This is a genomic window from Paenilisteria riparia FSL S10-1204, assembly GCF_000525995.1.
Lineage (GTDB): Bacteria > Bacillota > Bacilli > Lactobacillales > Listeriaceae > Listeria_A > Listeria_A riparia.
Genome location: NZ_AODL01000027.1, coordinates 1 through 46,474, shown reverse-complemented (window position 1 = coordinate 46,474; position 46,474 = coordinate 1). Strand labels below are relative to the sequence as shown.

General features: G+C 41.3%; 39 protein-coding genes and 3 pseudogenes. 34 read left to right on the top strand and 8 right to left on the bottom strand.

Annotated elements, in window-relative coordinates:
- The first annotated feature begins 95 nt into the window (after nt 1-95).
- The 3 genes and pseudogenes from PRIP_RS13210 (at nt 96) to PRIP_RS13200 (ending at nt 3,433) form a co-directional block, all read left to right on the top strand.
- Nucleotides 96-1,379 carry a glycosyltransferase family 4 protein gene (locus PRIP_RS13210; protein ID WP_052008935.1) on the top strand — a complete coding sequence of 428 codons (1,284 nt, stop codon included), beginning with the start codon at nt 96-98 and terminating at the stop codon, nt 1,377-1,379.
- Nucleotides 1,372-2,395 (top strand): annotated as a pseudogene (locus PRIP_RS13205) (glycosyltransferase family 4 protein). The gene PRIP_RS13210 and the pseudogene PRIP_RS13205 overlap by 8 nt, the downstream one beginning before the upstream one ends.
- A gap of 6 nt (nt 2,396-2,401) precedes the next feature.
- Complete coding sequence (locus PRIP_RS13200; protein WP_036101597.1) at nt 2,402-3,433, top strand: lysylphosphatidylglycerol synthase transmembrane domain-containing protein; 1,032 nt, start codon at nt 2,402-2,404, stop codon at nt 3,431-3,433.
- A gap of 21 nt (nt 3,434-3,454) precedes the next feature.
- Here PRIP_RS13200 and PRIP_RS17790 read toward each other — a convergent pair.
- Both PRIP_RS17790 and PRIP_RS13195 read right to left on the bottom strand, forming a co-directional pair.
- Nucleotides 3,455-3,707, bottom strand: a pseudogene (locus PRIP_RS17790) (hypothetical protein).
- Complete coding sequence (locus tag PRIP_RS13195) at nt 3,704-4,894, bottom strand: MFS transporter (protein WP_036101595.1); 1,191 nt, start codon at nt 4,892-4,894, stop codon at nt 3,704-3,706. The pseudogene PRIP_RS17790 and the gene PRIP_RS13195 overlap by 4 nt, the downstream one beginning before the upstream one ends.
- 198 nt (nt 4,895-5,092) lie before the next feature.
- Between PRIP_RS13195 and PRIP_RS13190 the strand changes: the two genes are divergently transcribed.
- The 4 genes from PRIP_RS13190 to PRIP_RS13180 all read left to right on the top strand — a co-directional run bounded on the left by PRIP_RS13190 (nt 5,093) and on the right by PRIP_RS13180 (nt 14,938).
- The gene (locus PRIP_RS13190) at nt 5,093-5,752 is read left to right on the top strand and encodes a Crp/Fnr family transcriptional regulator (RefSeq protein ID WP_036101593.1); all 660 of its coding nucleotides are present in this window, start codon (nt 5,093-5,095) and stop codon (nt 5,750-5,752) included.
- 76 nt (nt 5,753-5,828) lie between these two features.
- Nucleotides 5,829-7,550 (top strand): ABC transporter ATP-binding protein, encoded by a 1,722-nt coding sequence (locus tag PRIP_RS13185; protein WP_036101592.1) that lies wholly within the window; start codon nt 5,829-5,831, stop codon nt 7,548-7,550.
- Between the two features lie 289 nt (nt 7,551-7,839).
- Nucleotides 7,840-13,068: a SpaA isopeptide-forming pilin-related protein gene (locus PRIP_RS16435; RefSeq protein WP_052008934.1), complete on the top strand. Its 5,229-nt coding sequence runs from the start codon at nt 7,840-7,842 to the stop codon at nt 13,066-13,068.
- A gap of 1 nt (nt 13,069) precedes the next feature.
- The gene (locus PRIP_RS13180; protein ID WP_052008933.1) at nt 13,070-14,938 is read left to right on the top strand and encodes an MSCRAMM family protein; all 1,869 of its coding nucleotides are present in this window, start codon (nt 13,070-13,072) and stop codon (nt 14,936-14,938) included.
- 353 nt (nt 14,939-15,291) lie between these two features.
- Here PRIP_RS13180 and PRIP_RS13175 read toward each other — a convergent pair whose 3' ends face one another.
- Together PRIP_RS13175 and PRIP_RS13170 are read right to left on the bottom strand one after the other, a co-directional pair.
- Nucleotides 15,292-15,714: an SRPBCC family protein gene (locus tag PRIP_RS13175; protein WP_036101590.1), complete on the bottom strand. Its 423-nt coding sequence runs from the start codon at nt 15,712-15,714 to the stop codon at nt 15,292-15,294.
- 103 nt (nt 15,715-15,817) lie between these two features.
- Nucleotides 15,818-16,685, bottom strand: a pseudogene (locus tag PRIP_RS13170) (LysR family transcriptional regulator).
- 118 nt (nt 16,686-16,803) lie between these two features.
- On the opposite strand from PRIP_RS13170, the gene PRIP_RS13165 reads away from it, so the two are divergent.
- Nucleotides 16,804-17,373 carry a DapH/DapD/GlmU-related protein gene (locus PRIP_RS13165; protein ID WP_036101589.1) on the top strand — a complete coding sequence of 190 codons (570 nt, stop codon included), beginning with the start codon at nt 16,804-16,806 and terminating at the stop codon, nt 17,371-17,373.
- A gap of 73 nt (nt 17,374-17,446) precedes the next feature.
- Here PRIP_RS13165 and PRIP_RS13160 read toward each other — a convergent pair whose 3' ends face one another.
- Nucleotides 17,447-17,998: a GNAT family N-acetyltransferase gene (locus PRIP_RS13160; protein WP_036101587.1), complete on the bottom strand. Its 552-nt coding sequence runs from the start codon at nt 17,996-17,998 to the stop codon at nt 17,447-17,449.
- 278 nt (nt 17,999-18,276) lie between these two features.
- Here PRIP_RS13160 and PRIP_RS13155 point away from each other — a divergent pair, with 278 nt between their 5' ends.
- Entirely contained in the window at nt 18,277-20,925 is a 2,649-nt protein-coding gene (locus PRIP_RS13155) for a cation-translocating P-type ATPase (RefSeq protein ID WP_036101585.1), read from the top strand.
- A 298-nt stretch (nt 20,926-21,223) separates the two neighbouring features.
- Here the strand turns inward: PRIP_RS13155 and PRIP_RS13150 are convergent, their stop codons facing one another.
- Nucleotides 21,224-21,511 carry a rhodanese-like domain-containing protein gene (locus PRIP_RS13150; RefSeq protein WP_052008932.1) on the bottom strand — a complete coding sequence of 96 codons (288 nt, stop codon included), beginning with the start codon at nt 21,509-21,511 and terminating at the stop codon, nt 21,224-21,226.
- Between the two features lie 72 nt (nt 21,512-21,583).
- Nucleotides 21,584-21,859 carry a DUF1294 domain-containing protein gene (locus PRIP_RS13145; protein WP_036101582.1) on the bottom strand — a complete coding sequence of 92 codons (276 nt, stop codon included), beginning with the start codon at nt 21,857-21,859 and terminating at the stop codon, nt 21,584-21,586.
- An 82-nt stretch (nt 21,860-21,941) separates the two neighbouring features.
- On the opposite strand from PRIP_RS13145, the gene PRIP_RS13140 reads away from it, so the two are divergent.
- The 17 genes from PRIP_RS13140 (at nt 21,942) to cshA (ending at nt 38,315) form a co-directional block, all read left to right on the top strand.
- The gene (locus PRIP_RS13140) at nt 21,942-22,637 is read left to right on the top strand and encodes a hypothetical protein (protein ID WP_149023829.1); all 696 of its coding nucleotides are present in this window, start codon (nt 21,942-21,944) and stop codon (nt 22,635-22,637) included.
- 70 nt (nt 22,638-22,707) lie between these two features.
- Entirely contained in the window at nt 22,708-23,085 is a 378-nt protein-coding gene (locus PRIP_RS13135; RefSeq protein ID WP_036086394.1) for a RidA family protein, read from the top strand.
- A gap of 190 nt (nt 23,086-23,275) precedes the next feature.
- Nucleotides 23,276-24,709: an amino acid ABC transporter substrate-binding protein/permease gene (locus tag PRIP_RS13130; RefSeq protein ID WP_036101578.1), complete on the top strand. Its 1,434-nt coding sequence runs from the start codon at nt 23,276-23,278 to the stop codon at nt 24,707-24,709.
- A complete protein-coding gene (locus PRIP_RS13125) occupies nt 24,702-25,430 on the top strand; it encodes an amino acid ABC transporter ATP-binding protein (protein WP_036101577.1) in 729 nt (242 codons plus the stop codon). The genes PRIP_RS13130 and PRIP_RS13125 overlap by 8 nt, the downstream gene beginning before the upstream one ends.
- A 126-nt stretch (nt 25,431-25,556) precedes the next feature.
- Nucleotides 25,557-26,234 carry a response regulator transcription factor gene (locus tag PRIP_RS13120; RefSeq protein WP_036101575.1) on the top strand — a complete coding sequence of 226 codons (678 nt, stop codon included), beginning with the start codon at nt 25,557-25,559 and terminating at the stop codon, nt 26,232-26,234.
- Nucleotides 26,231-27,610: a sensor histidine kinase gene (locus PRIP_RS13115; RefSeq protein WP_036101573.1), complete on the top strand. Its 1,380-nt coding sequence runs from the start codon at nt 26,231-26,233 to the stop codon at nt 27,608-27,610. Before PRIP_RS13120 ends, PRIP_RS13115 begins: the two co-directional genes overlap by 4 nt.
- Nucleotides 27,611-27,688: 78 nt before the next feature.
- Nucleotides 27,689-28,777: an ABC transporter permease gene (locus PRIP_RS13110; protein WP_036101572.1), complete on the top strand. Its 1,089-nt coding sequence runs from the start codon at nt 27,689-27,691 to the stop codon at nt 28,775-28,777.
- On the top strand, nt 28,777-29,442 hold the full coding sequence (locus tag PRIP_RS13105; RefSeq protein ID WP_036101569.1) for an ABC transporter ATP-binding protein: 666 nt from the start codon (nt 28,777-28,779) through the stop codon (nt 29,440-29,442). The genes PRIP_RS13110 and PRIP_RS13105 overlap by 1 nt, the downstream gene beginning before the upstream one ends.
- Nucleotides 29,443-29,559: 117 nt before the next feature.
- A complete protein-coding gene (locus PRIP_RS13100; protein WP_420912127.1) occupies nt 29,560-30,663 on the top strand; it encodes a 5-methyltetrahydropteroyltriglutamate--homocysteine S-methyltransferase in 1,104 nt (367 codons plus the stop codon).
- A gap of 214 nt (nt 30,664-30,877) precedes the next feature.
- The gene (locus PRIP_RS17320) at nt 30,878-31,024 is read left to right on the top strand and encodes an Lmo0850 family protein (RefSeq protein WP_173400786.1); all 147 of its coding nucleotides are present in this window, start codon (nt 30,878-30,880) and stop codon (nt 31,022-31,024) included.
- Nucleotides 31,025-31,189: 165 nt separating this feature from the next.
- Entirely contained in the window at nt 31,190-31,966 is a 777-nt protein-coding gene (locus PRIP_RS13095) for a hypothetical protein (RefSeq protein ID WP_036101565.1), read from the top strand.
- Nucleotides 31,967-32,048: 82 nt separating this feature from the next.
- A complete protein-coding gene (locus tag PRIP_RS13090) occupies nt 32,049-32,600 on the top strand; it encodes a TetR/AcrR family transcriptional regulator (protein WP_036101563.1) in 552 nt (183 codons plus the stop codon).
- 90 nt (nt 32,601-32,690) lie between these two features.
- Nucleotides 32,691-33,038, top strand: a complete 348-nt coding sequence (locus tag PRIP_RS13085) for a DMT family transporter (RefSeq protein WP_036101561.1) — start codon at nt 32,691-32,693, stop codon at nt 33,036-33,038.
- A complete protein-coding gene (locus tag PRIP_RS13080) occupies nt 33,038-33,358 on the top strand; it encodes a DMT family transporter (protein ID WP_036101560.1) in 321 nt (106 codons plus the stop codon). Before PRIP_RS13085 ends, PRIP_RS13080 begins: the two co-directional genes overlap by 1 nt.
- Before the next feature lie 167 nt (nt 33,359-33,525).
- Entirely contained in the window at nt 33,526-34,644 is a 1,119-nt protein-coding gene (locus tag PRIP_RS13075) for a D-alanine--D-alanine ligase (RefSeq protein WP_036101559.1), read from the top strand.
- Between the two features lie 62 nt (nt 34,645-34,706).
- A complete protein-coding gene (locus PRIP_RS13070; protein ID WP_036101558.1) occupies nt 34,707-36,068 on the top strand; it encodes a UDP-N-acetylmuramoyl-tripeptide--D-alanyl-D-alanine ligase in 1,362 nt (453 codons plus the stop codon).
- Nucleotides 36,069-36,785: 717 nt separating this feature from the next.
- Nucleotides 36,786-38,315 (top strand): degradosome RNA helicase CshA, encoded by a 1,530-nt coding sequence (cshA, locus tag PRIP_RS13065; RefSeq protein WP_036101557.1) that lies wholly within the window; start codon nt 36,786-36,788, stop codon nt 38,313-38,315.
- Between the two features lie 58 nt (nt 38,316-38,373).
- Here cshA and PRIP_RS13060 read toward each other — a convergent pair whose 3' ends face one another.
- Nucleotides 38,374-40,317 carry an ABC-F family ATP-binding cassette domain-containing protein gene (locus PRIP_RS13060; RefSeq protein ID WP_036101556.1) on the bottom strand — a complete coding sequence of 648 codons (1,944 nt, stop codon included), beginning with the start codon at nt 40,315-40,317 and terminating at the stop codon, nt 38,374-38,376.
- A gap of 370 nt (nt 40,318-40,687) precedes the next feature.
- Here PRIP_RS13060 and PRIP_RS13055 point away from each other — a divergent pair, with 370 nt between their 5' ends.
- The 8 genes from PRIP_RS13055 (at nt 40,688) to PRIP_RS13030 (ending at nt 46,364) form a co-directional block, all read left to right on the top strand.
- The gene (locus PRIP_RS13055; protein WP_036101555.1) at nt 40,688-41,329 is read left to right on the top strand and encodes a redox-sensing transcriptional repressor Rex; all 642 of its coding nucleotides are present in this window, start codon (nt 40,688-40,690) and stop codon (nt 41,327-41,329) included.
- Between the two features lie 248 nt (nt 41,330-41,577).
- On the top strand, nt 41,578-42,705 hold the full coding sequence (gene msrA / locus PRIP_RS13050) for a peptide-methionine (S)-S-oxide reductase MsrA (RefSeq protein ID WP_036101554.1): 1,128 nt from the start codon (nt 41,578-41,580) through the stop codon (nt 42,703-42,705).
- Between the two features lie 17 nt (nt 42,706-42,722).
- A complete protein-coding gene (locus PRIP_RS13045) occupies nt 42,723-43,415 on the top strand; it encodes a response regulator transcription factor (protein ID WP_036101553.1) in 693 nt (230 codons plus the stop codon).
- Nucleotides 43,412-44,374 (top strand): sensor histidine kinase, encoded by a 963-nt coding sequence (locus PRIP_RS13040; RefSeq protein WP_241434182.1) that lies wholly within the window; start codon nt 43,412-43,414, stop codon nt 44,372-44,374. The genes PRIP_RS13045 and PRIP_RS13040 overlap by 4 nt, the downstream gene beginning before the upstream one ends.
- A 78-nt stretch (nt 44,375-44,452) precedes the next feature.
- Nucleotides 44,453-44,674, top strand: a complete 222-nt coding sequence (locus tag PRIP_RS16430; RefSeq protein WP_052008931.1) for a hypothetical protein — start codon at nt 44,453-44,455, stop codon at nt 44,672-44,674.
- Nucleotides 44,675-44,691: 17 nt separating this feature from the next.
- Nucleotides 44,692-45,642 (top strand): ABC transporter substrate-binding protein, encoded by a 951-nt coding sequence (locus tag PRIP_RS13035; protein WP_052008930.1) that lies wholly within the window; start codon nt 44,692-44,694, stop codon nt 45,640-45,642.
- Nucleotides 45,629-45,784, top strand: coding sequence for a hypothetical protein (locus PRIP_RS17200; protein ID WP_159101549.1), 156 nt, complete (start codon nt 45,629-45,631; stop codon nt 45,782-45,784). Before PRIP_RS13035 ends, PRIP_RS17200 begins: the two co-directional genes overlap by 14 nt.
- Nucleotides 45,777-46,364 (top strand): ABC transporter permease, encoded by a 588-nt coding sequence (locus tag PRIP_RS13030; protein WP_036101552.1) that lies wholly within the window; start codon nt 45,777-45,779, stop codon nt 46,362-46,364. The genes PRIP_RS17200 and PRIP_RS13030 overlap by 8 nt, the downstream gene beginning before the upstream one ends.
- The last annotated feature ends 110 nt before the right edge of the window (nt 46,365-46,474 follow it).

Genomic DNA, 46,474 nt, shown 5'->3' with positions numbered 1-46,474 from the left:
TTTTTAACGACGAAAATGGGGCGTTGGTCGACACGCTGGGCTTATAGCAAAGGCACGATGGTGACGTATCATGGTGTGGAGGGAAGGCGAAAACAGTGAACATAGGTATTTTTACAGATACTTTTTTTCCGCAGATTAGCGGTGTTGCAACATCAATTAAAACGATGGAAAAAGAGTTAACAAAACGAGGACACAATGTATATATATTTACGACCTCAGATCCACAGGCTGACTTGGTGGCGGAAGAAGGCAAGGTATTCCGTTTTTCAAGCATTCCGTTTGTGTTTTTTCCTGAACGGCGAATCGCGATTGCAGGAACACAGAAAGTAGCGCATTTGATTAAGCGATTGGAGATTGATGTCATTCATACCCATACGGAGTTTTCAATGGGGCTGATCGGAAAGAAAATGGCAAAGAAATTCCATCTTCCTGTTTTGCACACGTACCACACGATGTATGAGGATTACTTGCACTATATTGGTAAAGGAAAATTGATTACGCAAGGTGTCGTGCAACGGCTTAGTCGGGCTTTTTGCGAGTCGATGGATACTGTTATTGTACCGACAGAGAAGGTACAGTCTTCCTTACGACGCTATGGGGTAACGAATCATATCCGAATTATTCCAACAGGAACGGAATTCAAGTCGTTCCAAGCGGATCGCTTTAGTAAACAAGAAGTAGCCGAAGTAAAGGCGCAGCTTGGTATTGCTGAGACGGATAAAGTCATTGTATCTATTGGCCGTGTCGCTCAAGAAAAAGGCATTGACATCATTGTACGCGCTTTTCCAAGTATTTTGGAGCGTGTGCCTAATGCGAAATTGCTTATCGTTGGCGATGGTCCAGCACGTAAAGATCTTGAGGAATTGGCGTTTACAGAAGGCGTTTCACAATCGGTCATCTTTGCTGGTGAACAAGATTGGGAAACGATTGGTAGATTTTATCGGTTAGGACAGGTGTTTGTGAGTGCTTCGACATCGGAGACACAAGGCATGACGTACATTGAGGCAATGGCTTCGGGTATTCCAGTCATCGCAAAAGCAGATCTTAGTAATGAGGATTTGATTTTGGACCGTCAAACGGGGCGGAGTTTCACATCGGATTGGGAGTTACCGGCGATGGTAGTGGATGTGTTGGAACGGCCGGAAGTTGCGCGCGAATTAGTAAGCAATGCGTATCAACATATTGAGAAGTTTTCAGCAGAGCAGTTTGGTGCGAATATTGAGCAATTGTATTCGGAAACTTGCGCGAACTATGGTTGGACGAAAGAACGGATGTACGACAGATTGGATCGTGATTATCCAATGAGTAATTACGTGTTAACCATCCCGACGGAAGTACTTCAAAAACGTGATAAGAAAGTGAGAAAATACCATGAATAGAATTACGATGCTATCCTCTGCGGAGAAAGTGAAAGGCCAGGGGGTAGCTTCTGCTTATAGAGAATTAGTGAATTTAATGACGACGCATCATGCAGATAAGTACGATATTGCTATTAATACATATCGCAAGTCGGAGATCACGCATTACCATACGATTGATTTTCCGTTTTTTTTTATCGACGTTTGCAAAGAAGAAGCGAGGCGTGAAGGTTGGTTATGTCCATTTCTTGCCGGAGACGTTGGATGAGAGTTTGGAACTTCCTTGGATTGCGAAGAAGATTTTTTATAAGTATGTGATTTGGTTTTATAAGCGGATGGACGTGCTTGTAGTGGTGAACCCGTCGTTTATTCCACAACTCGTAGCGTATGGGATTCCAGAGGAGAAAATTAAATACATACCGAATTTTGTGTCGGCAAAAACGTTTTATCCGGTGACTACGGAGGAGAAGAAAGCGTTGCGCAGGGCTCATGGACTGGATGAAGAAGCGTTTATTGCGATTGGTGTTGGGCAAGTGCAACATCGTAAAGGCGTGCTTGATTTTATTGAAGTGGCGAAACAGCTACCTGAGATGCAATTCATTTGGGCTGGCGGTTTTTCTTTTGGCAAAATTACGGCGGGTTATAAGGAATTGAAAGAGATTTATGACCATCCACCGGCGAATGTGACATTCCCAGGTATTGTGGAGCGCGCAGATATGAATACGTATTATAATATGGCGGATGTGCTGTTTCTACCGTCTTTTAATGAGCTATTTCCGATGGCGATTTTAGAAGGTATGAGTAGCGGACTTCCTGTGTTGTTGCGTGATTTGGAGCTGTATGAAGGCATTCTTGCGGGAAATTATTTGCAAGCGTCTGATGTGGCAGGATTTAAAGCACAATTGGAGCGGATGTCAACAGATAGTGCTTATTTACAAGATGCTAAAGAGGCAGCCAAAAAAGGTGCAGCCTATTATTCGGAAGCTAGACTAATTGGTTTATGGCAACAGTTTTATGATGGGCTTTTGAAAGGATAGAGGACAATGGGTAAAAATACAAGCCGACACGTTCTCAGTATTTTACTTGTTGTTGCGATTAGTGTTGGGTTTATTTTTTTCCAATTTCGTAATGTCAAATGGAATGTTGTTTTCGATGTTTTGAAAAATGTGAATTTAATCTATATTGGGCTGGCTTGTCTGGCGATGTTTTTGTATTGGTGGTTGGAAGCTCTTGTTTTGCAACGTTTTGGCAAGCAGGCAGATCCTACGCTGAGAATGGGGACATCGTTTCGGATTACGATGGTTGGGCAATTTTTTAATTCGGTGACGCCGTTTGCGAGTGGTGGTCAGCCAGCGCAGCTTTATTTGCTAACGCGTCGTGGTATCGATATTGGTTTGGCGAGTTCGGTGTTGTTGATTAAATTTATTATTTATCAAGCGATGATTGTAGCAACGTTTATATTCTTTTTGATTGTTGGGTTTCCGTTATTGGGACATACGACTTTTGAAATTAAGTATTTGATTTTGATTGGCTTTGTGATTAATTTAGGCGTAATTGTCGGCCTAGTTACCGTTGCAAAAAGTGAGCGGGTGGCTGCGGCGATCGTGCATGTTTTGCTGAAGCCGGTCTTGCTTTTTATTAAGAAGGAGCGTCGTGAAGGTATTCGTGAAAATGCGGATAGCAAAATTGCGTCGTTCCATGAAGAAAGTGTCCGTTTTAGTGGGAATACGCGCTTGATTTGGGAATGTATTTTCTACACGACGGTGCAATTATTGTTTTATTTGAGTATTCCGTATTTTGTCTTGCTAAGCTTGGGGGTTACGGACGTTAGTTTAATGACGACGATGACGTATCACGCGTTTGTGATGAAACTGTCTTCTTCTATTCCAACGCCTGGTGGGACTGGTGGCGCGGAGTATAGCTTTACATCGTTTTTTGAGATGGTTTTAAGTCCTGAGAAGCTTGTGATGGCATTGATTTTATGGCGGTTAATTACGTATTATAGTTGTACGATTTTTGGAGCCATTGCAATGATTCCGTTTAAGCGTAAAAAAAACAAGAAAAGCATTGCGTAAAAACGCAATGCTTTTCTGATATCAAGAAGTAGTGAAGTAATCGGACTGCCATCTAGCAATCAGGTTTCGTGAATCGTCGTTGGACATTGATTTAAAACCAATGACATGTTCTTTTGCGATTTCTAGGCTTTCAAAGTGATCGATTAATCGTTGTGTCGTGTTGTTAATGTGGACGTCTTCTAGTAATAGGGATTGTTTTTTTTTCGTCGTTTGCTAATTGGGTACCTATGATATAGCCGGCTGCTGTGATGAGGAGGACATGATTGGGGTTCATTGTTCTTCACTTCCTTTTACATATTTTGTTGTAACGCTTGAAAAATACATATAGACAAAAATGCAAGCTAGAGCGATGATTCCTGCTAGAATATACAGGCCTTGGAAAGATAAAACGTGGTGGATTTCTCCCATGATGTAAGGTCCGATTCCTAAGCCTAAATCAAGCCCAATAAAGTAGGTGGATAAGGCAATACCGATTCGGTGTGGTTCGCATGATTTCAAACTAACGGCTTGCCCATTCGACATAAAAGTGCCGTAGCCTAAGCCGATGAGAGCGCCAGAAAGAAGCAAGATAAAGCTTGTGGATGCTGTACTTAAAACAAATAGTCCCACGGCTAAAAAAAGATAACTTGGATACATCACAAATTTTTCTCCTTTGGTGTCGAATATTTTTCCGGACATCGGTCTTGTAAAAGTAATGACTAGTGCGTATACAACGAAGAAGAAGGTGCCGGCACTTATTAAGTTGATTTCTCTAGCATAGGAAGCGAGAAAAGTAAGGACGGTAGAATAAGAGGTGCCCATTAAAAAGGCGACAAAGGCGATTGGCAATACTTTAAATTCCACAAAGCTGGATAGTGTCCATGTTTTTAATGCTTTTCGATGTTCGGGTGTTAAAACGATATTTTTTACTGGGAGATAGAAACAAAGGATGGTTGTTAGGGATACAAGGATGGTAGAAAAAATGATAATGGTATAAAAACTTGTCGTGCTTAATAAAATCATCCCGATAAATGGCCCGATTGCTGCGGCTAAACTTGTGCTGAGTCCGTAATAATTGATTCCTTCACCGCTTCTTGATTTCGGAATATAGGAAGTGACGATGGCATTGGTGGCGGTGGAAGTAGTTCCGTATGCAAAACCGTTTAAAAAGCGAATAAGGAACATGACGGAGATGGAAGGCATGTACATGTAAGCTATTGTTGTGATTAGAAAGAACAGAATGCCATATCGTAAAACGCGTTTTCGACCGAATAATTCTAATTTTTTGCCCATGTAGAGTCTAGCTAGAAGCGTACCGAGAATGTAAATACCTGAGGCAAAACCTGCAACCCCTAGTGAGGCATTTAGTTCTTCTTGGGCGATGACGGCGATGATAACCATTAATAAATAGTAGACGAGGTACACAACGAAGTTAATGAGTGTGATTAAAACAAAGCCTTGATTAAATAATTTTTCTTTCATGCGATATAATCCCTTTCTTCTTGTAATTTATGCGAATAACAAGCATTATTATAGGGGTATTTTCATCGGGATACTTTTTGATTTGCTAAACTGGTATGATATAAACAAAAATGTATAACAAATGTTGCGAATAAATGAGTTATAATTTTGTATGATAAATAAACGGGCGCGAAAGTTGCTAGAAAGGGAGGATGGAAAATGAATCATGATATTCTTAGTGAGTATGTGAGTGCCAACGATTTTCCAGTAGTTACGAGAGGAAAACGAAAATATTTAACTTACGAAGGATTGGAAGATTCGTATGTATATATATTAAAAAGTGGGATTATTAAGACGAGCATTATTTCGAGGGATGGTCGGGAATTTAACTTGGCGTATATTAATAAAATGGACATTGTGTCGTTGCTAAAGGATGAGTATTCTCAGTTTGCGAATGCACCTTTTAATATTCGTGTGGAGTCAGATCGTGCGGAATTGTATCGTATTGATCGGGTTCGATTTTGGAAAGATGTGAATGGAAATGCGGATTTGCAAATTTATGTGAAAGATTATTATCGTACGCGCTTGGTGGAGTCGATTAAGAAGATGCAGCAAATGTTGATGAATGGTAAGCTAGGTGCGATTTGTACGCAACTTTATGAAATGTATAAATTATTTGGCGTGGAGATAGACAAAGATGAGTTTTTGATTGATTTTTTGGTGAGTAATGAGGAGATTGGGCACTTTTGTGGGATTAATTCGGCGAGTAGTGTGAACCGTATTTTTCAGCAGTTGAAAGCGGAAGGTGTTATCGCGATGCAACGGCGGTATATTATTATTAAAAAGTTAGATGTGATTCAGGAAAATGTGATTTTTTAATTGAGAATAGCTCTCAACTAGGCAGGGGTGCTTTTATTTGTTATAATGGTATTTCTGTGGGAAAGGGGAGTTTTTGATGTTAAAACGGTTTTTTAGTTATTATAAGCCTTACAAGCTTTTATTTATAATCGACTTTGGTTGTGCGGTTATTGCGGCACTGCTTGAGCTTGCGTTTCCGGTGGCCGTGAATCAGGTGATTGACAAGTTGCTACCTGACCGAGATTGGGGCTTAATCGTGACTGCGGCTTTGGCACTTTTGTTCTTTTATTTCTTGAATATGTTTATGCAGTATATTGTGACTTACTGGGGGCATAAGTTAGGGCTCAATATTGAGACGGATATGCGGCGCGATCTGTTTGCTCATTTGCAAAAGCAACCGTTTGAGTATTATGACAATCAGAAAACAGGGAAGTTGATGTCACGGATGACGACGGATTTGTTTGAGATTGGCGAGGTGGCGCATCACGGGCCAGAGGATATTTTTATTTCGATTATGTCGCTTGTTGGAGCGTTCTTGTTGATGTTGACAATTAATGTGAAACTCGCAGTGATGACGATTATTTTAGTGCCAATTTTGACGGTGCTAATTATTTTCTTTAATAAAAAAATGACTGGTGTGAATACGCAAATTTTCAAGGATCTGGGTAGTTTTAATGCTGGTGTGGAAAATGCGATTAGTGGTGTGCGTGTGGTGCAGGCGTTTGCGAATGAGGATTTTGAACGTAAGCGTTTTGGCAAGTTAAACCAGACGTATCGTAAGTCTAAATTAATGTTTTACAAGGTGATGGGATTTAGTTTTTCATTTAACTACTTTTTGATGCGTTTGATTACGTTATTTGCATTGTTTTTTGGTTCTTATTTTGTTATTAATGATGGGATTACCTACGGGCAGTTTGTAAGTTTTATCTTGCTGACGAACGTATTTATGCGGCCGATTGAGAAGATTAATGCGGTGATTGAGAGTTATCCGAAAGGGATTGCTGGATTTAAGCGATTTATTGAAGTGATTGATACGGAGCCAACGATTAAGGATAGGGATGGTGCTGTAAATGTTGGGGCGCTGCGTGGAGACATTGTGTATGACCATGTGTCGTTTCAATATGATTCTGGAAAAACGGTACTGGACGGGATTGATCTTCGTGTGAAGGCTGGCGAGACGGTTGCTTTTGTGGGGCCATCTGGTGCAGGAAAGACGACGATTTGTAATTTGTTGCCGCGGTTTTATGAGGTAACGGATGGCGCGATTACGATTGATGGGATTAATATTCAGGCGATGACGCTGGATTCTTTACGGACGCAAATTGGCGTGGTACAGCAGGATGTGTTTTTGTTTTCTGGGACAATTCGTGAAAATATTTCCTATGGGAAGCTGGATGCGACGGAAGAAGAGATTTGGTACGTTGTAAAATTAGCACATCTGGAAAAAGTCGTGCAAGAAATGCCAAACGGTTTGGATACGATTATCGGTGAACGTGGCGTGAAACTTTCTGGTGGGCAAAAGCAACGGCTGGCGATTGCAAGGATGTTCTTGAAAAATCCACCAATCTTGATTCTTGACGAGGCGACTTCAGCACTTGATACGGAGACAGAATTAGTCATTCAGCAGTCGTTAGATGAACTTGCCAAAGGGCGTACAACAATGATTATTGCGCACCGCTTAGCAACGATTAAACATGCCGACCGGATTATCGTGGTGAATGAATCAGGAATCGCCGAGCAGGGGACGCATGAAGAATTAATGGAAAAACAAGGAACGTATCGTAACTTGCATAATGCGCAGTTTGCTAGAAATCAATAATACTAGGCACACTACATTTTTTATTAGGATGTAGTGTGTTTTTTGCCTAAAATTTTTGAAGTTCAATAATGAACGAAAAAGTACAGCTTGAATGGATTTATTAGCCTTTTTTCAAGAGCTATTTACTAAAAAACTGGAGTGCTGTGTTTGAAAATAATAATTAGGAGGTAATGAAGGAAGGAGTTTGTAATTTAAATCACAAAAAATAAGTATAAATATCTATAATTTTTACAATCTATAAATAGATAGTGTTAGCTTTAAGCAAGTATATTCGAAAGGGGAAAAAGTGATGAAAAAGGTGTTAGCGGCAGTTCTCACTGTTATGCTCGTAGCTTTCACCGTTTTAACAGCTGTGCCAGCGCAATCTGAGAATTTAGAAACGGCGAAACAGGATTTCTTTACACAAGCAACAGTGGAGGATGGGGAAGGGAACGTTATAACGGAGAAGTCTAAGCCGGTTGTTTTGCATGAGAGTAAGCTAAATGTGCGATATGACTGGAAAATTGCGAGTGGGGAGAGTTTGGCGGGAAAAGAGATTTTAGTGACACTCCCAGAAGCACTAGATATCGTGGGCGAATCGCAAGCAGATTTCAAAATTGATGATGTGGCTTATGGCAAATGGTCTGTGGATAATGAAAAACATGTCTTGCAAATTCAGCTAAATAAAGATGTGCCTATATTTGATGAAGACCGGGTCGGGGATATCGTGTTACAGGCAACGCTACAGAGTGATACGAAAGAGAAGTTGCTACCGCTGGACTTTGATCTTGGTTCGCAGTTGGTGACGTTGCAAGTCCCGTTGCAGCAAACGATGACGCCGGTTACTGAGCCGGAAGTGCCGCCGGAAAAAGAGACGGTGAAAGAGGATACCGAGAAAAAAGATACGAAGAAAGCGGTGACACCAAAAGCAAAGGCTTCGGTTGCGACGGTGAACGGAGTAATTGATGAAAATATTTTGACGAATGTTATTTTTACGGATAGTGATGGGAATCCTTACACGGATGAGAACCGCCCAACGGTGGATTCTTCCGCCAAAATTCAGTTTGAATGGGCGCTTCCTGATGCGCTTAATGTGAAGAACGGTGATACGTATACGTTTGCGATACCAACTATTTTTGCAATTAATTCGCCGATTACGGGGACGCTTGGGGAGTATGGGACGTTTGTTGTGAATACGGATCATATGGTGACATTGACGTTTAATGAAAATGCGGAGACATCCTCGGAGGTTCACGGGGAATTGCATTTTAATACGTATTTTGATAAGCAGCGTCTGATTGGAACCACGACGAAAACAATTACGTTTCCGGTAGATGAGGGGACGACGTTCACACTGGATTTCTTACCGACTGGTGGGACGGCGATTGCGAAGGCGGGGGTGGCAAATGCGACGTATAATCCCACTTCGATTAACTGGAAAGTACAGGTGAATGGGAATCAGAAATTGCTTAAGAATGCAGTTTTGAAAGACACGATGCAGGCCGGCTTATCGCTTGATCCAACGTCGATAAAAGTGTATAAGCTGAATGTGTTTATAGATGGGACGAATAGTGCAGGGGAATTGGCAGACCCGTCGGAGTACACGATTGTGCCGAATGCGAATAATACGCTTGAAATTGATTTTGTGGATAGTACGATTCAGGCGTATGAGGTGCGATATACGACGACGATTACGGATTTGACGAAAACGAGTTTTACGAATAAGGCGACGTTAACCAGTACGGGGAATCCCGCGATTTCGGCTTCTTCGACGGTGAAGATTAACCGTGGAAAGCGTCTGAATAAGTCAAGTACGTATGATTCGAAGACGCAAAAAATTTCTTGGACGGTTAATTATAATTATGATACGGCAACGATTACGCAGGCAAATGCGATTATTCGAGATTTGTTTTCGAATACGTATGGACTTGTGCCAGGCTCGATTGTTGTGAAAAATGTGAGCATTGATGGGACTGGCGCAGCAACGATTGGTAGCACGGTGCCTTCTACGGCTTATACGGTGACGCCGACATCTAATGCGACGCAGAACGGGTTTAATTTGCAGTTTAACCAGGGGATTAGTGGGGCGTATGTAATTACGTATGATACGGTACCGACAGGATTGATTACGAGTAATATTAATGTGACAAATCAGGTGAGTTCGACGAATACGACGACGGTAAGTTCGACGCGTGGTGTAACGCAGGGCAATATTAGTAAGCGAGCGACGAGCATTAACTATAATACAAAAGTGATGCAGTGGGAGCAGATTATTAATAATAACAACTATATTATGAATCATGCTTTTATTAAGGATCGTTTTAATTCGGGCGGCTTAACCTTGTTACAAAATACGGTGAAAATAGTAGACATGAATAATGCGAATAGTGTGTTGGTTCTCGGGACGGATTACGAGTTGGAGCTTAACGCGGATGGAAAAGGTTTTTTGGTGACGTTCATTGGTGCTTATGCGGAAAATATGACACATACATTGAAGTTGACATACACGACGTCGTTTAATTATTCGGAAGTGACGGCGCCGAACAATTTTGAAAATGTGGCTTCAATTTTATGGACGGAGATTAATGGGGAGGATACGAGTTCGTTAGTGGTGAATGTAAACCCGGGAGATTATACGAAGAACAATGGATTTAAGTCGGGGAGCTACAATGCACAGAAGAAGGAGCTAACGTGGACGGTTGGCATGAACTACAACTTGCTGACTGTGACGGATCCGATTTTTACGGATGCTATCCCGGCGAATCAGAAATTGTTGCCGAATACGATTGAAGTGCATAAGATGACGCTTGGTTCGGGGCAGAATACGTATTCGGACGGTGGGCTTGTGCCGAGTAGTGAGTATACGCTGGATACGACGGAAAATGTGATTACGGTGCATTTTAATCATAGTATTCAGACGGCGTACTATATTACGTATAAGACGAGCATTGCAGATACGTTGATTGTGGCTTCTTATCAAAACACGGGGACGTTAAAAGATGGTGCGCAGAATTTTGCTTCGTGGACGGGAACGGTGAACATTCCAAGTGGTGGAAGCTATGTTACGAAGTCGGGTACGCAAAATGGTAAAAATATTGATTGGACGGCGAACATTAATGCTGGGCAGTCAACGATTTCAAACGCAACAATTGTAGATACACCGACAAGTAACCAAGTATTGATTCCATCTTCATTTCACCTTTATAAGACGGTGGTAGCTAGCAACGGGACGTTTACGCAAGGCGCAGAGATGGTGCAAGGGACGGATTATACGCTTGAAATCACGACGGATAATGTGACGGGAGCGCAGAAATTTAAAATAACGTTTGCGAGTACGATTTCGACGGCATATATTTTGAAATACAGTTCGTTTATTGACGCGAATGACAAAGAAACAGTTAGTAATACTATCAAACTTGCTGGTAGTAACATTACGACGGAGCTAGTGGAGACGGCATATGATGTCGTTGTTAAGGTCACAGACGGCGGAGGTAGCGCGACGGGAGTTCGTGGCACAATTACGCTAACGAAGACGAATACGGGTACCACACCGCTTGCCGGAGCCAATATGGCATTATACGATGCGACGGGAACGGTTATGTTACGTTCGGGCTTGACGGATAGTACTGGTAAAGTGGTTTTCGGAGCTTTGCGCTACGGGAATTATATTTTGAAGGAACTGGCCGCGCCGGCGGGTTATGTCATCTCGGATGCTTTGGAAGCAGGTACGACGGTAAATTTAGCTCAAACGGCTAAAGATGTTACAGTCAAAAATAGTCTATATGTCGGCGAAGTGACGTTGACAAAATACGAAATCAACACGACTAGCGCGTTGTCAGGAGCAGTTTTCCAATTAAAGAGAGGTGGCACAGTGGTTCAAGATAACCTGACGACCGACGCGAATGGAAAAATTCATTTGACGAATTTGGAACCAGGAAGTTATTCTTTCGTAGAAGTCACTGCGCCACAAGGATACCAACTAAATACAACGCCATACAATTTTACAATAGGAGCAAAACAAACAACACCAATCACTGTGACGGCATATGATGCGCCTATTTTAGGAACAATTTCTCTAACAAAAGAAGATAGCGTGACACACATGCCATTATCCGGAGCGGTTTTCAAATTATTAAATAGTTCTGGGGCAACACTACAATCGAATTTAACAACAGATGTACAAGGAAAACTCGTTATTCCGAACTTACCGCTTGGCAACTACTCACTCGTCGAAACAGCGGCGCCAACGGATTACAAACTAGACACAACGCCAATTCCAATTACGATTTCAAAAGCAACAACAAGCACAAACATCGTTTCCAAAACAATGACAAACACGCTAAAAACAGGCGGAGTCAAGCTCACCAAGAAAGATAAGAAGTCCAAATTAGCGCTTTCTGGAGCCGTCTTCTCTTTACAAAAAGCTAATGGTGATGTCGTGCAAGCCAATTTGACGAGCGACGAGAATGGCGAAATTCACGTGACTAATTTAGCACCTGGAAACTATCAATTTGTCGAAACGACCGCACCAACAGGTTATTATTTAGATGATACAGCGATTCCATTTACGATTGTGAAGTCGCAACAGCAAGAAGTCGCATTGACAGCGCTTGACACGGTCGTTCCAGGGACGGTTATTTTAACAAAACAAGATCATGTTTCCAAAGAAGGGCTAGCAGGAGCCACCTTCCAACTACTGGATGCGGATGAACAAGTTTTACAAACAGATTTAGAAACTGACGAATTCGGTAAGTTAACGATTGAAAATCTTGATCCGGGCGATTATTTCTTAGTTGAAACCAGTGCACCAGAGGCTTATCAGCTTGATAGCACACCGATTCCATTCCGTATCGCGCTGGCCCAGCAAGAAGCATTGGCAATCACGCATGACAACACATTAAAAACCGGCGGATTCACACTACACAAAGTCGACAGCGTGAACGACCAACAAAAATTAACTGGCGCTCAGTTCGACCTAAAAGTAAGCGATACCGGTGAAATCGTTCGTAGTGACCTAGAAGTTGACGAAAATGGCGACCTTTCTATCGATGGTTTGGCTCCAGGCGATTATGAACTTACCGAAACGAAAGCGCCGCAAGATTATGAGCTACCAACGAGTGATTACCATTTTACAATTACTAAAAATCAAACGAAAGCATTAGACATCACTTATTCCAACGAACTTATCAAAGGCAAGGCCAAATTAATCAAACAAGATAGCGTAAACCCACTACAACACATTGCAGGCGCTACTTTTGATGTTCAAAATAATCAAGGTGAAGTTGTGCAATCTGGTTTAGTAACGAATGATGAGGGCGAAATTACAACACAAGACTTAGCTCCAGGCGATTACCGATTTGTCGAAACAAGCGCAGCATTCGGCTATATTCTGGACGCAACCCCAGTGCCATTCACCATCACCAAATCCCAGCAAGAAACAACGGTCGTCGAAAAAACAAACACATTAACACCAGGCAGTGTGATTCTGGAAAAATTAGATAAAAAAAACAAAAACACCGATTGCAGGTGCTACATTTAAATTGTTAAACAAAGATGGTGATATCATACAAGATAACCTCGTTGGCGGTTCCGACGGTCTTATTAGCGTCAATGATTTACCACCTGGTGACTATCAATTTATCGAAACAGTAGCACCAACAGGCTACTACCTAGATACGGCGCCAGTACTGTTTACAATCGTTAAAGGGCAGCAAACACCGATTTCAGTAGAAGCCTTCAACGCGATTATTCCAGGAACTGTATCTTTATCCAAAACAGACAGTGCCTCAGGAGAAGCTCTGGCGGGAGCCGTTTATCGATTAACGGACGCCGAGGGTAGCACATTACAAGAAGGCTTAACGACCGACGTATTTGGAAAAATAATTATTCCAGGCCTTGATCCAGGAGACTATATGCTACAAGAAACAACCGCGCCGCAATACTATCAGTTAGATAGTAGTTTTATCAAATTTACGATTACAAAAGCGCAAGACGAGGCATTGCAACTAGAGGCAACGAATACACTGCTCACCGGTTCTGTGCGCATTCATAAAGTGGATAGCATTAACCGCGGACAAGCGCTAAAAGGTGCTAAATTCAGCTTGAAATCACTCCAACTTGGTGCCCCAATAGGAACCACTTTTACAACTGATGAAACAGGGGATATCCACATTGATAACCTAGTTCCAGGCGACTATGAATTGATGGAAACCGAAGCACCAACTAACTACCAACTCCCAATCAAACCACTGTCGTTCACCATCGAAAAAGGCCAAGAACAAACACTGCTTATCAACTACGTAAACGAACTCATTCGCGGCAAAGCAGCACTTACAAAAGCAGATAGTGTGAACAAAGACAATCATTTATTTGGCGCTGTTTTCAAAGTCACAGATAAAGATGGTACCACAGTACAAGAAAATCTAACAACCAATGAAGATGGCAAAATTGAAACCACGGAACTGCCACCTGGAGACTATCAGTTCATCGAAACCCAAGCACCAATCGGTTACGAAATCGATATAACACCAGTACCATTTACTATCGTACCATCACAACAAGACGAAGTAGAAGTGGACATGCCAAACACCATGATTCCAGGATCTGTGAAACTAACCAAGACAGATGCAGAAACAAAAGTACGATTGGCCGGTGTCGTTTTTGATCTATATAATGTCAGTGGTAACCTTGTAAAGGAAAATCTGATGAGCAACGAACTAGGCGAGCTAGGCGCAACCAACCTAACACCAGGTGACTACTACTTCCAGGAGAAAATCGCGCCAAAAGGATATTTGTTAGACAAGACGCCAATTCCATTCACCATTACATTTAATCAAAAGGAAGTAAAAGAAGTTACATGCACCAATCAAAAAGACTATGGCAGTATTCTCGTTCATAAAATAGACCGTGATGATCAGAATATTTCACTAAAAGGTGCAACCTACAGCATTCTAAACAATGACAAGAAAATGATCAATAAGGGAATCACAAGAACTGACGGCAAAGTTCATTTTCCAAAACTAGTTCCAGGTGTTTACTACGTTAAAGAAATCAGCCCGCCGAAAGGCTACAACTTGGACCCAACACTGAAACAAGTAGCAATCCCAGAACGTAGCACAGCGCCAGTAACAGTCGTCGTAACCGATACAAAAATAGTCATACCACCAACCAAACCGACGATTCAACCCACGAAACCAGTTATTACGCCAACGCATCTAACAAAACCAGTAAAGCCAACAACCTTGAATAGCGTTAAACCAACGCCTACAAAACGAACAACATTTAAAACCAATCAGCCAACCCTTCCGCATACAGGCGACCTAAATGAACTGCGCTACTTACTCGCAGGATCAATTCTCATTTTTGGTACCACGTTTGCAACGGTTTGGTATTGGCGCAGGAAACAATAAATAAAGGCTCTCAGCGTATCGACAAACACCCAGCTTCGTCGTTAAAAGCTTCTTCTACGCTGCGCTACGCATAACTTCTCACATGGTCGAGGATACGACTCTCTCCCTGTTTTCAGTCAACGTACCTGAGTACGCTCCGCGTTGTTGGAACTGTTCGACGCGTAACGAGTTACAGTTCCAATATAAGCGTGAACGAAGTGAAGGGCTAGTCCTTGCTTAGAATCTGTGCATTTGTCGACAGGCTGAGGTTTGGTGACACGGACAGGTTTTTCATTTAAAACATAGGTTTTATACAATAGAAGGCCCCTCATGCCATTTTCTCCGTGGCACGAGGGGCCTTCCTAGTCTATTTATTATTTGCTTAGTTTTACGAGCTCAATTCCGGCTCGGTCCCACATTTCATTCATCATGTCATAATATTTATCATCCATGGCGACATCTACGAACATTTTTGTCTGGTTGCCAACGGGTTCAAATACATAATGCTCCAGCATATCTGCAAATGCAGCGACTTCAACATATTTCCCATCAGTGATTTCGCCTAAAAAGGAAAATTTGATTTCTTTTTCTGGCTCAAAAACAACTACTTTAGAAACCAAACCATTGCCCGAAGTATCAACAAAATGAACCGTTTCATCGAGCCCCATATCACCAGTGTAAGTAGAACCCTCCTGAAAAGCAGCTGCCCACTTCTCATATTTGCTTCGATTAACAACTAATTCCCAAGCCAGAGCAGGGCTGCAATCAAGTATAAATTCTTTTTTTATGTGTTTCATTGTAAATCCTCCTTTTTAAAGCGTTAACATTATTTTAGAGTATTTTACATATACTAACAAGCATTATGTGTTTTGGCTATGCTACAACCCATACAACACTCTCCTAGACATTATGAATTAATTGCAAAAATGCTTTGGAGGCATTTGAAAAGATTTGATTTTTTTTTCCAAATAATATTAACAGTGACGATTAGAGAAGGCGAGCATGGAATAAATATCAGGTTGGTACCTGCTGTATTTATAATGCCATCAATGCAAAGAGCACTCACCATGTTTTCTTTTACTAAAAGGGAAGCATTATAAAGTAAATTATAGGTGCCCACGATATTGAGATAATCTGCACTAGCTCCAAGCCACTCGGATAGCTGGTTGTCAACCAAAGATTGATTGGAAACTAGTAAAGGAGTGCCTTGAATATCTGCAGGAGTGATATATTTGTTTTTTGCTAACGGATGTGAAGCGCTAACTAAAATCCCCCAGTGATCTACTAAAGGTAGTTGCAGATAATCATATTTTTGTTTTTCTACTGGATCAATGACGAGTCCGAAATCTAATAGTCCATAATCGATTTTTTCTAACACATCATCTGAATTTCCGCTATAAAGCTGAAAATGAATATCTGGATGTTTCAATCTTAAGTCACGCAAAAGCTGCCCAATGAATTCAAAAGCCCTTGTTTCTCCTGCCCCAATAGCAATCTGACCACTAATACTGTTATCATTTAGTAAATTAGCTGTTGTGGATTCAACTAAAGATAATATCTCTTTTCCCTTTTTGACTAGGTAAATTCCATCGTCTGTCAAAGTAATAAAGCGACTTCCACGTATAAATAACTTTACCCCCAGTGTTTCCTCCAATTCTTTCAGTTGTTTGGAAAGTGTTGGCTGAGATAGATGAAGTACTTTGGCAGCTCTGCTAATTGTTTTTTCTCTTGCAACGGTTAAAAAATAATTTAAAACGCGAAGTTCCATTGGTCCAGTCCTTTCTATAGATAAAACGAATAGGTAGATATATATTATAGGTCTTATTCAATTATACCTTTTCCATATATAATTAGGGTAGTAAATGATTTATTTTAGGAGGGAGTATATGTCTGGTTTAGATTTACAAAGCAAAATAATTGGAAAAGATGTTCTCAAGGGCTCAGCTCTTTATAAAGAAATCCATTTAGCCAAGCAGAATAATGAGCGATTAATCATAGAGTTGAACACACATTATCATACGAAAGAAGAAATATTGCGCTATTTGGAAGAAATTACTGGAAAAGCGGTGAATCCTTCCGTAGATATTTCCTGCCCTTTTTATAGTGACTTCGGAAAACATATTACGTTTGGAAAAAATATTTTTATTAATCAGAATGTTACTTTTGTGGATTTAGGAGGGATTATAATTGAGGATGAGGTATTGATAGGTCCCGGTGCAACATTGATAACAGTCAATCACTTAATGGATCTTGAGAATAGGCGCGGATTGAGAGTGGCCCCTATCTGTATTAAGAAAAACGCATGGATTGGAGCTAATGCAACCATATTGCCCGGTATAACAGTAGGAGAAAATTCGGTGGTTGCTGCCAGTTCTACGGTGACAAAAGATGTACCTGATAACGTCATTGTAGCAGGGACCCCAGCAAAGCAGATTAACAGTATAGATGTGAAATAGGATATATGCAATGTCAGAAAAGCAAGCCATGTCTTGAAGCGATTCGGAGACATGGCGTGTTTTATCTGTTTTCTTACTTTCGATATTTTTCCCGAAACTCGCGGGCGAGGATGCTCATCGAGATAGAATCATGATATTCGTGATTATAAAACAAAACCTCGCGCTGTATACCTTCTACCGTGAAGCCTGCTTTTTCATAGGCTCGGCTAGCTTGTTTATTGTAAGCAAAAACATTTAGTTCAATGCGATTTAGATTCAAAATACCAAAGCCGTATTCGAGTAATAGCTGTATTGCTTCTGAGCCATAGCCTTGCCCTTGGTGTTTGGCTTGACCAATCGCGATTCGCATATTGGCATTTCGATTCGTTGGGTCAATGTCTTGTAGCGCAATGTCACCGATAACTTCCTCCGTATTTTGCAGACAAATCAGCAATAACACAGAATCGTTTTCTTGCCATTTATTAGCGATGTAATGTTCGATTTGAGCATACGTAAAAACTTGTTTTGTACCAGTTAAACGCCTAACCTCGCTGTCAAAAAATAAAGTATAGTAAGTGTCTAAATCCTCCACATTAAGCGGACGCAAAAACACTTTTTCACCTTGTAAAAGTTTATCTGTTCGCATGTGTCAACTTCCTTTCCATGTTTTTAGATTTTTTTCGGATATATATTAAGAAAATCTGTCGCATGATTCTATTATATACAAATAAATCAAAAGGAGGGATGAAAATAACAAAAACGAACATTATTCTGTTGCTAGTTGTGCGGAAGCTTACGACTGAAGTGGAGATATCCAACTTGTAATTTTTTCTATTTTATTTGTAGGGATTTCAAATTTTTTTATGTGAAACGTGCTTGTTTTGGGTATAATGTAAGATATACTATATAAAAGGTGGTTGGAGTATGCATATGTATCAGAAGGAAGCCGAGGAAGTATTGGAAGAATTAGACACTTCTGCGAAAACGGGGTTATCAACGGCGGAGGTTAAGCTACGGTTAGAGCGGGATGGTTATAATGAGTTAAAGGATAAATTGAAAGACCCGCTTTGGAAATTGTTTTTAGAAACATTTAAGGATCCTATGGTTATCGTTTTATTGGCAGCGGCAGTTGTGCAAATTTTGCTTGGCGAAGCTGTAGAATCGCTCATTATATTTGCAGTGTTGATTTTGAATTCGGTGATTAGTGTGGTTCAGACGCGGAAGGCAGAAGGTTCGCTTGATGCGCTAAAGGAAATGTCGGCACCAGAGGCTAAAGTAATTCGAAATAGCGAGAAGTTAACGTTGCCTGCTCGGGAACTCGTGAGGGGCGATATTGTTTTGCTGGATGCTGGAGATTTTATTCCAGCGGATGGCCGCATCATTGAGAGTGGTTCGCTGAAAGTAGATGAAGGCATGCTGACGGGAGAATCAGAAGCAGTTGAGAAACATGTGGCGATGATTGGCGAGGAAGCGGCTTTAGGTGATCGCAAAAACATGGTATTCAGCGGGGCACTAGTTGTCTACGGACGCGGGGCTTTTGTAGTGACGGGAACGGGCAGTGATACGGAAATTGGAAAAATCGCTGGCTTGCTGGAAAGCGCAGAAGCGAAGCAAACACCGTTGCAGCAAAAATTGGAGAGCTTTAGTAAAAAACTCGGAATCGGAATTTTGCTGTTATGTATTTTGATTTTTGCGATTGAGGCCGGACGGGCTTGGCTTGGTGGCGGCAGTGGGGGCATGACGGAGGCCATTTTGAATGCGTTTATATTTGCAGTAGCTGTGGCTGTTGCGGCGATTCCGGAAGCTTTATCGTCGATTGTGACGATTGTACTGTCGGTCGGGACGAACAAGATGGCAAAGCGACATGCGATTATTCGGAAGCTTCCTGCTGTTGAGACGCTAGGTTCGACGAGTGTCATTTGTACGGATAAGACTGGAACGTTGACGCAAAATAAGATGACGGTTGTGGATTATTATTTGCCAGATGGGACGCAAGAAGTTTTTCCAAACACGCCAGATATGTGGTCGGAGGGAGAACGTCGTTTGATTCATATCGCGGTGCTTTGTAATGACTCGAATATTAATGAAGAAGGCTTGGAATTGGGTGACCCGACGGAGGTTGCGCTGATTGCGTTTAGTAATAAGAACAACAAGGATTATAATGAAATTAGAGAACGCTACATGCGTGAGGCGGAGATTCCTTTTGACTCGGAACGGAAGTTGATGTCGACGGTGCATATGTTTGGTGAGCAAAAAGCGATGTTGACAAAAGGTGGGCCTGATGTTGTGTTCTCGCGTTGTAGCCAAGTGTTTTTGGATGGGAAAGAGCAGCCGTTGACGGAAGAATTGAGGGCGAGTTTGATGGAAGCCAATGAGCGGTTCTCCAATCAGGCGTTGCGGGTATTGGCTTATGCGTATAAGCGGTTGAATCGTTCGCAGGCGGATATTGATTTAGATGATGAGCATGATTTGGTGTTGGTTGGTTTGACGGCTATGATTGATCCACCACGTGAAGCGGTCTATGCGTCGATTGAGGAATCGAAGAAAGCTGGCATTCGGACGGTAATGATTACAGGAGACCATAAAACGACAGCGCAAGCGATTGGACGGGATATTGGCTTGATGGCAGAAGACGATATTGCGTTAACAGGGCAAGAGCTAGACGCATTGTCAGAACAAGAACTGGATGAAAAACTAGAGCATATTTCTGTCTACGCGCGCGTATCTCCGGAAAATAAAATTCGGATTGTAAAAGCTTGGCAGAAAAAAGGTAAAGTAACATCGATGACAGGCGATGGAGTAAACGATGCGCCGGCCTTGAAACAGGCGGATATTGGTGTGGCAATGGGGAGCGGGACAGATGTTGCCAAAGACGCTTCAGCGATGGTCTTGACGGATGATAATTTTGTCTCCATTGTAAGTGCGGTGGAAGTTGGCCGTACTGTTTTTGATAATATTAAAAAAGCGATTGCGTATTTGTTTGCAGGAAATTTAGGCGCGATTGTTGCGATTCTTTTCGCTTTAGTTTTTGACTGGATTAACCCATTTACAGCGCTACAATTGCTGTTTATCAACTTGGTCAACGATTCCTTGCCAGCGATTGCACTCGGAATGGAAAAAGCAGAACCAGACGTGATGGAGCGCAAGCCTCGGGACATTAAAGAAGGCATTTTTGCAGGTGGTACGATGCAAGCTGTGATTACGCGTGGTTTGTTGATCGGTGTCGCGGTTATTATTTCACAATATATCGGGCTACAACACTCGCCAGAAATTAGCGTGGCGATGGCATTTACAACATTGATTCTAGCACGGACTTTGCAAACTTTTGCGGCACGCTCGAATAAGCAGACCGCTTTTGAAGCAGGATTTTTCAGTAATAAATATGTCATTTATGCTGTGCTGGTATGCTTTGTTTTATATGGTATAACAGTACTCCCAGGTGCACGCGAAATCTTCTCCATCCCAGAAACATTCGGTCTTAGCGAATGGGGAATTGCAGCAGGACTAGCCTTGGCAGCCGTTATTTTAATGGAACTTGGTAAAATGGTAAGCCGTCTTTTCAAAAAAGCATAGTATAAAAACATATTGAGACAAACTAATTTTCACACAAAATAAGCAGGAAACCACGAGTCCCCTTTTCGGGTAGGACGTGAATCCTGCTGTACACAAATCGAGCGAAAGCGTTTGTATTCAGGGGATTTGGTGGAAGCCGGAAGCGGAGCATACTGGTGTATGTGATGACTGAAAGCAGGGAGGGAGTCGTATCCCCGACCATGCGAGAAGTTAAGCGTAGCGTATGCGAAGTAGAACCGGAAGTCCGCCAAATCCCCTGAATGCGAGCGCTTGTCGCCGATTTATTTTGGGTATGGTATTACTTGCTTAGCCAAGCATTCATGCCACCGACTACATTTTCGCATTGGAAACCGTGGGCGCTCAGGTACTCGCAAGCTTGTGTAGAACGGTTACCAGAATAACAAATGACGCTGTAAATCGTGTTGGGGTCTAGTTCATCTACGAAATTTGGTAAACCGATTAATGGGATATTGCGCACGCCTTCAATGTGAACCTCATGAAAATCAGCCGTATCACGCACATCGATAATATTCTCCGCCGCACGACTTTCCAGTTCTTCTACAGAAATAAGTTTGAAACTCATCATAAAAACTCCTCTCGAATGCCTTCATTGTAAAGGATGAGGGCGATGAAAGACAAGTCCTCTGCTTGTGAAAAATTAATGAAAATAGCGATATAAGTAGAAAAGAAGACCGACATGCAGGATAATGGCCAGTGGCACAAGGATTTTGAACTTCCATTTATGTGTTTTGTGGTGGAAAAAATGCATCCCAATCCATGAACCAATCCCACCTCCTAAAAAAGCACATAATAACAGTGTTGCTTCTGGAATACGCCATTGATGTTTTTGTGCCTTTGCCTTATCAATCCCCATCGTTGCAAATCCAATCACATTTATCATGATATAATACGTACAAACAAGCAAGAGTAGCATGAAAATCCCCCTATAGAAAGTTTAAAAAAAGTAATTTTAAGTGGAAACAGGTTATTATTATACCATATACGAGGAGAGGAAAGTGATAGATATGAATGTTATTCGTGATTATGCAAAATTTGTTGGGATGACAATTGTTCGACCGGTAAGAACAAGTATGCAGGCGCAAAATCAACATGGTGTTTTTGGGTTGTTACATATTTTCTTGTTTGTTATATGCTTGACAGTACAGTATGGATGGAATATGCGAGATGTTATCCTCAATTCATTGCAGGACTATCCGGTTCTTCAGCGAGTGATTACATCCATTTTTGTATCATCTGGGCAGGTGCTACTTTATATTTTGGCGATGATGTTGCTCAATGTGTTTGTTGTTTGGCTCGTTGTTCGATATATCATGGGTATTAGAGAAGTTAGTTTTTTGAGGTGTATGGCTGGTATTGGTGGTATGATTACATTCCCATTAGTTGTAATGATTATTTCTTTGTTCGCTGCATGGTGGATTTCAACACTTGTCTCTGTATTAATATGCATTGTAGCGCTTCTTTTTTTACCATTCGCAATGATGTACTTTATCATCGGCCATTACGAAAAATCGCGAGTCGATGTATACTGGATTAGTTTGCTCGTATTCGTCATTGTCTCCGTTATCACACTGGTAGGAATGTTTTTGCTCGTAAGACTTTTTACAACAAATATACATGAAGTTATTGCAGAGCTACAAGGAAAAACCGATGGCTGGATTAATACAATAAAAGCTTGGCTACCAGCAAGGTAAAAAAATTGCAAAACTATCTGAATTCGCATACAATACAGAGATACGACATCATATTTAGGAGGATTTTTTTATGACAAAAGAAATTATTCATACCGATCAAGCTCCGAAAGCACTTGGTCCATACTCACAAGCGGTAAAAGTCAACGGTTTTATTTATGCATCTGGACAGCTAGGCATCGATCCTGCCACGGGTGTTATGGCGACAGGTGTGGAAGCACAAACAAAACAAGCCTTTGCGAATATTCAAGCCGTTCTGGAAGCTGGGGGCTCAAGTTTGGACAAAATTGTGAAAACAACCGTCTTATTCAAAGACTTGAATAACTTTGTTGCAGTGAATGAAATTTACGCATCTTTCTTCGAAGGTGACTACCCAGCTCGTAGCGCTTTTCAAGTAGCGAAATTACCGAACGATGCGGATATCGAAATCGAAGTGATTGCCGAAGCATAAAATAAAAAATTTGGTATTAAAAGCCTTGAAGTAATGCTTTATTTCAGGGCTTTTTTTACGTTTGCTGGAATCTCTTATCTGATTTGGGTATTTTCAATAAGGTTACGTTATGATAAAATCGAGGATGTGTTACAACTTGAGACAATGAACTGGAATTAATATACATAAGTGCATATAGGGGGAGGAAATAATGAAAAAGACAAAATTAGGACTACTACTTCTATCATTTATAGCAGTATTCGCAATGGTCGCAGGAAGCTTTGCACCGGTTGTCCACGCGGCTGGCGAAAAAGTATATGAGATTGGAACAGACGAAACATTTGCACCATTTGAATTCCAAAATAAAGACGGCGAGCTTGTCGGTATCGATATGGATATTTTAAAAGCCATTGCCAAAGATCAAGATTTTAAATACAAAGTAAAGCCACTAGGTTTTAATGCCGCAGTACAGGCGCTTTCAAGCAATCAAGTCGACGGTGTCATCGCAGGAATGAGCATCACCGACGAGCGTAAACAAAAGTTCGACTTCTCAGATCCGTACTTTGAATCCGGCGTTGTGATGGCCATCAAAAAAGGCGACGACGCAATTTCCTCATACAAAGACTTAAAAGGCAAAAAAGTAGCTGTTAAAACAGGCACAGAAGGCTACGCATTCGCAGATGCTAACAAAGACAAATACGGTTACACGTTAGTACCGTTCGATGATTCGGCGAGTATGTACGCAGACGTCCGCACAGGAAACTCGGCAGCATGTTTTGATGATTATCCAGTACTTGCTTACGGCGTGAAACAAGGCAACGGTCTTGACATCGTAACAGACAAAGAAAAAGGAAACTCATACGGTTTTGCAGTAAACAAAGGGCAAAATCAAGAATTACTAACGAAATTCAGCGCAGGACTTGCAAACATTAAAGCAAGCGGTGAATATAAAAAAATTGTCGATACATACATCGGCAGCAATGAAGCGCAGAAATCATTCTGGGATATTCTTGTAGAAAGTATGCCTGCCTTATTGCTAGGCTTATGGTATACGATTAAATTAACATTAATTTCTCTCGTTTTTGCAGCGATTTTAGGACTGGTATTTGGTTTCCTAAAAGTCAGTCGCAACAAGCTCTTACGCGGTATCGCGACAGTATACGTCGATATTTTCCGTGGGATTCCGTTGATTGTTTTGGCATTCTTCATTTACTTTGGGATTCCAGAGGCGATGGGCTTCAAGATGGACGCAACTGTTGCCGCTGTTATCACACTGAGTTTGAATGCTGGGGCTTACATTACCGAAATTATTCGTGGCGGAATTCAAGCCGTTGATAAAGGACAAATGGAGGCAGGGCGCTCACTCGGACTTCCTTACGGTAAAACAATGCTCAAAATCATTTTACCGCAAGCTGTTCGAGTCATGATTCCATCGTTCATCAACCAGTTTGTCATTACACTGAAAGATACATCGATTATGAGCGTTATCGGCCTTGTCGAACTAACACAATCCGGTAAAATTATTATCGCGCGTACGTTCGAGTCATCCACCGTTTGGCTCATCGTCGCGATTATGTACCTCATCGTGATTACCGCGCTAACAAAACTATCAAACGTGATGGAACGGAGGGTAAACAATGACTAAACTCAAAGTCACCGATTTAAAGAAAAGCTTTGGTACCAATGAGGTGTTAAAAGGCATTAATCTGGAAGTAGCAGAAGGCGAAGTAGTCTGTGTGATTGGCCCTTCCGGCTCCGGAAAAAGTACTTTCTTACGTTGCATGAATCACCTCGAAGAAATCACAGCCGGCGAAGTCATCGTAGACGATTTCAATATCACCGACAAAAAAACAGACATCAACAAAGTCCGCGAAAACATCGGCATGGTATTCCAACATTTCAATCTGTTTCCACATATGTCCGTACTAAAAAACATCACACTCGCACCAACCGAACTAAGTAAAAAATCAAAAGCCGAAGCCGAGAAAATTGGGATGGAACTCTTAGCCCGCGTCGGCTTATCCGATAAAGCAAATGCGTTCCCAAGCCAGCTATCCGGCGGTCAAAAACAACGCGTAGCAATCGCTCGTGCCTTAGCGATGAATCCAGATATTATGCTGTTTGACGAACCAACATCCGCACTCGATCCGGAAATGGTCGGCGAAGTGTTAGGCGTTATGAAAGATCTTGCCAAAGAAGGTATGACAATGATGGTCGTCACACATGAAATGGGATTTGCCAAAGAAGTCGGCGATCGCGTCATTTTTATGGACGGCGGTTATATCGTTGAAGAAGGTACACCAGAGCAAGTTTTTGATACACCGAAACACGAACGGACGATTAGTTTTTTGGAAAAAGTTTTATAAACAACAGAACCACTTGCTGCCGGCGAGTGGTTTTTTAGCTGCCCTAAGTATATGCTTTTCTATTACGTTAATTACTGCTATGATAAAATCAGTTATAAATCGTAACGATAAGAAGGTGAAAAACAAATGAAACGGATTTTAGTAGTGGATGACGACCCCCATATTCGCCAGCTCGTCGGCCATCATTTGCGTGCGGAAGGATTTCACGTTCTCGAGGCAGAAAATGGTGTCCATGCTGAAACGCTATTGCATGAAGCTCAAGTGCATTTAGTCATTGTTGATCTGATGATGCCAAAAATGGACGGCTTGGAATTATGTAGAAGGATACGCGCTGATTATGCAGAAATCCCAGTCATCATGTTAACAGCTAAAGATGCATTGCTGGACAAGGCGCAAGGCTTCGAAGTTGGAACAGACGATTATGTCACGAAACCATTCGAACCACAAGAATTGATTTTTCGCGTTCGGGCGTTATTGCGACGTTATAATCAAGCAAGCGAAGTGAAAATTAAGATTGGACACGTCACTATCGACCAAAAAAGCTATACAATTACTACTGAAAATCGTGAGTTGATGATCCCGATTAAAGAATTCGAGCTTTTATATCAATTAGCGAGTTATCCAAATCGAACATTTACTAGGGAAGAGCTAATTGAGCGTATCTGGAAACGCGATTACGACGGAAGCGATCGGACGGTCGATGTACATATTAAGCGTTTGCGGGACCATTTTGATGAAAAAGCGGACGGTATTCGGATTGTTTCGATTCGGGGAATTGGTTACAAATTGGAGGAAAGCCTATGAAAACGTTGTATACGCGTATAGTAGTTACGATGCTAGTTGTCATTGTTTTCAGTAGTTTGCTCGGATTTGCGATTGCGAACATCTATTATCAGGTGAACTTAAAACCTTTTAATGATGAGAAAGTGACCAAGATGGCGGGCGAGATTCAGCGGTTTTATGATGCGAACGATGAGGTAGCACTGGATAGTTATTTAACGAATGTCGGCAACCTTGGCTACGAGCTGTTTTTGACGGATGGTAAAAAGGAATCGGATTATTTCGGCGGTGAATTTCGTAAAAAATACTTGCCATCTAAAACGGTGCAGCAAGTGCTTGACGGACAGACGTATCACGGCATCGATAACTTTGACACGGGCTTGTTTATCACAGGTTTTTTTGATAATGATATTCAGAACACGATTGGCGTACCAATTGAAACAGACGGCAAAACAATGGCGCTCTTTTTACGGCAAGACCCTGAGCAACAATTTGGTGAACTGCGGATCTTTTTCGCGCTGATTTTAGTTTTTACATCCCTTATTAGTATTATTTTAGTTTTAATTAGCGGACGTTATATTGTGCGTCCGATTGTGAAACTAACCAATGCCACGAAAAAAATTCGTAAAGGAAACTACGATGTGGCGCTGGAAGTGAAACGCAAAGACGAAATTGGACAGCTTGCTGACTCTTTCACGAAGATGGCGGGGGAGCTGGAAAAATCGGAAGCAGCGCGTCAAGAATTTGTTGCTAATGTCTCACACGAACTACAATCTCCACTGACTTCGATGCAAGGTTTTGCAACATTACTAAGCTCGCAATCGCTGACCGCCGAGGAACAAACGAAATATTTGGCTATCATGACCGAAGAAACGACGCGATTATCGACGCTGACCAAACAATTGCTCACGCTGGCAAGCCTTGATCAAGAAGCCGAACTGCGCAAGCAAGACGCGTTTGATATAAAAGCGCAATGGCAACAACTTTTGCAGATGACTGAATGGAGCTGGCGCGACAAAGCGCTGACGATAGAAACATCGCTTGAAGCCGTGACGTACTATGGGGATGCCGAATTAATGTATCAAGTCTGGTCGAATCTGTTGACCAATGCCATTAAGTTTACGCCAGAATCAGGCAATATCAAGATTCGACTTTACGAAAATATACACGAAGTAACGATAGAAGTGACCGACACAGGAATCGGAATTGCCAACGAAGCCTTGCCGAACATCTTCAATCGTTTTTACAAAGCCAACGAAAGCCGCTCACGCGAAGCCGGTTCCAGCGGTTTAGGACTTTCCATCTGTAAAAAAATCATTGATCTACACGGTGGGACGATAACGGCAACAAGTAAAATCGGCCAAGGCACAACATTTACAACAAAACTGCCTAAAAACTAAATTTGTAAAATTAGATTCACATTCCGTTTACAAAACTCCTCTAAACTAAGTGTATGAACTTAAGAGGAGTTGAACGGAATGTTTTTAGCGTTAAGAGAATTACGACACGCCAAACTAAGGTATTTTTTAATCAGCTTAATTATGGTGTTGATTGTCTGGCTTGTTTTGTTTGTATCAGGGCTTGCGAGCGGACTTGCCAACGACAATGGCGCCGCGATTTCATCGAATAAAGCGACCTACTATGTGTTACAAAAAGATTCAGATAATCGTCTAACCCGCTCGAATTTGACCGAAGCAGAAACGACGGAGATAACATCACAAGTAAAGCAAAAAGAAGCAACGAATCTGGGTGTACAAATGGGTACAATCACACCGCCAAACGAAAATAAGAAGACCGACATCACCTATTTTGGCATTGATACGAATAGCTTTATGAAGCCAGCAATCAAAGAAGGCACGATGCCAAATGCTAAGAATGAAGTATTGGCCGACGATTCGCTACAAGAATCAGGTTATAAACTAAACGATACATTAAAAGACAGCGCAACAGGACACACGTTTACAATTACAGGCTTCACAACGAGCAACACATTTAGCCACTCGCCTGTGCTTTTCGTTAATTGGGATGGCTGGCAACAAATTCATCAAACAAATCAGAGTGCAAAAGGGGACTATACAGCAGTTGCCATGAATGTCTCCGAAAAAACGGCGGACAATTTGAAGCTAGGCAATTTGGAATTAGCCTCTAGCAAGGACGTTTTACAAGGCATACCAGGTTATTCCGAAGAGCAAGGCTCATTACTGATGATGATCGCTTTCCTATTCGTTATCGCCGCATTTGTTCTAGCAGCCTTTTTCTACGTCATCACCATTCAAAAAATCAACCAATTTGGTATTTTAAAAGCAGTCGGAGCGAGAACCGCTTATCTTGGACGCAGCATTGTTAGTCAAGTTGTTTTTCTATCCATTGTCAGTTTAATTATCGGAAACGCGTTGACGTTCGGACTAGCCGCAGTCTTGCCAGCTAGCATGCCATTCTCACTAAGCCCACTGCTAGCCATCGGTTGTTCCGCATTGTTCCTAGCTGTTGCCGTTATCGGTTCCTTATTATCACTATACCGCGTCGCGAAAGTAGACGCACTTGAAGCAATCGGGAGGGCAATCTAATGACATTAATCATGCAAAACATCTCAAAAAATTACCGAGACGGCGAGCAAGTCGTGGAAGTTTTAAAAAATGTATCACTCGAAGTAAAGCAAGGTGAATTCGTGGCTATCGTTGGACCATCAGGTGCTGGTAAAAGCACGTTCTTATCCATCGCAGGCGCCCTATTAACACCAACATCTGGCGAAATCACAATCGGCGGTCAAGCATTGAGTAGCCTATCAACCAAAGCCTTAACACGAGTCCGTCTCGAAAAAGTCGGCTTTATCTTCCAAGGCGCCAACTTGATTCCCTATTTAAACGTCAAAGACCAACTGCTCGTCATCGCAGAACTAGCAGGGCATCGCAACAGCGAAGCAAAACAACGAGCCACGCAATTACTCGAGGAACTAGGCTTGAGTCATCGTGCCAATCAGTACCCAGAGAAATTATCCGGCGGGGAAAAACAGCGTGTGGCCATTGCTCGGGCGATGATGAATAATCCAGACGTTATATTAGCCGATGAACCGACTGCGAGCTTAGATGCAGAACGTGGCTACAGCGTTGTCCAAATGATTGCCCAAGAAGTCAAACGCAACAACAAAGCTGCAATTATGGTAACCCACGACGAACGTATCCTAGACCTCGTTGACCGCGTAGTAAGAATTGAAGACGGTCAATTACATTAAAAAACGAGAAGCTTGCTCAAATCTATGTTACTTGAGTAAGCTTTTTCTTATTACATATTGCAAAAGTGTCTGAATTGGCATACAATACTAATATATCAGATGATTGGAGTGATGTACGTGGTAAAAGCACCATTTAGAGCGGACCAAGTTGGCAGTATTTTAAGGACAGAAGCAATTAAGCAAGCAAGATTAGACAAAGCTTCAGGCAAAATTACCGACACCGAATTACGCGCAATCGAGGATCGAGAAATTAAGTATATCGTAGAAAAACAAAAAGAAGCAGGACTAAAAGCTGTCACAGATGGCGAGTTCCGTCGCGCTTGGTGGCATTTTGACTTTTTAGAAGGACTGGAGGGTGTTGAAGGATACGATGCAGATACTGGCATTCAATTTGCCAATGTGCAAACGAAGACCCATTCCGTCAAAATTGTGGCACCGATTCGTTTTGAAAATCACCCGATGCTTGCCGATTATCGCTTTTTACATAGCATAGCAGGAGATGATGTCGTAGCTAAAATGACCATTCCAAGTCCAGCGATGTTGCATTATCGCGGTGATATCGAGTACGCGCCATATATTTCGGATAAATCGCTATTTCTAAAAGACTTAGCCACAGCTTATAAAAAAGCCATCCAAGCATTCTATGAAGAAGGTTGCCGTTATTTGCAATTAGACGACACCTCATGGAGTTATTTATGTTCCGATGAGCAAAGAGAAGTCGTGCGTTCTCGAGGATTTGATCCCGACGAATTACAGACGGTGTATAAAAATCTCATCAATGAAGCAATCTCCGAAAAACCAGCAGACATGGTCATCACAATGCACATCTGCCGCGGAAATTTCCGTTCTACATGGATTGCGTCTGGCGGTTACGAGCCAGTAGCTGAAACATTATTTGGTGGCTTAAATATCGATGGTTTTTTCCTTGAGTACGATAATGACCGTTCTGGTGACTTTGCGCCACTTCGTTACGTGAAACGTCCGGATTTAAAAATCATCCTAGGCCTAGTCACTTCCAAAAATGGCGTTTTAGAAGATTCAGATGCGATTAAAGAACGCATTCAAGAAGCCTCCGAAATCGTACCACTTTCCCAACTATGTCTTAGCCCGCAGTGCGGTTTTGCGTCCACGGAAGAAGGAAATGTCCTAACCGAAGCAGAACAATGGGCAAAACTAGCTCATGTTGTATCCATTGCGAATGATGTGTGGAACGAACAATAATTTGCAACGACCCCATAGCTATTCTTGGCTGGGGTTTTTTATAATTATTCGGTTTTAAACCGTTTTCAGTTCATTTGAAATAAAAATAATTCGTAAATACATGATGTTTTTTTGAAAAAAGGCTGTTTTTGTGTGGCGATTTGTGTTAAAGTGAACCTATAGAGAAAAACTAAACGGGATAGTATCTCTATAAAAGCGATTGGAGTGATACCATTTGCAAGAAAATAAAGAAGTATTAAACCAAGTTATGAAGCAATTAGAGAAAAAAGGTATTTTTGTAGAGAAGACGAAATCCAGACATGATATCTGGCGCAATTTACAGAAAAATCACTTGAACCTTGTGAAACTAAGCGTACGTTAACTACATACGATTTTACTTTTTTAGACATCGGTATCGCGGGATATCGGTGTTTTTTGTGTGTAATGTATTAGTAACTTATATTTGAATCAATTGACACAGACAATTAGAGATAAGTGTTGTATGATGTATACAAAGAGAGTAAAAGAGGATGGGTGAGAAAAGACGATGAAAAAAGAGACGCTAAAGCAGCAGTCAATTTATGTACATATGGATAATGTCATTAATAATGTTGTAACAAGTGGAATTACTTTTTGTGATTTCATGAACGGTGTGATGTCGCCACCACAAAATATTCTACTCTTGAAGCATCAGTTTCAAGACGCGTCTTATAATGCACATACATCTTTTCATTACTCAGATGTGAGAGACTTAGCGGAACTAAAGAAAGCTTCCGTGTCGCAAAATGGCGATTTTTGCTGGGTGGATTTTGAAGATTTGGATTTGGTAAATCAGTTAACGGCTCAGGAAGTTGCAGAATTGCTATATTTGGCGCACACAGGAAGACATTTACGTTCGCCTTTTTACTATAAATTACAGAATAACTTTGTGTATTTGACGATGAATGATGGCAGGTACAATAAGGTATATTATCGCAATTTAGACCAGTTTTATCATGTCTTAGCATATGCAATTTGGAAAAATATGATGCAGCTAACAACAGAAAAAATTGCGTTGCCGTTCGTGAAACGAAAGAAGATTGCTGATATTCCTGTAGCTCTATTGAAGAAATTCGCCACTTACTTTAAAGAAGGCATCTGTATTTCATTTGATGACGCGGTAAAAAATCGAAATCAAATCGAGGTTCCGATTGGTTATCATTTGCAAGATGATATGCAAGAATTATTGCGTTCTAATGAGTTGATTGGCTATGATCGTGTAGTGGCACACCTGAATTATGATTTGAAGAAAAACGAATGGTTGTTAATAGAAGAAGGTCAGTGAAAAATCGCGAAAATATATTACTTTACGGCGCGCGATTTTTTTGTTACAATAAAACTAACGATTGTTAGTTAGGAGGCGTTTTATGTCGGGAGAAAAATTGAAAGAAGCGGCATTGCCATTGTTTGCAGAGCAAGGTTATGAAGGCACAGCATTGTCCGAAATTGCAAAAGCAGTAGGCATTAAAACACCGTCGATTTATGCTCATTTTGCCTCGAAAGAAACTTTGTTTTTGGAGATATATCGTGATGTGATAAAGCATGAGCTCACGGTACTTGGTGCTATTAAAGACCAGGTCTATCCTACAGTGGACGAAGCGCTACGGGCCTTTTTTTACCAAGTTACGGATTTTAATGCGAATCCTGCGATGAAACGATTTTTCCAACGCGCGATTTTCTTTCCACCTCAATCTTTGGCAACGCAAATGCGTGAGGAAATGACGACATATGAGGCGATGACATCAGAAATGATTGGTAGCTTATTATTGCAAAAGATGGATGAGACGCGAAAAGACAAGTGGGTGCACGTATTTTATTGTTTGCTGGACGGCCTTAGTTTGGAACACGAAATATACGATGCAACAGAATTTGAAATGCGACGGGAAACAGCATGGGTAGCACTAGCATCATTGATGTAATGTAAGTTTTAGAAAGGATGACCTTTCGGATACGGATAGACGTATTTTTCACAATTTTGGGACAGCCCGATTATTCAGGAGGAAAAGATAATGGCATGGTTATATTTAGTGCTTGCCGGGTTGTCTGAAATTGTTTGGGCATTTGGTTTGAAAGAAGCACATGGTTTTACAAGACTGGGATGGAGTTTGTTAACGATTGCCTTTTTGATTGTGAGCTTTTATTTGTTTGCGCGGGCGATGCGTAAAATCCCGATTGGTACGGCATATGCGGTGTTTACGGGGATTGGCGCGGCAGGAACGGCGATTATCGGCATGTTGTTCCTAAACGAATCAGCAGGGCTCTGGAAAATTATTTCGCTTGCAGTCCTTCTTGTTGGCATTATTGGGTTGAAACTCGTTGATGGTGGGAACAAGGCAGAAAGCGCAGGTGAGAAATAATGGCATGGATTTTCTTATTGATTGCAGGCATTTGCGAAATGGGCTTTGTTGTCATGATGAAACTTTCCGAAGGCTTTAAAATTTGGAAATACACAGTATTGACGATTATTTTCATGATTTTCAGCTTTTTCTTACTATCGCTTTCTTTAAAAACAATCCCGATTGGCACAGGCTATGCAGTCTGGACGGGAATTGGCGCGGTCGGCTCGGTTCTCATGGGCATGTTCCTCTTTAAAGAAAAGAAAAGCGCACTGAAATTATTATTTATCACACTAATAATTGCTGGCGTCATCGGCTTGAAATTAACTTCCGGCGCTTAATAATGCTTAGAAACAAGGAGAGAACGAACAAGACTTTGATGTAAAAGATAATTTTTCTACAGTTTAGCATCTATTTTTAGGTGCTTTTTTTTATGTTTCGCTTTCTTTCGGTGAAAAACATGTTAAAATAGATTGTAATTGATTTAGGGAATCGACGGAGGGATAGTATGAAAACAAAATTAGTGGTGCTCTATGGTGGGAAGTCTGCGGAACATGAGATTTCTTTACAGACAGCTTTTTCAGTCATTAATGCTTTGGCTTTTGATAAATTTAGTGTGCAACCGATTTACATAACAAATGATGGCGATTGGGTTCAAGGCCCGATCCTAACGCAAAAAGTAGATTTTGTAGAGCAACTTCGATTTGAACAAATGGAGCAATTGCGTTTAGCGAATCAAGAGGGTGAGGCTTCGCATGGTTTAGCGATTAGTCCGGCATCTATTCGTGAAGAGCAGAGCGCGGAACCACTGGTTGTTTTTCCATTGTTGCATGGTCCTAATGGTGAAGATGGCACGGTACAGGGCTTGCTAGAAGTGCTGGACTTGCCGTATGTTGGAAACGGTGTTCTTGCTTCTGCGGCTGCAATGGATAAAATCGTGATGAAAATGGTTTTTGCAGATGCAGGTATTCCGCAAGTTGCTTCAGTAGCAGTGCGTGCGATTGAGTGGGAAGAATCACAACAGGAAATGCTTGCTAAAATCGAGTCGGAACTCGTTTATCCGGTGTTTGTCAAACCAGCGAATTTAGGCTCCAGTGTTGGGATTAGTAAAGCAGTAGATCGTGACACCTTAGTGGAGGCGATGGTAGAAGCATTGCGTTATGACCGCCGAATCGTGGTAGAGCAAGGTGTTGTTGCTCGCGAAATTGAGGTTGCTGTATTAGGAAATGATAAACCAGCTTGTTCTGTTGCTGGTGAAATTATTCCAAAAGGAGAAGTTGCTGTTTTCTATGATTATAAGGCGAAGTATCAAGATAATGATACGGTGATGGCGATTCCGGCTAATTTGGAACCAGCGATTTATGAGCAATTAGTGGATTATGCAACGCGAGCTTTTACAGGTTTGGACGCAAGCGGTTTAGTTCGTGCCGACTTTTTTGTAACGAAAGACAATCAAATTTTCTTGAATGAAGTCAACACGATGCCTGGTTTCACACCGTTTAGCATGTATCCGTTGCTTTGGCAAGAAAGCGGTTTGCCATATACGGATTTGATTAGTAAATTAGTTGATTTGGCGATAGAACGTCATGATGCGAATAATAAATTGAAATACACGCTAGAAGATTAAATGAATGAAGAAAGCAGTGCCTCGCTGGGCTGCTTTTTTCTCGGAATTTGGAGGAAATGTAAGTGAAAAGAACAGTTGGCGAAATTGTAGATATGATACCGATTTTAAATGATATAGGAGCTTGGAAAGATGTTGTGATTACAGGTGTTTGCTTTGATACGCGTCAGATTGAGACGGGCAATTTATTTGTGCCTTTTATTGGCGAATCGCGCGATGGGCATGCTTTTGTTGGGCAGGCACATGAAGCAGGTGCAGCAGCGGCTTTTTGGCAAAAAGATGTTCCGAATCCACCAGTTGGCGTTCCTGTTTTGATGGTAGAAGATACGTTACTAGCATTGCAGAGCTTGGCGAAAGCTTATTTGAAACAAGTAGCGCCCAAAACGATTGCGATTACAGGAAGTAACGGGAAAACGACGACAAAAGATATCATGGCGGCAATCGCTTCACAGAAATACCGTGTGCACAAAACGGGCGGGAATTTTAATAATCACATTGGTTTGCCTTATACGATTTTAAGTATGCCAGAGGATACAGAAGTTGCGGTACTTGAAATGGGCATGAATCATCGTCATGAGATTGAAGTACTGACGAAGATTGTGGAACCAGATATAGCGATAATTACGAATATCGGTGAAGCACATTTGGAACATCTTGGTTCCAGAGAAGGAATCGCTGAGGCAAAAATGGAAGTGACGCAAGGCTTGCGCGAAACAAGTTTGCTGATTTATCCTAGTGATGAGCAGCTGTTGAAGCCACTTGTAAGTAATGCATATCGCACGGCGACGTTTGGTGAGACCGGAGACATTCAGCCGGTGACGATTCAGACAGAGATGGAAGGCACGACATTTACGACAAATGAGGCGCCTGATGTAGCGATTTTTGTACCAATCGTTGGTGAACATAACGTGTTTAACACGATGGCCGCGATGCTTGCTGCGCGTGAACTGGGGATTATTCCAGAAGACGTGAAAGAAGCATTGGCGAATATGGAACGTTCCGCGAGCCGCTTAGAATGGCTTGTTGGCGCGAAAGGTAGCCAAATTTTGAACGATGCCTATAACTCAAGCCCAACAGCATTAACTGCTGTGCTAAAAACATTCATGCATCTTGATTCCACGGGTAAAAAGAAATTCGTTGTTGTAGCTGACATGTTGGAACTAGGCGCTGATGCAGACAAGTTCCATTACGAAGCAGGAAAAACAATCCAACATGGTGCTGTGGACCAAGTCTTCGCATACGGAACACACATGACCGCTTTCGCAAAAGCCGCCGCAGAACAACTTGGTGCTGATAATGTGGCGCACTTTGAAACAAAAGAAGCCTTAAAAGGAGCATTGTTAGCAAACGTGACTGGTAATGAGTATATCATGGTAAAAGGGTCATACGGAATGGGACTAAAAGAAGTAGTAGACACATTGTTATAAAATAAAGGATAGCATTACAAAGTCGAGAAATCAGATTTTGTGGTGCTATTTTGCTAGTTGAGAGAGGCAAACAATGAAACCGCTACCGCCAAATTTATTCCATCAATCTGGCTTAAATCATTGAAAACACAAGGAATCCGTGTTATGATGGTTTGTGGAAGTTAATTAGGTTTTTACGATAAGCCTACATTATTATTTAGAGGGCTTTTTTATTTTTTGCGTAGAGCTTTAGAACAAGACTAAAAGCGAGCCATTGAATGTCACACCCTAATTATTAAATCTATTTTAGGGTAAGACGTACATTTGGCTTTACACAAATCGAGCGAAAGCGTTTGTATTCCAAGAGTTTGGTGGAAGCCGGAAGCGGAGCATACTCAAGTATGTGATGACTGAAAGCAGGGAGGGAGTTGTATCCCCGACCATGCGAGAAGTTAAGCGTAGCGTATGCGAAGTAGCACCGGAAGTCTACCAAAGTGTTGGAATGCGAACGCTTGCCGCCGATTTATCTGGCTTATGTTCTAAACTCCATTATGTCGTGAATCATATGCTTGGGATCCCAAGCTTTTCTATTGCAGAAAAATGAAAAATGCGGGCGTTTATTTCACGAAGAAAGAACGGCTAGCTTGCATTAAACAGATGACTTAAAACGATGAGTAAAGATGATGAAGATGAGAAAGTGCTCTCCCAAAAAAACTTATTTTTAAAGGAGAAATGACATTGACAAAGTTTTCGGAGTTCGGTTTAGATCCGCAAATTGTTAAATCAGTAAACAGAATGGGATTTGAGGAAGCTACCCCAATCCAAGAAAAGACGATTCCACTAGGACTCGCAGGTAAAGATATTATTGGTCAAGCACAAACAGGTACGGGTAAAACAGCAGCATTTGGTCTGCCACTTATCAACAAAATTGATAACAAGAAGAACGGTGTACAATCGCTTATTATTGCACCAACGCGTGAGCTTGCGATTCAGGTTTCTGAAGAGCTTTACAAATTAGCTTACGACAAACGTTTGCACGTATTAGCAGTATACGGTGGTTCAGATATTAGCCGCCAAATCCGTTCATTGAAGAAGAACCCACAAATCGTTGTTGGTACGCCAGGACGTATTTTAGATCATATTAATCGTAAAACATTGCGTTTAGAAAATGTTGAGACATTAGTTCTGGACGAAGCAGATGAAATGCTAAACATGGGATTCATTGACGACATTGAATCTATCTTAAAAACGGTGCCTGATGAGCGCCAAACGTTGCTATTCTCAGCAACAATGCCAAAACCAATCCAGCGTATTGCAGAACGTTTCATGAAAGACCCTGAATTGGTTCGCGTAAAAACAAAAGAAATGACAGCTCTATTAATCGAGCAATTTTTCGTGAAAGTGAATGAAAGAGAGAAATTTGACGTTCTTTCTAGACTTTTGGATGTACAATCACCTGAACTTGCGATTGTTTTCGGTCGTACGAAACGTCGTGTTGATGAGGTGTCTCGTGCACTTGATATGCGCGGTTATGTTGCTGAAGGTATTCACGGTGACTTAACACAAGCGAAACGTATGAGTGTTTTGCGCAAGTTTAAAGAAGGTAAAATCGACGTACTTGTTGCAACAGACGTAGCGGCTCGTGGCCTTGATATTTCTGGCGTAACACACGTGTATAACTTTGACATTCCGCAAGATCCTGAGTCTTACGTTCACCGTATCGGCCGTACTGGTCGTGCTGGTAAAGAAGGTATGGCAGTAACATTCGTATCACCACGTGAAATGGGTTACCTGAAAATCGTGGAAGATACAACGAAAAAACGGATGACACCACTTCAACCACCAACTTGGGATGAAGCTTTCGAAGGTCAATTACGTGTAGCAACTGAAAAAATCGCTGAAATCGTTCGCGAAGGCAGCCTAGCAGATTATAAAGTGGTTGCAACGAAATTACTAGAAGAATACGATCCAACTGACATTGCAGCAGCTATGCTAAAAATGTTATCTAAAGAACCAGATCAAACACCAGTCCATATTACCGAAGAACGTCCATTACCTCATCGTGGAGGCAAAGGCGGCGGCGGTAAAGGCAAAGGTGGCGGTTATCGCGGAGGCAATAAAGGTGGCTACCGTGGTGGCGATCGTAAAGGTTCTGGCGGTGGAGGTTATCGTGGCGGCGGTAAAGGCGGTTCCGGCGGCGGACGACGTTATAGCAATGAACGCAAAGGTTCTGGCGGCGGTGGCGCAAACAGAGGCGGCACGAAATAATTGAACACACGATAAATACGGCGATGAAATCTGATAGTAGATTTCACCGCCGTATTTTTTATTCCTCTAATTCTTCGCTCAAAATAGTCCATTCTTCCATCAGGTCTTCACTTAACTGCTTCAATGTATCTAATTGCTCCGTTCGAGCATACGCAGCCTCGTGGTCTTGGTAAATCACAGGATCCAGAAGTTCATGCTCAATCTCGCTAATTTTCCCATCGGTTTCTTCCATTTTGGCTTCGATTTCTTCTAATTTACGCTTTTTCTGACGGAGGATTTTTTGCTGTTCCTTGTCTAGGTGAAAAGCTTGTTTGGCAGTAGTTAATTGTTTTTCCTCCAGGGTAACCGGTTGATTTTGCGCATCGAGACGTGCATGTTCTCGTTGTTCTGCCAGTTTTTCCTGATAATAATCATAATCACCAAGATAAACTTGCGCATGATCAGGGTGCATCTCCACGATTTTAGAGGCAATGCGGTTGATAAAATAACGGTCATGCGACACAAACAAAATCGTGCCTTCAAAATCAATCAGCGCTGCTTCTAAAACTTCCTTGCTTTCAATGTCTAAATGGTTGGTCGGTTCATCGAGAATGAGCAAGTTAGCGCCAACCAATGTTAACTTCGCTAATGCCACACGGGCTTTTTCGCCACCACTTAGCGTATTCACTACCTTCAAAACATCATCATCGGAAAACAAGAAGTTCCCAAGTGTCGTCCGAATTGTCTGCTCATCTAGCTCCGGATAATCGTCCCATAACTCATGTAAAATCGATTTATTCGAGTTCAATCTCGCTTGTTCCTGGTCATAATACCCAATCTGCACATTCGTTCCAAAGCGGAAATCACCAGAAAGCGCTGGAATATCACCAATCAATGTTTTCAAAAAGGTTGATTTACCAATTCCGTTCGGACCAACAAGGGCAATGCTTTCATGCCGTTTCATATCAAAAGTGAGTTGCTGTGACACGCGTTTATCTACCGCATAACCAATCGCCAAATCTTCCACAAACAAAACATCCTTGCCACTCGCGCGATCAAATGGAAAACCAAAATGTGCTGCTTTTTCATCGCCTTGCGGTCGGTCAAGCCGGTCAAGTTTATCGAGTTGTTTACGTCTGCTTTGGGCCCGTTTCGTTGTGGATGCACGGACAATGTTGCGTGCTACGAAATCTTCTAGTTTCGCGATTTTTTCTTGTTGCTTATCAAACTCTTTCCATTGTTGTTCTAATTTGGCTTGCTTCTGAACGAGATACCGCGAATAATTGCCGACATAACGGTCAATGTGTGTTCGGCTAATTTCATACACTTGATTCACTACTTTATCCAAGAAATAACGATCATGAGACACGATCAGCAGCGCGCCTTTATAGTTTTGCAAGTAGGTTTCAAGCCAGGAAAGGGTAGCGATGTCCAAATGGTTGGTCGGTTCATCGAGAATTAGAATATCATGTCGTGCCAACAAAAGCTTTGCAAGCGCAAGACGCGTCTTCTGGCCGCCACTGAGCGATTCGATTAGCTTCCCATAATCCTCTTCATAAAAACGCAAACCATGCAAAACAGAGCGAATCTCGGCCTCGTACTGGTAACCGCCCTGTTCCTTAAATGTATGTTGCAGTAAATCGTATTCTTTCATTGTTTGGTCGTACTGTTCTTTATTCTCGTAAATTTCCGGCTCACCAAGACGCGCCTCCAAGGCCCGTAAGTCGTGTTCCATTGCTTGTAAACCAGTAAAAGCAGTGAGCATTTCATTCCAAATCGTCTTCGTCGACGCAAGACCTGTGTTTTGCGCCAAATAGCCGATTTGCACATGTTTTGGTTTGGAAATGGTGCCACCATCATAGCTTAATTCTCCCGCGATGATTTTGAGCAATGTTGATTTTCCCGCACCATTTCGACCCACTAATGCAATTCGATCATTTGTTTGCACTTCTAATTTTATATTTTCTAATATCGTTTCAGCACCAAAATGCTTGACAATCTGTTGAACTTGCAAAAGAATCATTGTAATTTTTCCCCTCATCTTCAAAATATCTCTATTTCTAGTTTATCGCAAAGCAGGGGGATAAGCAATGGTCTGAGATAGGAAACGCTTACCATCATTTATTTCACAAACTCGATATTGTGAAAATGCTAGCAATATGATTTGCTTTGCGATATAATGTATTTTATGAAGTGTTGTAACAAAATAGTAACATTATCTGTGAGCAAAAACATTGTGAAATCTATGTGAAATGTTTATAGTAAATAAGCAAGCATGTGAAAAGAGCAACGAGTGTGAAATAATCATTCAACTTGTGATAGATACATGTTTCTTAGCGCAAGGATTATTCATTGATCCATTTTTAAATTCAAGAGGAAGAAGGGAAACAAACATGATTGAGGAAACAGGCAAGATTCCACAAGCTACAGCAAAGCGTTTGCCGCTTTACCATCGTTATTTGAAGTATTTACATGAATCAGGTAAGGAAAGAGTATCGTCTGCGGAATTAAGTGAAGCCGTAAAGGTGGACTCCGCAACAATTCGCCGTGATTTCTCCTATTTCGGAGCACTTGGCAAGAAGGGCTATGGTTATAATGTGTCTTACATATTAGACTTCTTTAGCAAAACATTGAGCCAAGACAAACAAACAAATGTAGCGATTATTGGTGTTGGTAATTTGGGGACCGCACTATTACACTATAATTTCATGAAAAACAATAATATCAAAATTGTAGCGGCGTTTGATGTGGATACAAACAAAGTTGGAACTGTGCAACAAAATATTCCGATTTACCACTTAAATGATATGCAGGATTTATTGAAAGAAAACAAAGTCGAAGTGGTTATTTTGACAGTACCATCAGATGAGGCACAGACGACAGTTGACCGTTTATTGGAAGCAAACGTGAAAGGTATTCTGAACTTTACACCTGCACGTATTAGCGTACCAAAACATGTTCGTGTGCATCATATTGATTTAACGACGGAACTACAAACATTGATTTATTTCTTAGAGAACTATCCGAATAAGTAAATTGTTTCAGAGAATGGGAGACGTATCCTGTTCTCTTTTTTTATAGCGATAATGGGAAATACTGTTTTTATAGGTTGTATAATGGTAAAATACCAATATATTACGTAGAGAATCATACATTATGTCAAAACTTAAGAATTACATAATAATTAGATAAGCAATATGAAACTACTTTTCAGTACAATGATATCGCAGAATCCTAAATGTAAAATGATAAAAGTTTAGTACTAATCTGGAGGTTGATGATCATGAAAAAGTGGTTAAAGTATAGCATTATTGTTATCGTGCTACTTGCTATAGGATGGGGCGTGTATGCCTATGTTTCTCATCAAAGCGAAAAATCAAATGGTAGCGAAAATATTATATATCAAAATGTTGGTGATGACGGATCTGGACAAGAGGTAGCTATATTTGCCGGAGGGTGCTTCTGGTGTATGGAGCCACCATTTGAAAAGCTAAAAGGTGTGAATGATGTTATTTCAGGCTATACTGGAGGGACGACTAGAAATCCGACGTATGACGAAGTATCTAGCGGGAACACAGGGCATCAAGAAGCAGTGATGATTAAATATGATCCGAAAGTGATTTCCTATGAACAACTTCTGGATGTGTTTTGGCGTCAGATTGACCCGACAGATGCGAAAGGACAGTTTGTCGATCGAGGAACGCAATATGGTGCAAGTATTTTCTATGTGAATGCTGAACAAAAAGCGGAAGCAGAGGCATCGAAAAAGGCACTAATTTCGACGGACCGCTTCAGCAAAGTAGTTACACCTATTAAGGCTTCGGGTGCATTTTATCAAGCTGAAACGTATCATCAAGACTATTATAAGAAACACCCAAAAAGTTATAAATTTTACCGTAATGGTTCTGGCCGTGATAGTTTCTTAGATGAGCACTGGGGAAAAGATAGAGAGGTTAGATTGCCGAGCTATCCAGAAAGCTATACACAAGCCGACATTAAAGCAAAATTAACCGACGAACAATATCGAGTAACACAACAAAATCAGACAGAAACGGCTTTTCAAAACAAATATGATAAGAACAAGGCAGAAGGGATTTATGTAGATCTCGTTTCTGGTGAGCCGTTATTTAGTTCGACAGACAAATATGATTCTGGAACAGGATGGCCCAGTTTTACAAAACCGCTTGTGCCAAACAATATTTATGAAAAAGAAGATGATTTTTTAGTGCAGAAACGGACTGAAATTCGTAGCAAGCACGCGGACTCGCATTTAGGTCATGTTTTCTCAGATGGACCGCAACCAACGCATTTGCGCTATTGTATGAACTCTGCTGCGCTACAATTCATACCGAAAGATCAGATGGCTGAGAAAGGATACGGCAATTTTTTATATCTTTTCAATAAAAAATGAACACGAGGTGAAGCGTAATGAACACGATTTTATTAGTGGATGATGAGGAAACGATTATTGACGTGTGCCGACGATACTTGGAAAAAGAAGGATTTCGTGTTCTTACTGCGCATAATGGAGAAGAGGCGTTACGTATTTATGATGCGGAGCGTGTGGATTTAATGGTTGTTGATATTATGATGCCAAAAATGGACGGACATACGCTCATTATGGAAATTCAGGAACGTGAGAAGGATACGCCGTTTTTATATTTAAGTGCATTAACACAAGAGAAAGAGCGACTATATGGTTTAACGTTAGGAGCCGATGACTATATGTCAAAGCCGTTTAGTCCTCGGGAATTAGTTTTGCGGGTGAAGAATATTTTGCGGCGTTCCAATCGCGTTGCTACTCCTGAAATAGTAACGCATGGTCCTCTTTCTTTGGACAAAAATAAAAGACTAGCCACAGTAGATGGGCAGGAACTGGAGTTGACGATTAAGGAATTTGATTTGCTCTGGTTGCTCGCCAGTGAGAATAAACGCGTTTTCTCTAAGTCGGAATTAATCGAGCGAATTTGGGGTTATGAATATGACGGAGATGCCAATACAATTAACGTTCACATCCATCATTTGCGGGAAAAATTACAAGTGAATAGTACGGAAACAATATTTATCAAGACTGTGTGGGGCTTAGGTTATAAGTTCGAATTGGTGGTGGAGCCTTCATGAAATTAAGAACATTGCTTCTACTCTCTTATGCCATAGGTGTTATCATTGTAACGGTCGTACTTGGTTTTAGCGCATATAAGATGATTTTTAACACTAATTTGGTTATTTTTACAATATTAATCACGTTAGGCGCTAGCATGTTTGCATTTGTGATTAATTATTTGTTGATGCTCCCAGCTTTTCGTTCGATTGATCGACTGAGCAAGGAAAGTCGTGAAATTGCACGTGGAGAATTTTCAGGGCAAGTAGAAGTGACCGGTTCCATTGAAACGAAAATGTTAGCAGAAGATTTTAATGAAATGACGATGAAATTAGATCAAATGTTTCGCCAGATTAAGCAAGGCGAAGAATCTCGAAATGAGCTGATTGCCAACCTGTCCCACGATATTAAAACACCAATTGCTTCTATTCGATCGTTCTCAGAAGCTATTTTAGACGGGATGATTACGACCGACGTGGAGCGGCAACAATATTTGCGGACGATTCAGCGTGAGACGATGCGTTTGACAGACTTAGTAGATGAACTAATGGATGTCGCTGCAATTGATAAGAAGGAACCAAAACTAGAATTTGAGAGGGTCTGGATTGATCAGTTGTTAGTTAATGTGTTAGAAGGGTTTGATGTTCAGCTAAAACGGGAGCACCGTGACGTACATGTGGAAATTGCGTCGGATTGTCAATCTGTTTTTGCAGATCAACGCTTTTTAATGCGAATTTTGTATAATTTATTGGAGAATGCGTTGAAGTTTTCAGATGCTGGTACAGGAATTGCAATTACCGTCGTTTGTGAAAAAGAACGAATTGCATTTCGAGTAAAAGATTTCGGTATGGGAATTTCAAAGGCGGAGCAAGAGCGAATTTTTGATCGTTTGTATCGTGTCGAGAAATCGCGGAATTTGGCACATGGGGGGTCAGGATTAGGTCTTCATATCGCAAAAAAATTTGGCGCAATTACATGATGGCGATTTACGTGTTGAAAGCGAGATAGGCAAAGGGAGCGTATTTATTTTAACGTTGCCTACAAAGGGGGAGGAAAAATGAAGCGACTATTGCTGCTAGTAGTAATGGCGATGATTTTCATTGTAACGGCTTGTGGGAATGGCGATACGGCTAGCGTTGCTGGCATGAACGAATCACAGCTAAAACAAGAAGCCAAGGGGAAAACAGTACATTTTTATATGTGGGGTGGAGATCAGAATATTAACACATACATTGATCAATTTGTTACACCTAATGTCAAAAAAAAAAGTATGATATAACGCTAAAACGTATTCCTATGGACACAGAGAAATTTATTCAAAAACTAAATAGCGAAAAACAGGCAGGAAAGAAAGATGGAAGTATTGATATTGTATGGATTAACGGTCAAAATTTTAAAGTAGCAAAAGATAACGGTCTCTTATACGGAAAAATTACCAAGCAAATTCCAAATGTGGCGAAATTGGTAGACCCACGCTTAACGAAAAAAGATGCTGGAAATGCTATTGAAGAGCTGGAAGCCCCATGGGGGAAAACATCATTCGTCTTGCAATACAACAGTGAAAAAGTGGCAAAACCTCCGATTAACCTAGCCGATTTAACTGCATGGGTTAAAGCCAATCCAGGTCGTTTCACGTACCCAGATGTGGCCGACTTTACAGGAGATGCATTCGTACGCCAAATCATTTATGCACAAAACCCAGGGAAAACATTCACAAAAGCGCCGACTAAATCGGATCGTGTGAAGGCGTATACGTATTTACAATCATTGGCTCCGTATTTATGGCGTGAAGGGAAAACATATCCGAAGACATTGCAGGAATTGGATCAGTTGTACGCACAAGGACAGGTTGATTTTACAATGGGCTTTAATGAGCGGCGTGCTTTACCGTTTATACAGGACGGAACTTTTCCGAAAGCGACGCGGACATTTGCTTTTGAAAATGGGGCTTTAACGAACGCGCATTACTTATCGATGGCCTTTAATACGCAGCAGCCCGCAGCATCACTTGTTGTTATTAACTACTTGTTGTCGGAAGAAGCGCAGGCGGAGAAATTGAAAACCTCTGTTTGGGGTGACGGAACGACACTATTAACCGACCAGATGTCGCAAGATTGGCAAGCAAAATTTGAGGCAGCTGGCAAGACTGGGAATCAGTTTTATAACAGTTGGCAGGCGCTAGATGAGTTCCCAGATACAACAGCAGAGGCAATTCAGAAAGAGTGGGGTCAATATGTCTATCCGTAAAGGCCTTGCTTTTAGCATTCCACTATTACTAGGATTTGTGAGTATTTTTGCTGTTGCGATGCTTCTTTGGAAAATGACTATGCTAGGTGCGAACTGGCATGAAATCTTAGAAGTAAGCATACAAAAACCGTATCATGAGTAGTGTGCTATACTCCCTTGCGATAAGCGTGATAGCGACGCTACTTTCTATTAGTATCGGTGTCATGATTGTGCGCCGTGTTTTGGTAAATCCTCACGTTGCAAAGGCGATAACGCGTTTGAATATTAGCTTTTACTATCCACACTTCGTTGTAGCACTCTATGTATATTTACTATTTTCTTTTATTTATCCGTACATTGGCGACTATCATAAAATTTATGGGACATTCGAAATTTTACTAACCTATTTACTAAAAGAAATTCCGTTTGTTATTTTTTATTTGATGGTAACGTATCGCAAAATAGAGAGGGCAGAAGTAGATGTTGTGCGTCTTTCCGGTGGTGGCACGTGGCGCTTATTTACAACAGTTGAATTCCCAAAAATTGCTCCTCAACTTGCTGAACTGGCTGTTATACTAGTTTCCTTTATTTGGACAGCGTATGAAATTCCAAGTTTAGTTGGTAATAGCTTTCCTGCTTTTCTAGGTGTTGTGTTTTATCAAGGCTATTATGCAACAGATATAAGTGTTCAAGTAACAACGATGTTTTGGATGCTTGTTACGTCACTTTTTTTTTATTACTAGTAGCATGTATCTTGTTCTTTTTCCGTACAAAAGTATCGGCATTTTTTTACGAGAAGGAAGTGAGCAGACGTGAGGCGCTTTATGTATGCCCAGTATTTTATTATGCTTTG

What these genes read in the sequence shown, in the direction of transcription:
- PRIP_RS13200 (WP_036101597.1), top strand. Translation starts at nt 2,402, where the DNA reads ATGGGTAAAAATACAAGCCGACACGTTCTCAGTATTTTACTTGTTGTT.
- PRIP_RS13195 (WP_036101595.1), bottom strand. Translation starts at nt 4,894, where the DNA reads ATGAAAGAAAAATTATTTAATCAAGGCTTTGTTTTAATCACACTCATT.
- PRIP_RS13190 (WP_036101593.1), top strand. Translation starts at nt 5,093, where the DNA reads ATGAATCATGATATTCTTAGTGAGTATGTGAGTGCCAACGATTTTCCA.
- PRIP_RS13185 (WP_036101592.1), top strand. Translation starts at nt 5,829, where the DNA reads ATGTTAAAACGGTTTTTTAGTTATTATAAGCCTTACAAGCTTTTATTT.
- PRIP_RS16435 (WP_052008934.1), top strand. Translation starts at nt 7,840, where the DNA reads ATGAAAAAGGTGTTAGCGGCAGTTCTCACTGTTATGCTCGTAGCTTTC.
- PRIP_RS13175 (WP_036101590.1), bottom strand. Translation starts at nt 15,714, where the DNA reads ATGAAACACATAAAAAAAGAATTTATACTTGATTGCAGCCCTGCTCTG.
- PRIP_RS13165 (WP_036101589.1), top strand. Translation starts at nt 16,804, where the DNA reads ATGTCTGGTTTAGATTTACAAAGCAAAATAATTGGAAAAGATGTTCTC.
- PRIP_RS13160 (WP_036101587.1), bottom strand. Translation starts at nt 17,998, where the DNA reads ATGCGAACAGATAAACTTTTACAAGGTGAAAAAGTGTTTTTGCGTCCG.
- PRIP_RS13155 (WP_036101585.1), top strand. Translation starts at nt 18,277, where the DNA reads ATGCATATGTATCAGAAGGAAGCCGAGGAAGTATTGGAAGAATTAGAC.
- PRIP_RS13150 (WP_052008932.1), bottom strand. Translation starts at nt 21,511, where the DNA reads ATGATGAGTTTCAAACTTATTTCTGTAGAAGAACTGGAAAGTCGTGCG.
- PRIP_RS13145 (WP_036101582.1), bottom strand. Translation starts at nt 21,859, where the DNA reads ATGCTACTCTTGCTTGTTTGTACGTATTATATCATGATAAATGTGATT.
- PRIP_RS13135 (WP_036086394.1), top strand. Translation starts at nt 22,708, where the DNA reads ATGACAAAAGAAATTATTCATACCGATCAAGCTCCGAAAGCACTTGGT.
- PRIP_RS13130 (WP_036101578.1), top strand. Translation starts at nt 23,276, where the DNA reads ATGAAAAAGACAAAATTAGGACTACTACTTCTATCATTTATAGCAGTA.
- PRIP_RS13125 (WP_036101577.1), top strand. Translation starts at nt 24,702, where the DNA reads ATGACTAAACTCAAAGTCACCGATTTAAAGAAAAGCTTTGGTACCAAT.
- PRIP_RS13120 (WP_036101575.1), top strand. Translation starts at nt 25,557, where the DNA reads ATGAAACGGATTTTAGTAGTGGATGACGACCCCCATATTCGCCAGCTC.
- PRIP_RS13115 (WP_036101573.1), top strand. Translation starts at nt 26,231, where the DNA reads ATGAAAACGTTGTATACGCGTATAGTAGTTACGATGCTAGTTGTCATT.
- PRIP_RS13110 (WP_036101572.1), top strand. Translation starts at nt 27,689, where the DNA reads ATGTTTTTAGCGTTAAGAGAATTACGACACGCCAAACTAAGGTATTTT.
- PRIP_RS13105 (WP_036101569.1), top strand. Translation starts at nt 28,777, where the DNA reads ATGACATTAATCATGCAAAACATCTCAAAAAATTACCGAGACGGCGAG.
- PRIP_RS13095 (WP_036101565.1), top strand. Translation starts at nt 31,190, where the DNA reads ATGAAAAAAGAGACGCTAAAGCAGCAGTCAATTTATGTACATATGGAT.
- PRIP_RS13090 (WP_036101563.1), top strand. Translation starts at nt 32,049, where the DNA reads ATGTCGGGAGAAAAATTGAAAGAAGCGGCATTGCCATTGTTTGCAGAG.
- PRIP_RS13085 (WP_036101561.1), top strand. Translation starts at nt 32,691, where the DNA reads ATGGCATGGTTATATTTAGTGCTTGCCGGGTTGTCTGAAATTGTTTGG.
- PRIP_RS13080 (WP_036101560.1), top strand. Translation starts at nt 33,038, where the DNA reads ATGGCATGGATTTTCTTATTGATTGCAGGCATTTGCGAAATGGGCTTT.
- PRIP_RS13075 (WP_036101559.1), top strand. Translation starts at nt 33,526, where the DNA reads ATGAAAACAAAATTAGTGGTGCTCTATGGTGGGAAGTCTGCGGAACAT.
- PRIP_RS13060 (WP_036101556.1), bottom strand. Translation starts at nt 40,317, where the DNA reads ATGATTCTTTTGCAAGTTCAACAGATTGTCAAGCATTTTGGTGCTGAA.
- PRIP_RS13055 (WP_036101555.1), top strand. Translation starts at nt 40,688, where the DNA reads ATGATTGAGGAAACAGGCAAGATTCCACAAGCTACAGCAAAGCGTTTG.
- msrA (WP_036101554.1), top strand. Translation starts at nt 41,578, where the DNA reads ATGAAAAAGTGGTTAAAGTATAGCATTATTGTTATCGTGCTACTTGCT.
- PRIP_RS13045 (WP_036101553.1), top strand. Translation starts at nt 42,723, where the DNA reads ATGAACACGATTTTATTAGTGGATGATGAGGAAACGATTATTGACGTG.
- PRIP_RS13040 (WP_241434182.1), top strand. Translation starts at nt 43,412, where the DNA reads ATGAAATTAAGAACATTGCTTCTACTCTCTTATGCCATAGGTGTTATC.
- PRIP_RS16430 (WP_052008931.1), top strand. Translation starts at nt 44,453, where the DNA reads ATGAAGCGACTATTGCTGCTAGTAGTAATGGCGATGATTTTCATTGTA.
- PRIP_RS13035 (WP_052008930.1), top strand. Translation starts at nt 44,692, where the DNA reads ATGGACACAGAGAAATTTATTCAAAAACTAAATAGCGAAAAACAGGCA.
- PRIP_RS17200 (WP_159101549.1), top strand. Translation starts at nt 45,629, where the DNA reads ATGTCTATCCGTAAAGGCCTTGCTTTTAGCATTCCACTATTACTAGGA.
- PRIP_RS13030 (WP_036101552.1), top strand. Translation starts at nt 45,777, where the DNA reads ATGAGTAGTGTGCTATACTCCCTTGCGATAAGCGTGATAGCGACGCTA.